The organism is Desulfofundulus australicus DSM 11792, from assembly GCF_900129285.1.
Taxonomy (GTDB): domain Bacteria; phylum Bacillota; class Desulfotomaculia; order Desulfotomaculales; family Desulfovirgulaceae; genus Desulfofundulus; species Desulfofundulus australicus.
On record NZ_FQUW01000009.1, the window covers coordinates 1 to 57671 of the forward strand.

Sequence of the window (57671 nt, forward strand, 5' to 3'; positions counted from 1 at the left end):
CGCGAGAGCACCCGCGCCAGTATGGTGGCCGTGGTGTATTCGTCTATTTCTTCCAGTTCGGGGGTGACCAGCACCGCCCGGTCGGCCCCCATGGCCAGGGCCTGGCGCAGTACGTCCTGGGCTTTCGGCCCGCCCATGCTGATTACCGTTACTTCCCCTCTGGTCTTTTCTTTGATGCGCAGGGCTTCTTCCACCGCAAATTCGTCGTAGGGGTTCATGATCAGGCTGACGCCTTCCTGGTTGATTTTCCCCTGCGCATCCAGGGTGATCTTGGCTTCCGTGTCGAAGGTCTGCTTGGTAAATACTGCTACCTTCATCTTCTCCCTCCTTACGTCAGTTGTTAATACAACTGTATGCAAAAGCAAAAATTATGCCAAATTACACAATTATCTTTTTTTCATCAAACACAATTGCAGGCCCGGTTAAAAAATTAAAGGCCCGGTGTGTTTCACATTGAAACCGGACCGTTATTTAACGAAACACAACCTCATCCAGGGTTTTTAACTTGCGCCACAGTGTTGTCCGGCTTATACCGGTCAGCTCCGATATTTCTTTAATGCTGGCCCCGGTGGAAAGGAGATACTCGATGACCTGCCGTTCCATGTCCTCCAGCTTGCCGATTTTCAGGGTGATGGTATCCTTGCTGCCGCCGGAAGGAACAAGATAGGATTTTCTGATTTTCTCATTAATCAATTTGGCAATTAGTTCTTCACAGCTCTGCCCCGGCTCAATAAGCAGGACATATTTTTGAATCACATTCTGCAGCTCCCTGACATTACCGGGCCAATCGTATTCCATGAGTTTTTCCAGGGCCGCCCTGCTTAAAAGGGGCACGTCTTTTTTAATCTCGTAACTGTACTGCCTGATGTAATGGTTGGCCAGCAGTTCAATATCCTCTTTTCTTTCCCGCAGGGGAGGAATATCCAGGTTGAGGACTTCCAGGCGGTGATAAAGATCGCTCCTGAATTTACCTTCCTTTACCGCCAGGAATAATTCATAGTTGGTGGCAGCAATTATCCTAACGTCCACCGGTATTACCCTGTCGCTGCCCAGCCGCATAATTTCACGTTCCTGCAAAACGCGCAGCAGCCTGGCCTGAACGGGCAGGGTCATTTCTCCAATCTCATCCAGAAAAATCGTCCCCCCGTGGGCAATTTCAAATAGGCCTATTTTGCCGCCCTTTTTAGCCCCGGTAAAAGCACCCTCTTCATAGCCAAACAATTCACTCTCCAGCAAATTTTCTGGTAATGCCGCGCAATTTATGGCCACAAAGGGCGCTTTACTTCTCTCGCTGGCATTGTGTATGCTCTGGGCGAATAATTCTTTGCCCGTTCCGCTTTCACCGCATATCAGCACCGTGGCATTGGAGGCGGCAAATTTTTTAGCCCGGCTGATGGTCTCCCGCAAGGGATAACTATTTCCAATGATATCATTGAACGTATGCTTGGCCACCAGCCCCTTTTTGAAAAGCTGGCGCCGGAAATTTTGTTCCAGAACCTGGATTCTATCCGCGCTCTGGAACATGATCAGCGATTCACTCTTTCCTTCACTGGTACTCACGGGGATGGCATTGACCCAGAACTGCTTTCTTCCAATCTCCCGGAAAAATTCTTTTTGATCACTGGTTTTAAATGAGGAAAGCAGAGAGGCCAGAGAAGGAAATTCCTGGAGTTCGCCGGTCTTTTTTCCTATAACCCTTCCGGCATCTATTTCCAGAAGTTTTTCCGCCGAAGGATTCATAAAGGAAACCCGCCTGTTTTCATCCAAAATTATGATCCCGTCATTGGTCAGTTCCAAAACCGTACGAAACCTTCTGGAACGTTCCTGGTCCTGGCGGATACCATGCACTATCTCCAGCGAACGCATGATGGCACTGTAGATAGCATCATAACCGGATTGGACAAGAACGGCATTAATTCCCGACTTCTTGGCCATTTCATAGACGCACAAACCCGTACTGACAACCACATCAATGTCCGATTTCAAGATCTTATTAATCTGGTCATTCATTTCATATATGTCATGATAGGGGTAGCATTCCACCTTTAAATTCAATATTTCAATGATGGTTTTAAAGCTCGCGGTAAAATCCTGGGGTCCGTAACCGAGGAACGCTATTTTTTCCCCCAGCTTCCTGGCACTATATAAAGCCTGCAGAACGTCAAAAGGAGTAATCTCAATCAGCACCACGGGAAGAGAAACGGCCTTTCTGATTTTCTTTCCCGTAGCCCCCCGGCTGATTATAACATCCACACCATTCCGCTCCAGCTGATAGGCATGGGTAACCCCCTCATCCAGCACGGCTTCCCTTAACTCCAGATCCAGATGCATATCACCGGCCAATTTTCGTACCAGTTTTGATAATTCAGGATAGGTGGAAACCACGCCCAATCGAACACCGGACATTGTACCGCCGCCTCCCCTGGATAAAAAATTCATGCCGGAGCGGAATGAAACCTGGAAGCCTGTACTTCCGGCTTCCAAACAAAAAATTTTCTTAATTTTAGCTTACCACTACCGGTTGAAAAAAGAAAGTACCCCGGGAACAACTTTGTCCCCGGCCGGCGCTGGCGGCACGTCAGCCCGCGGGGCAGGTTAAAAAAAAGCCGCCATTGCAGGCGGAAAATCAACCTCATCATTTTCCCGTTTTTTCTTAACTTTTACCGGTCAGGGAGTCCAGAACCTGCAGGGCCTCCGTAGCGTAGGCAGCCGCCGGGCCGCCGCCCATCAATATGGCCACGCTAATGGCTTCCACAATTTCTTCCCGGGTAGCACCCAGTTCCAGGGCTTTGGCCACATGAACAGCAATGCAGTAATGGCACCTGATGGCCACGCCAATGCCCACGGCAATCAACTCTTTTTGCTTGGCGCTGAGGGCACCATCACTGATGGTGGCTTCATGCAGGTCCCGGAATCCCTTCATCACCCGGGGCAGCTCCCTGGTCAGCTTACCCAAACCCTGATTAAAGCCTTCCAGTGTTTTTTGGACGTCCATAATTTTCACCCCTTGATAATTTATACCTTAATTTTTTTGGTTCGCCCTTGGGATAGATTTTCCTTCCAGCGGCCCCTGTTATACCTTTTCTTCTCCGGCTCGCAGAAAGACCGGCGGCTCCACACACTCCTGTTCCAGACGCAGGCCCTCCTGGAGCATTTTTTGAATCACGGGATGGAAGAGGCGGTAATCCGGATCTTCCAGCAGAGAACGGAGGCGCCGGCCGTATGCCGCGGTAAAGGGCGAAGCAAACCGGCGGTACTGCTCCAGGGTGGGCACATCCATGTACAGGGGCTTCAGCCCGGGCAGGCAGCGCTTCTGCAGGTGGACAAAGATGGAAAAACCCCCGTAGTCAATGTCACCCCAGTGATAAAACGGCACCGCCCGGCCGGTACCGGCCAGATATTCCCGCAGTTTACTTAGAAACCGCCGGCGAACCGCGTTATGATAACCCCCCAGGTATATGGCCAGAAATTGGTCGCGGCAGGTCTTTACAAACCGGTAGAAGGGGGTCAGGTTTTCAATGGTGATAATGTAATCGGCGGCAACATTTTTGACCGTCAACCGGTCCACCATCTCCGCCGGCAACCCCAGGTCTGGGGAAAAATCTCCCACCCGGAGGGTACGGCCTTCGACAGCAAATTCCAGGCCGCCGCTGATGAAAATGTGCTGGGGGTTGTCCACAACCCCCAGTTCGGCCAGGACCTGATTGACCTCTGCGGCAGTAAGGGCGGTCTCTTTTCCCCCGCCGTCTTTACCCCAGTCCGGGTGGAAATCCCGGACAATTCGCGCCACAGTTGGAGCCAGATTGTTAAAAGCCTTGCTGTGGCCCAGCACCCGCAGGCTGAAAACCCGCCTGGGTATCTCTTCCTGCAGAAGGCTGATCTCCCGGATGACCATGAAAAGCTGCTCCGCATGCTCCCGGTCCGCGGGATTCAGGTAGGGCTGGCTTTCCCCTTCTTCCAGCCGCCGGGCAACAGTATGGAAGAATTCCTGCACCCAGGGGGCCGCCCCCCGGGCATAGTGCCTGGCCAGGCGGGCCAGTTCCTGGAATTGCTCCGCCCTGGGACGCCGTTTCAGCCGGGCGTAGGCCTCGTCCAGGCGGCCAGTATTTAAGGCCACTTTCTCGATGAGATTGTTTTCCTCAAACTTGACCCAGCGGATCTCAATTAACCCCCGGCGCTCCAGGGCCTGGGCGGCTCCATTGATCTCTTCCTTATACCGGACGGTGGTATCGTCAAAATAGCGGGGCATGGTCCGGGGGTTGAAATGAAACCAGATGCGCCGGTTGCCCCCTTTGCCCCTGGCCAGGGCGCTGCGCTCATACTTGTCCAGCAGAGTCTCCAGAATATAGCGTTCGTAGTCCATGGCCATCAACCCGCCGCCCTTTCCGCCGCCTCAATCCGGCTTTCGCCAACCGCTTCCTTAAACTGCTTGTAATCCTCTATCCAGCTGTTTTTCCCGTCGCGCATCACCAGAAGGGTGGTGGACACATGGGGGCTGATAAACTCGCACTTGTCGGTAGGGGCGGCGATGATGGCCTGCATGCCCATCTCATTGATAAAGCGCAGGGAATTTTCCATGCGGTCGATATCCATCCGGTTGAAGGCCTCGTCAAAGAGCATCAACCGGATGCTGTCCCGGTTGGTCTTGGCCCGGTAGAGCTGGGCAAAGGAAGCCACAATGGCCACGTAATAGGGAGTCTGGGTCTCGCCACCCGACTTTTCCCGGCAGACCTTGCTGAAGGTAGAGGTTTCACCGTTGGCATGGGTAATTTTGATATCATAATCCAGAAAACTGCGGTAATCGGTGTATTCCGCAATGCTTTCGGGCAGGTACCTGGGCGGCAGGTTGATGATTTTATCAAACAGCTCGTCCAGGGCCTCCCGGTGCCGCTGCTGAAAAACACTGTCAAAAAGGGAGACGCCTCCCTCCACCATTTCCGTATCCTCCAGCATCTGGTAGAACTTGCGGTGCCTTTCGGAAGGGTATACCAGAAAACGGTATTTATCTCCGCCAAAGGAAATATCCTTTAAAGCTTCGTTCAAGAAGTCAAATTCATTGCGGGCGTTTTGAATGTTCTCCCGCAGCTTGTAGATGAAGTGCTCCTTGAACTCCTCCTCGGCTTCCCTTTTGGCCTGGTTAATTTTTTCCTCATATGCGGGCAGCTCGCTTTCCACCAGTTTCTTATACTCCTGTACCCACTCGTCATTCTCATCCGCTTCTATTCGCCCGCCAAACTGGTACTTATTGTTATACTCGGCCTTGAGGAGTTCCAGGGCCTTTTCCTTGTTAAGAATAAGCGTTTCCACGCTCTTGCGGTTGTGGGCGAAGTTGGCCGCCACCTCCTGGGGCGAATGGCGCCGGATCTCCCGGGCGTAACGCCTTTCCCCTTCGGGCACAATACGGGGGTTCAAGGAGCAAAACAGCCGGAACTCCTCTTCCAGCCGGGCATGCTCGTCTTCCAGGGTCACCCGTTCCGTTCTCTTCTGTTCCAGGGTGGTCAGTAATTCTCCCTGCCGCTGGTTATATTTTTCAATCCGGCCGTTCAAGGCGTCCATTTCCAGTTCCAGTTGATCCAGCTTTTGCTGCAGGGCGTCAATGCCTGAAGTATCCACCCCGGCCAGTTCCCGTTCCCTGGCGGACAGATCCCGCCGTAACGCGGCCAGCTCCAGCCACGTCCCCCGGCGCTCTTTCAGGAAGATGTAGTGTTCGTCCCGGCCGCTTGTCGTCTGGCTCAGCCTTTCCAGCCTCTCCAACCGGGGGAGCAATTCCTTCCGCGCCGCGGCAATCTCCTGCAGGCGGGCTTCTTTGCGGGCAATCTGGCGGGCATAGGCCCGTTCACCGATAAAGGGAGTTTCGTAAACTTCAAATTTAATCTGCCGGGCGGTATGATTGCTGTAGGTCATGCAGGTCGGGGTAATGGCCCGGCGGTAATTTTTCAGTTCCTGTTCATTTTCACACTTGATCAGGTCGCCCATCAGCTGGTGGACGTAGGCCAGGGCATAGCGGTTCTGGGAGCGCACCTCGCAGGCCAGGGAGTTGGGTTCAATGCGGTTCAAGTACTTCAACACCCGGCCGGTATTGACCAGGCCTACCCCTGAGATGCGCCGTTCCTTTTTGTGTTTTTCATATACGGAAAGGGCATAATCAAAATGTTCCGGCTCCACAATCAGGTCGAAGCGCCGGGTGTTGAGCCAGCCCTCCACCGCGTCCTGCCACTTCTCGTCGGGAACTTCCAGAAGCTCGCAGAGCACCCTGGGCTCCACGTCAATGCCTTTCACGGCGCGGAATTTCTCCCGGATCAGATCCCGCAGGTCGGTCACCTTGCGGTCGTAAATATGCTTCTTGTTGCGCAGGCTGGCCAGTTCCTGCTGCAGGGTTTGCTCCTCCTGATCCAGCTCCTTCAGCTTGCGCCGGATTTCCCAGGCCTGTTCCTGCACCCTTTCCCGCACTCTCCCCAGGGTTTCCCGGCCCCGGTCAATCAACCGGCCCAGGGCATCGAGGGCTTCCCCGTCACCGGGGGGCAGGGGCTGCCCCTCCCCAACCTGCCCGTCACCGGCCGCGGCCAGCCCCTGGAGCCCGTCCACCAGCTCCGCGAGCATACTGCGCTCAGCCGGTAAAAGCAAATCTTCCCCCGCCTCGTCCAGGAGTTGCGCCAGCACCCGGCATTCTTCCCGGGCGGTTTCAGCTACCAGGCTGCAAGCGCGGGACAGTTCCTTCACCCGTTCCTTGAGGGTGCGGATCTCACCTTTCAAACGCTCCACCAGCTGCCAGGTGGTATTGGCCGCCAGGGCGTCCCGGTAGGACCGCTCCTCCTCCCGGCAGCGTTTCAACCGCTCCCTGGCCCCGTCCAGAGCCTGGCTCAACCGGGCCAGCTCCTCTTCCAGGGCCCGGGCCTGTTCCAGATTGGCCTGCAGGCTGGCCGCCACCCCGTCCCGGTTGGCCCGCAGGATCACGTAATCCTGGATCAGGGCCCTTTCCCGGTCCCGCTGGATCTCCTGGTATTTTTCTAAGATGCCTTCCAGTGCGGCTATTTTCTCCCTGGTCTGGGCCGCCAGGTCGCTGTACTCCTTGTAGCGCTGGAGGTTCTCCCGCATGATGTCAATGTTTATTTGCTTTTCTTCCAGCACGTAGGAGTAAACAAACTGGCGGATGTCCGTTATGGGCTTAAAGGAGATGGCCTTTACGAAAAGGGTAAAGAACCGGTCCCCCAGGGAACCCAGCTTGTGGAGCAAATCGGCCTGGTATTTTTCCACCGTGGGATAAATGGTGGCCCTGCGGTCCCTCACCGCGGCCCGGAACTCCCGGATATTGCGGGGGTGCTTGCCCGCTAAAAAAAGGCTGTCGTCCAGGCGGCAGTCCTCGATTTTGAAAAAACGGCTTTCATAGGTCACGTCATCGGCGTAGGAATCAATGACCGCCCCCAAAAGGAAGTAGTTCTTCCTGGAGGTATCGTAAAATTCCAGGACCACATAGGAAGTAACGTCGCCCTGGCGCTCGTACTTGCGGCCGCTCTCGCTGTCCCGCCCGGTCTTGCAGCGCACGTAGCCCAGCAGATCCCGCCTGGTCTCGTCAAAGGCGGAAATGTTAAATTTAACCCGCCGCAGGTCGGCCACCAGCACGTACTGGATGGCGTCCAGAATGGTGGATTTGCCGCTGCCGTTGTCCCCGGTGATCAGGGTGCTGCCCCGGATGCGTATGGTTTCGTTGGTAAAATAGTGCCAGTTGATCAACCTGATGCCGGTTAATTCTTTCAATTACACCAGCTCCTCAGCACCGGTTTCCTCTTCCCGCCCTTCTTCCGCCCCGGCCCGGCGGTAGGTATCCAGCTTTTCGTACACCTGCCGGATGTCCTCCACCCGCAGGGCGAAGAGAATGGTGGGAAACACCTCCAGGCGGCAGTCGGGATCGGTAACCTCCCCATCCAGCACCCGCAGGATGTTGAAACGCTTGAGCAGGCCCATGGTTTCCCGCAGGGTTTTTTTGTCAATGGGCCGGTTGCGTATTTTCAGGGCCGCATACTTGTCCTGGATCTCCCGCACGGTAACCATTATGTTTTCCGTAACGTTGATTTGACGGCGTTTTTCTTCGTAACAGAGGCGCAGGATGAGGATGATTATGCTTTCTTCCAGTTTCAGGCGCAGCCGGTTATAGGCGAAATCGCTGAAAACACGGTAGACCCCAAAGGCCCGGTCTCCTTCCAGGCTCCAGCCTCCCAGCTTCAAATAGGCCCGCAGGAGGTCTTCGTGCCGTTCAATAAAGTAGTAATCCCGGCGGTTTTCTTCGTTCTTACGGGTGATGAATGTGCAGGAAAGAAGCCTGTTCACCACCCGGGTAAACTCCTCCCGCTCCGCCGGAAGCAGGCGGTTCCACTGTTCCAGCAGTTCCATCCGGCTCGCCTTCCTTACCTTCCTTTATTTTCTTTCAAAACGCAAATCTCTAAATTCAAAGCGGCCGCCGGCCGCAGATACCCGGGGCCTCCCATCCCGGTGCACCCGGTAACCAACCTGGCGCGAACGCCCGTAAGCCGTGGCATAGATCAGTTTGATAAATTCCTCCACATCCTCGATGCCCAGCTCCCGGGCACAAATCTCCTTTCGCCCGGCCAGTTTTTCCATCACCCAGGCGTTGATCTTCTCCCGGGTCATGCGCCTTTCCAGCTGCTGCCGGAAGGAGCGCAGCCGTTCTCTACGGCGCTCCGGGTCAATTTCCTCCAGCTCCTGCACTTCCCGGGGCTGGTGCTGCCTGGCCGCCTCCCTCCCGGTATAAAGGGACTCCCGGTCCAGAAATCCCTGGGTGAAGAAGCTGAACAGGTGACCCAGCTCTTCCGGAAGGTAATCGTCGGAGCGCATGCCCTCCTGGGCGCGCAGCCCGGCCAGGAACTTTAAAATTTCCATCAGCTGGCCTTCCACGTCTTTACTGCTGTTGAGGATGTACTTCAACTGCTGGAAGGAAGCATTGGCATAGCGGGCATTGCGCCGGTCGATTTCATCCAGCAGGTCGTCCAGGCCGATGTAGGCCTGGCGGATGTAGTCAATACGGCGGTAAATCTCCTGCCGCGCCGTGGGCAGATCCGGAAAACGCTCCCGCTGCACCTCCAGACCGGCCGTCCGGTCCACCCAGGCCGCATCGTTGTACCACTGGTTCAAACGGGCAATAATCTTGGGACGGTAACGGGAAACGTTGTCCGAAGTCTTCAGGCGGTGGTAGCTGCGGTCGATAATTTCCTCCATGTAGTCTTGAAAATGAATCTTTAAAATCTCCCGGGGCTCCTTTTCCGCCAGGACCCGCTCAATGTAACGCTTAATGTTGTGATTTAAAGACTTCAAACCGTTGATCAGTTGCTCGGTCTGCTCATAGGCCTTTTCCAGGGCCAGGTTGCCCTGGCGGTCGGCCTCCTCGGAATGGAGCAAAGTGTAGGTGGCATAAACATATCCCTGGTATTCCACCTGCCGGTGGCGGCGGATCTTGTCCAGCACATCCAGGATTTTTATGGCATAATCGGGCAGGCTGATGTACTGCACGTAATTGCTGTACACCTCGCTGACCACCCAGCCTGTGGCCTCCAGCTTGCGCAGGATAAAGGCGGCCCTTTCCCGGGGCCCGGCCGGCGTATCCAGGGATTCCTCCCAGATTTCATCGGCCAGGGCCTGTTCAAAAAAGCCATCCTTCTGCTCTATATAGTCAACAATCAGGTCGATGACCACATCCCGTTCCATCCCGAAGGTGGTCAGCTGGTACTGGTCGTAAATGCGGAACAGAATGGCCGCGTAGTCCTGCTTTAAGGGGCTGGCCAGGACCGAAAAAAACCGCTCCGGGATGACGGCAAAAAGGTTCACTCTAACTCCTCCCGGGGAAATTTTTTAACTGGAGGTGGTTCGGCATCGCCAGCAGATTTCCTCTTAATTGTACTAATTTTTCAGGGGGAAATACAACCACATCCATCAATTTTCCCCATGAACCGTTGCGGCCCTCAGCGGTGGACAACCTTTCCGGACTTTAGCAGAAAGGAAACCGGGTCCATCCGCAGAAACAACATATATGGTAAATGTTCAGTGATCCCGCTATGGTGCCGCGTTGTCCACGCTCACTCCAGTGCTCCGCGTAAGATGCGCACCGCGACTCGCTTCGGACCGGACTAGCGGCGCTGCAAAGGCGGCATGGCAGTTGCACCTTACTGTCATCTTTTTGGCGTTTCAGTAAGTTACCTTTTCTAAAGCAACATTTCGGTGCCGCTGGTTTCGCGCCGCAGTCCGGTTACCCTCGCTTTGCCGGGTGCTGTTACCAGCGCTCCGCAAGTCGTTCGCTTTGGACAACGCGACACCGTGCCGACGGTAGCGGTTTTACTGAACAATTACACATAATGTATACAAGAAATCGGGGAACATGGTTTCAATGCTTTGCAGTCTGCATTTACCTCCACAACTGGAAGAAGCCACCTTCATCCGCCGCTTGAACCGCTTTGTCGCCGAGGTGCAGGTGAGGGGAAACCGGGAACTGGCCCATGTGCCCAGTTCCGGTCGCATGGCGGAATTGCTCGTCACCGGCCGCCGGGTGTGGGTGAACCGCCACCGGAACGAAGGCCATAGAACCACCTGCCGCCTGCTGCTGGTGGAATACGAGGGCATACTGGTATCGGTGGATGCCACCCTGCCCAACCGGCTGGTGGGCCGGGCACTGCAGGCGGGGGCACTGAAAGAATTTATGGCCTACGACACCATCCGGGCAGAGTACACCCGCAGCCAGAGCCGCTTTGATTTTTATTTGAACGGCCCGCCGGGAGGGTGCCTGCTGGAAGTAAAATCCGTGACCCTGGTGGAAAAGGGAGTGGCCCTTTTCCCCGACGCTCCCTCGGCACGGGGCACAAAGCACCTGGAGGAGCTGGCAGCCGCCCGCAGGGAGGGACTTCAGGGGGCGGTTCTTTTCGTGGCCCAGCGGGAAGACGCCCGTTGCTTTTCACCCCACCACCGGCAGGACCCGGCTTTTGCCGGGGCACTGCAGCGGGCCGCGGCCAGCGGGGTGCGGGTGCTGGCCTACCGCTGCCGGGTGAGCCGGGAAGCAGTTACCCTGGAAAGGGAGATCCCCGTTTTACTGGGGCAAGAAAACCCGCACCGGTAAGACAGGCTGTGCTATAATGTTGAACCGGGTGGTTGTTCTGGCACGAAAAGGAACACCGGATCGACCCGCAACCCCGGAACGAAACAACAGGAGGAAAGGGTAATGCACCAGGAAAAACAGGGGCCCGGTCGGCAGGGGCTGGGTATGGCACTGGTTTTATTTTCCACAATCTGCTTGAGCGTGGAGCCCGTAGCGGCCAAAATTGCCTATCAGGGTGGCGCCACCGTCATGACCACCCTCACCCTGCGGTACGTTCTGGCCGCAGTGCTTTTCTGGCTGCTCATCCTGGCGGGAGGTTATGCTTTCAGGCTTACTCTCCGGCAGCTGCTGGCGGTAACGGCTTTATCTGCGGGAACCCAGGCGCTCGCCGTACTGGCCCTTTTTGAAGCTTTCCGTTACATAACGGCCGGAATGGCCATCCTGTTTCTCTACTTTTACCCCACGGTGGTCACCATCCTGGCCTTCTTCTTTTTAAAAGAACCTTTTACCCGGCAGAAAGTGCTGGCTCTTTTTTTAACCCTGGGAGGCTGTGCGGTGATCCTGGGGCAACCGGTAAATACACTGGACCCAAGGGGGGTGGTCCTGTCCCTGGCCGCCGCCTTCACCTATGCCATATTCCTGGTGGGTTCCACCCGCCTGCTGGCCAGCATCCAGACACTGGTGTACAACACCTGGGTTACCACCCTTCTGGCCGTGACCCTGGGCGGGCTTGCCCTCCTGCGGGGGCAGCTGGACCTGTCCTTCAATACGGAGGCCATGATGGCCATCGGGGTGCTGGGCATTGTTTCCACCGTCCTGGCCATGGCGGCCCTGATGCGGGGGGTAAAGGAAATCGGAGCTTCCCGGGCAGCCATCATCAGTACTTTTGAACCGGTGGCGGCAGCCTTGCTGGGTTTTCTGGTGCTGGGCGAAAGCCTGACGGCCTGGCAGATGATCGGGGGGGCGGCCGTCCTGGCGGGCGTATTCCTGCAAAAGAGGGCATGAGCCGGATCCCGCCGGCCCCCAAAATGGGGAGACATCATCGTTTCAAGTCTGGGATAGTTTCTGGTGTTACGTTATGGCGTTAGGTGTATGTCCAGCAAACGAGCTGCGGTGCACATCTTACACGAAGCATTGGGTAAGTGCTGGGCCGCACCCAACCGGGTTTATTGAACGTTTACGGTGTCAGTTGCGCAGTTGCTTTAACAAAACGATACTCCAGTGACTTTTAACGAAAAGTTAATTTGTGATGGATTTATGAGTAAGTTATAATATAGACAAAATGTTACAAAATAGGGGGAATAAACTTTTGTTGAAGAAGAAAAAAGTACTCTTCCTGTGCACCGGCAACTCCTGCCGCAGCCAGATGGCCGAAGGGTTTGCCCGAACCATGGCTCAGGACAAATGGGATGTTTGCAGCGCCGGCACGGCTCCCGCCGGGGTAAACCCCCGGGCCGTTCAGGTAATGGCGGAAGCGGGCATTGATATCTCCGGCCAGAAATCCAAAGCCATCGACCCGGAAATTCTCAACTCCGCCGACATAGTGGTTACCCTGTGCGGCGACGCCTACGAAAGCTGCCCTCTCACCCCGCCTGCGGTAAGGCGCATCCACTGGCCCCTGGAGGACCCGGCCCGGGCCACGGGCACGGAAGAGGAAATCATGGCCAGATTCCGGGCCGTCCGGGATGAAATAAAAAAACGGGTGGCCGAACTGCTCGCCACCGCAGAGGACTAATCGTGCCATCCATCAGACGTTGCTGGACAAAAACTATTCTGGAGGGGAGAGGTCGGAATCGAACCGGACTCCCACCTGGATCGCAGGCAGGCCAGCGGGTTTGCAGCCCGCGGGGGGCACCAGCCCCGCTCTCCCCGCTTTTTTATTTTTCTCCACAGGCCCATAAAGTCCTTGTATGCATGTCATTTGATTATTTTATAAGAGAGCGGGCTTTAATAATAAATTTTTAAAGATAGAGGGCCTGCCTCCCGGGCAGGTCCCTGGTCAGAATTACCTCAGTATTATAAATTTCCGGGGCAAAACACGCCAGCCGCATTAATACCGGTAGAAACCCCTGCCGGTCTTTCGCCCCAGATGCCCCGCCCGCACCAGCTTTCTGAGAAGGGGTGCCGGGCGGTACTTGGAGTCGCAGGTTTCCTGGTAGAGGGTGTCCATAACCATCAGCAGCACGTCAAGGCCGATCAGGTCCGCCAGGGCCAGCGGGCCGATGGGGTGGTTGGCGCCCAGCTTCATCCCCCTGTCGATGTCCTCCGCCGTGGCGATGCCTTCCTGCAGCACAAAGATGGCCTCGTTGATCATGGGAACCAGTATGCGGTTGACCACAAACAGGGGGGCTTCTTTAACCGTGATCACGGTTTTACCCATGTGCTCGCATACTTCCCGGGCACGAATGTAGGTCTCCTCGCTGGTCTCTTCCCCGCGAATGATTTCCACCAGCTTCATTACCGGCACGGGGTTGAAGAAATGGGTTCCAATAAATTTATCCGCCCGGCGGGTAACGGATGCCATTTCCGTTATGGAAAGGCCTGAAGTATTGGAGCAGAAGATGGTTTCCGGCCGGCAGATGCCGTCCAGCTCCCGGTAGAGAGCCTTCTTTTGCTCCATGTTTTCGATAATGGCCTCGAAAACCAGGTCCGCTTTCTCCACCCCGGCCAGTCCGGTGGTAGGGGTAATCCTCTCCATAATCGCTGCTGTCTCCTCACCCAGCTTTCCCGCGGCCGCCAGGCGTTCCAGGCTGGAGCGGATACGGGCCAGCCCGCCCTGGACAAATTCTTCTTTAATATCGGACAGGACAACCCGGTAGCCGGCCATGGCAGCCACCTGGGCGATACCGGCGCCCATGGTACCGGCCCCAATAACGGCAATGTTTTCAATTTTCATATTGACCACTCCTTTCCGATTTTTCTGTCACTACATTGCAAAATTACTTTTGAAAGTAATCACGATATATTAAACGCAGATCCCGCTTTAGAATTTTGCCACTGGGAGTTTTGGGCAACTGGTCGATAAAGAGTACTCCCTTGGGGACTTTAAATGGAGCCAGATGTTCCCGGCAAAGGGCAATGATTTCTTCCTCCGTAGCGGTGCAGCCCGATTTCAACACTACCACGGCCGTAACGGCTTCCACCCATTTTTCGTGGGGAAGGCCGATAACAGCCACTTCCGAAACTGCCGGATGCCTGTAAATAACCTCCTCTACCTCCCGGCTGGAAACATTTTCTCCTCCGGTTTTAACCATATCCTTCTTGCGATCTACCACAGTGATAAAGTTATCCTCATCCAGCACTCCGATGTCACCACTGTGGAACCATCCGTGAGCCAGGGCTTCTTCCGTTTTGTCCGGCTCCTTAAAATACATCAGCATCACATGGGGACCCCGGCCGCAAATTTCCCCCGGCACCCCGGGAGCAGTTATGGGAGTATGGTTTTCATCCTCAATACGGGTTTCCATATTTAGCCCGCCGCAACCCGCAGAACCGGGTTTGCTGAGCTGGAAGGCCGGTTTCAAGATGGTATGATACGGGCTGAGTTCGGTCTGACCATAGTAATTATAAAAACGGCGGCAATTGGGAAAACGCTGCTGCAGTTCTTTGAGCACCTCCACCGGCATAATGGAAGCTCCATAGTAGCCTTTGGCCAGGGAACTCAGGTCATATCGCTCCAGGTCCGGGTGCCGTAACAGGGCAATCCAGACCGTTGGTGCCGCAAAAAACATGGTGGCCCGGTATTTTTCAATGGCAGCCAAAATTTCTGCCGGGTTGGGCTGCGGGAGTAGAATATTGGTACCTCCAATCATGAATATGGGATTTAGAAAAACATCCCTCTGGGCGCAGTGGAAGATGGGCATGGCATTGACGTTTATATCATCGGATGTATATTCACCATCAACGATGGTGCCAACATACTGGGATAGAAGTGACTGGTTGGTTAAAATTACTCCCTTGGGCAGCGTTTCCGTCCCGCTGGTGTAGGTCATCTGCACCGGATCTTCAATGCGCAGCAGTGTATCAGGTTCCTCAGCGGGGTAACGGCTGTACCACTCCTCAAAATCCAGAAAATTCTCAGGAGCATTCTTTCCCTGCCCCTGGCCCGACCAGATCAATACCCTTACACCCGACATATCGCTTAAAACATCCCTTACAAGATCATAAAGGGTATCTTCAACGATAAAAACCTTACTCTCCGAGTGGTTAATGCAGAAGCTGATTTCTTTACCTCTCAGCAGGTAATTTACAGCCAGGTAGATACCGCCTGCCTTGGCAGTACCCAGCCAGGTCAGTACATGGTGAATGGTATTGCGGGCCAGAATGGCCACCCGGTCGTACTTTTTAATCCCCAGGTCGAGCAGAGCATTGGCCACCCGGTTGGTATCTGCTTCCAGCCGGGAGTAAGTCAGTACCCTATCCCCTGAAATAAGGGCGGGCTTATCCGGATAGCGGTAAGCGCTGCGCCGCACCATGTCGGCAATGACCCAGCGGTTCACCTTGTTGTAACGTCTCCAGAGAAACTCCAGGTTTTCCTCGGTAATGGCCATGTATTTTTGCCTTTCGGCCTCGGTCAGGGGAGCCAGAGCGGACATGAAAACCCCTCCTATTTTTCTTTTTCCAGCAGGGTCCGGGCGATAACCAGCCGCTGAATCTGGTTGGTCCCTTCATAAATCTGGGTGATCTTGGCGTCGCGCATCATGCGCTCCAGGGGGTACTCCCGCATGTAGCCATAACCCCCGAGCAACTGCACCGCATCCACAGTTACCTGCATGGCCACATCAGAGGCGAAAAGCTTGCTCATGGACGACAGCCGGCTGATTTCACCGGTGGAAGCTCCCCGGGTGGCAGCATCTTCAATGAAAAAGGCTGCCCTGTAAACCAGCTGGCGGGCTGCTTCCACCCTGGTGGCCATATCGGCCATCATGAACTGCAGGCCCTGAAAAGAGGCAATTGGCCTGCCGAACTGCACCCGCTCCCGGGTGTAATTGACGGCGTAATCCAGGGCTCCCTGGGCAATGCCCACCGCCTGGGCGCCGATTACCGGGCGGGTGCGGTCCAGGGTCATCATGGCAATTTTGAAGCCATCCCCCTCCTTTCCCAGTAGATTTGCTGCCGGAACCGGGCAGTCTTCAAAGATGAGCTCCGCGGTGGGGGAACCACGCACCCCCATTTTCCTTTCTTTTTTACCAACTGTAAAACCGGGGTAATCCTTCTCCACAATGAAAGCCGAAAGGCCCTTCAATCCCCGGCCGGGATCCGTACTGGCAAAGACAGTGTAAACATCGGCTATTCCGCCGTTGGTGATGAAGCACTTCTGGCCGGAAAGCAGGTACACATCCCCTTCACGGCGGGCCCTGGTTCTGATGGAGCCGGCGTCGGAACCGGCATTGGGCTCGGTAAGAGCAAAGGCACAGATGCGCTCGCCCGAAGCCAGGCCGGGAAGGTATTTTTTCTTCTGCTCCTCAGTCCCGGCCAGCAAAATGGGCATCAACCCCAGTTCCTGGGCCGCCACAATTAAGGAAGCGGAGGCTGAAACCCGGGCAATCTCCTCCACAATCAGGCACACCGCCGGCAGGCCCTGCCCGGTGCCGCCGTATTCCTCCGGCACCCCGGCCCCCAAAAGCCCCTGCGCGGCAAACAGCTCCTTCAAATCCCAGGGGTAAGCATCTTCCTCGTCAATGGCAGCGGCCCGGGGAGCCACTTTTTCCTCGGCCATCCGCCGCACCACCTGGCGGAGCATTTCCAGCTCTTCAGTTAACTGGTAGACCATGGTTTAAGCCTCCTTACCGTCTTTAATTGTTTTCCCTTTCCAGGATCATGGCCATACCCATACCTCCACCGACACACAGGGAAGCCAGGCCCAGGCGGAGATTGCGGCGGGCCATTTCGTACAGGAGAGTGACCACTATCCGCGCCCCGGTACATCCCACAGGGTGACCCAGGGCGATGCCGCTGCCGTTAACATTGGTGATCTCCCGGTTTAATTCCAACAGCTTTTCGCAGGCCAGGTACTGGGCGGCAAAGGCTTCGTTTAATTCAATCAACTGGATATCTCCCAGGGTAAGGCCGGCCCTTTGAAGCGCCCTGCGGATGGCCGGCACCGGCCCGTAACCCATCAGGTCCGGCTCCACCCCGGCCCGGGCGAAACTGACAATGCGGGCCATGGGTTTCAGGTCCAGTTCCCGGGCTTTTGAGGCGGACATGAGCAGCACCGCTGCGGCACCGTCGTTGAGCCCGGAGGCATTGCCGGCGGTAACCGTACCGTTTTTACGAAAAACGGGAGGAAGCTGGGCCAGTTTTTCCATGCTTACGTCGGGGCGGGGATGCTCGTCCCTGTCCACCACCTTCGGGGGTCCCTTGCGCTGCGGTACGGCCACCGGCACTATTTCCTCCTTAAAACGCCCCTCTTCAATTGCCCGGCAGGCATTCCGGTGGCTGCGCAGGGCAATCTCGTCCTGCTCTTCCCGGGTGATCCCGTACTTATCTGCCAGCCTTTCAGCCGTTTCCCCCATCAGAATCTTATGAATGGGGTCGGTGAGCAACTCCCAGAGCGCGTCAGTCATTTCGCCATGCTGCAAGCGCTGCCCCCAGCGGGCTCCCTTCAGCACATAAGGGGCGGAACTCATGGACTCGGTTCCCCCGGCCACCACAATTTCCGCCTCACCGGTAACGATTTGCTGGTAACCGCAGACGATGGCCTGCATGGCGGAGGAACACTGCCGCTGGATGGTCATCCCCGTAACCTGCACCGGCAGGCCGGCCACCAGGGCCGCCGTCCTGGCCACATTGGGCTCGTCGGTACGCTGGAGGCAATTACCCAGGATCACATCGTCCACCATATCCCCCGGGATTCCGGCCCGCTTCAGCACTTCCAGAATCACCGGAACGGCCAGCTGGTGGGAAAGCATATTCCTGAACGCACCGCCAAAATCACCGATGGCCGTTCTTGCCGCCGCAACAATAAACACGTCCTGCAATTTCCTCAACTCCCTGTCCAAATATTTCAAAAATAAAGCTCCCGGACTGTCCCTTTAAAAACCGGCTTGTGCTCACATGTGTAACGCAATATTAATGCCAGGTAGAAAGGGGCAGGCAAATTGCCTTTCCGTCCCGGTTCTTAAATTTTTCCGGCCATCCCTACCCGGAAATCCGTTGCCACATCGAGCCGGCCCGATGCCTCCGGCAGTTCGCATCACCTGTGCATCAAAAAAAGCCACCCCCGACCTTTGCGGGGGTGACCGTTTACAGGAAGCCGGCACTTACCCGGGCTCAAGAACGGGAAGCGGAAAGGTTGTACCCGTGCTTCTTCAACCACCTCACCACCGTGGACTGATTGACACCCAGAGCCGCCGCCACCTTCCTGGTACTCCCCAGCTGACGGTACAGGTTTATCAGCAGCGCCGGCTCCGGGCACCCCTTCTTCACCAGCACCGACAGGGCCGTTCTCCTGATCTGCTCCGGCAGGGAATCCGGCCCGATGACCTCGTCCACGGATATAACAACCAGCCTCTCCATCACATTCTCCAGCTCCCGGACATTGCCGGGCCAGGAATAATGCTGCAGCAACTCCAGGGTTTCGGGTGCCAGCCTCCGGAAAACATTGAACTTCTTATTGAAGCGATGCAAAAAGTGATGCACCAGCGGAATGATATCCTCGCTCCGTTCGCGCAGGGGAGGAATGCGGATGGGGATAACGTTTATCCGGTAAAAAAGATCCCGGCGAAAAGTTCCCCTGGCCACCATTTGCTCCAGATCCCTGTTGGTGGCCGCAATCAGGCGGAAGTTCACCGGGCACGATTTCACACCCCCCAGCCGGCGCACCTGTTTATCCTGAATAACCGTTAAAAGTTTTGCCTGCAGGCCGGGAGAAAGCTCTCCAATTTCATTTAAAAACAGCGTGCCCCCGTCCGCCATTTCAATCAGCCCCGGCTTCCCCTGGCGGCCGGCACCGGTGAAGGCGCCCGCCGTATAACCAAACAATTCCGATTCCAGCAGATTTTCCGGTATGGCCGCGCAGTCAACGGCAATAAACGGCCCCGCCGCCCTTGTAGACCGGTGGTGGATGAAGCGGGCCAGGAGATCTTTACCGGTTCCCGACTCACCGAGAATGAGCACGTTGCTGTCAAAGGGCGCCACCCTTTCGGCCACGGCCAGCACGTCCCTCATGGACGAACTTTCGGCCACCAGCCTTTCCGCTCCCCGGGCTTCCCAGCGCAGGCTTTCCAGTTCGGCATGGTAGCGCGCCCGCTCTTCTTCCAGCCGGCGGCGTAATTCGGCCAGCTCGGTCAGATCGCGGCAGTTGACCACAATCCGGCGGATATTCCCGCTCTGTTCATCCACGATGGGAGTGGCCGTGGTCAGCACCTCCCGCCCCGTCCGCAGGTGCTCGATGACACTGGCGGCTCCTTTCTTTTCCAGGGCGGCCAGCACGGCCAGGAAGGAAAGGTAGCCTTTCTGGACCAGCTCCTTTGCCCCCAGCCCCTGAATCTCTTCCCCATTAACTCCCTCCACCTGTTCGTAAGTGCGGTTGAGCTTGAGCACCCTTCCCGCCTGGTCGAACAGGGCAATTCCTTCACTGGAAGCATTGATGATGGTATCCAGTTCCTGGGCCATCCTCTTGACCGTTTCCAGCTGCTGGGATAGCGCTTCCACCTCGGAAACATCGTGGAAAAGGCTCACCGCGCCAATGATCCTGTCTTCATAAATTACGGGTGCCTGGTTGGCAATGACGGTAGCCCCGTGCAGGACAATTTTCTGGCCGTAACTGGCCCTGCCCGTCTGCAGCACCTTCAGCAAACCCGATTGCGGAATGACCTCTTCCACATGGCGGCCCACCACCTGTTCAACGGACAGCCCGGTAATCCGGGCGGCGGACCGGTTGAAGATAACCACCATCCCCTTGCCGTCAACGGCGCAGATGCCGCTTAAAGCACAGTTCAGCACCTCATTCAAAAAACTGATAATATTCTTGTATTTCTGCTCAAAGGCCTGCACCAAACGGGTCCGGGTCATCATGCCGACCAGCCGGTTCTGCCGGTTCACAACCGGCAGGCGGCCGATGCCATGTTTCAAGGCCATTTCCCAGGCATTTTCGGGCACATCGTCTTCCAGTATGGTATAAACCTGCCGGCGCATCAGCTGGCACACCGGGGTTTCCACGGGCATACCCCGGGCTATGGCCCGCATGATATGCGTTTTGGTAAAAATTCCAACCAGCTTCCCGCTCTCATCAACCACCGGCGCGCCATCGATTTCGTACTTGCTGAAAATTTTCGCTGCCTGATGAAGGGTATCGCCGGGCTGCAGGCACACGGGCTCCCTGGCCATGAAGTCCCGGATCAGCATTTCGCACGCCCCCTTCCAGAAGACCGCCCTAAAAACTCCGCGTGCCCCGCCGGACGCGGCGGCAACTACCAAATTACGGTCCCGTATCAGGGCCTCCCCAGGGCGCAGGGACCGGTGGCGCATTTGCCGCAAACGTCGCAGAGTCCGAGGTCGGCATAATATGCGTCCACCTCCAGCAGGCGCCGGTAGCATTTTTCCTTATCCAGCCCCTCCACACCCAGCGCCCCGGTGGGGCAGAGCTTTACGCAGGCTTTGCAGGTTCCCTTGCGCCGGTACAGGCAGTTCTCCCCGGCCGCCGGCGGGCTCGGGGAAAGGTCCGCATCCACCACCAGGCTCCCCAGGCGGCCGGCACACCCGGACGGGGTGATGAGCATGTGGTGCAGCCCGAAGGTGCCCAGGCCGCAGAGGTAAGCCACATGCTTGTGGGACCAGAAAGAAACCAGCGCAACCGGATCGAAATTATGGGTGGGCTCGCACCAGGCAGCCTTCACCCCGCGTTTTTCAAGTTCCCGTGCCAGCACTCCGCATATTTCGCCAATCAGCCGGTTGGTTTCAATATAAGCCTCCGCCCACTGGCGGCTCACGTAAGGATCCCGGCGGTGGATTTCCACCAGCTCCGGAGTAAAGGGCAGGAAAAAGGCCACCACGGAGCGGGCACCCGGCAGCAGATCCCGGGGCAGCAGGTGACCGGGACCAACCGCTTCTTTTAACCTGGCAAAACCGGGAGCATCGGCCCGGGCAAACCCCACCAGGGGAGTGCGGTAGCCGGTGCTGCCCCTGTAATTATTCACCAGTTGGACAATAATCTCTTCAATTAACCTTTCCATGTCCGCCCTCCAGTTCGATGCGAAGAAGTTATCGGAAGAAAAGCCATATTTATATGTTCGACATTTTAACCCCCTCCCCTCCTGTAACGGCTGCAAAACAGTTTCCCCCGGATACCGGGCCCGTTAGTTTATTGATGAAAATCTCCCCCGCCCTGTGACTCAAATCACTGCTTGCCCCATTTTGGAGGACCTATAATTTAAACCAGGTTAAGGAACTTTCTGCCCCTCATCCAGCATCAGCCAGAGGAGGTATCGGAGCAAATGTTCGGCAACATCATCAGCCGTTTGCTCAAAGGGCAGAGCGAAATCAAAAATTTAAAGGAGGTTCAACCAGCTATGTTTTGTTACCAGTGTGAACAAACGGCCAACGGCACCGGGTGCACCAAAGTGGGCGTGTGCGGCAAGAATGAGGATATTGCCAGCCTGCAGGACACCATAATCATCGCCCTGAAAGGTATTGCCGCCTACGCTTACCACGCCCGGGAACTGGGCGCCCGGGACGAACAGGTGGACGCCTTCATGCACGAAGCGCTGTTCACCACCCTGACCAACGTGGACTTTGACCTGAACCGGCACATTGAAATGGCCCTCAAGTGCGGCGAAATGAACCTGCGGGTTATGGAACTCCTGGATAAGGCCCATGTGGAGCGGTTCGGCTCCCCCGAACCCACCAGGGTTTCCACGGGCACCAAGGCCGGCCCGGCCATCCTGATCACCGGCCACGATCTTTTAGACCTGTACGAACTGCTGAAGCAAACGGAAGGCACGGGTATCAACGTTTACACCCACGGGGAAATGCTCCCGGCCCACGCCTACCCGGAGCTGAAAAAATTCCCCCACCTGGCCGGCCACTATGGCAGCGCCTGGCAGAACCAGAAAACCGAATTTGAACAATTCCCCGGCGCCATTCTGGGCACCACCAACTGCGTGCTCATTCCCAAAGAATCCTACAAAGACCGCATGTTTACCTGCGGCATCGCCGGGTTGCCGGATGTAACCCACATTAAAAACCGGGACTTCACGCCGGTAATTGAAAAAGCAAAGGCACTGCCGCCGCTGCCGGAAAAAGAGGGCGGTGTTCTGGTAACCGGCTTCCACCATAACGCCGTATTGGCCCTGGCCGATAAAATCATCGACGCCGTCAAGGCCGGCAAGATCCGCCACTTCTTCCTGGTGGGCGGCTGCGACGGGGTGAAGAAGGCCCGGAGCTACTACACCGAGTTTGTCCAGAAAGTACCCCGGGACTGCGTGGTGCTGACCCTGGGCTGCGGCAAGTTCAAGTTCAACTACCTGGACCTGGGCGAAATCGAAGGTATTCCGCGGCTGATCGACATGGGCCAGTGCAACAACGCCTACTCGGCCATCCAGGTGGCTGCAGCTCTGGCCAAAGCCTTTAACTGCGGTGTAAACGACCTGCCCCTGAGCCTGGTCCTGTCCTGGTTTGAGCAAAAAGCCGTAGCCATCCTGCTCACCCTGTTCCACCTGGGCATCAAGAACATCCGCATCGGCCCGTCTGCACCAGCGTTCATTTCACCGAACGTGCTCAAGGTGCTGCAGGACAACTACAACCTGAAGCTGATCACCACTCCCGATCAGGACCTGAAGGAAATCCTGGGTTAATATCCCCTCCATAAACGCTGCCGTTAAAGGTTTATATAAAAGCCCCGGCAGATTTAAACAACTGCCGGGGCTTTCAGCTTGTAGACAAAGTATTTGTGGGATGTGCCCTCAGATTATATAAAGTTCCATTGAACAGAAAGAATAATTCCAGGCTACTACCCGAAGTGTCAAAACCCGGCTGGGCATCAAATTAGCAAATTTTGCAACCAACTCCAGGGTCAGCTCTGCCCAAACTCCTCCCGGTATCTGGCCAGAAAATATTCCAGCCGCCTTTTGTTGTGTGTTATTGCTTCCGCCCAGGCATGGAGCAATTCCTCCCCTTCCGGAGTTAAACGGTACAGGCGCCTGGCCGGACCGCCACCGCTGGTGTCCCACCGGGAAGAAACCAGGCCCTCCTCTTCCAGGCGGCGCAGGTTCCGGTACACCGTACCCGGATCGGCTTCGCTTTCCTGGAAGCCAAACTCCCTCAAGCTTTGCATCAGTTCGTAACCGTGGGCCGAACGGCGGTGAAGCAAAAGCAAAAGGCACGGCTGCATAAACCGCTCCATAGGAGCCCCGGCACACCGGCAGTTACCGTGCCCGTGGCCGGGACCGTGATCCCTGCACATTGAGCATCCCTCGCTTACCGGAAGAAACCCGGGACAACCCGTCGCTGGCGGTTGTCCCCCGTTCATCTCTTATTAATAGTTTTTTTCGCCGGCACCCTGCGCAAACCTTCCCGGCTCCCCGGCCTTTAAAATCATCTCCACAAGATAACCCGTAGCAATTATGGCCGGCAGGGTCAACGCCAGGCGCAAAAGGGCAAAGGGCAACCCGACAAACTTGACTTCCATCATTAACATGGGAATTTTAATGGTCGCCCAGGTGCCCAGGAAAATTACCGCATTGGCCAGACGACAGCCCTTTCTGAGGAGCGCATCGGCCACCGGAAAACCGGCATAAAGGGGACCGGCCGCCGCAGTGGCCACCAGAATGGAGATAACCACACCGCGCACACCGGAGTCCGGTCCTACGTTCTTCTCCACAATCTGACGGGGAACCCACACGTCCAGCAACCCCACCAAAACAAAAATGGGCGGTATAAACAGGAACATTTCCACCAGATAGTCCAGGGAACTTTTCATGGCTACACTGCCCCTGGCCGGATATTGCCAGGAAAGAAACAGGTCGGCAACCACCACCAGAGCAAACAGGGCATATCTCCTGAACCGGGTTTTCACTGCAAAATCACTCCCATCACACCCCCGATCACCAGGGCCAGGACAAACCCGATGGCATTTCGCCAGAAAGTAAACTTCTTACCAAAAAAGTTAACTTCCATGGGGGCCGTGATAATCCCCACCATTAACAGGGTCGTAATAAAACAGGCCACCGCCATCACGCTGGCCCCGGATTGCAAAAGGGAAGCCGCCAGGGGAAAGGCGATAAAGGCGGGTATCAGGGTAACAGCGCCGGCCAGGGAAATGAGAAGAATGCCCGCAGGACTGTTATTTCCAAAGAGCCCCGCAATAACCTCCCGGGGCACCAGCGCCAGCATAAGGCCAATCAGCCCGATGATCCCCAGCATGGTGGGGATCAGGTTGCGAAAGGAGTTCCAGGCAATGGCCAGGGCCTTTTTTGTCTTCTGCCGGTCCCGCCGGAAAGATATGTATAATGCCACTGCCGCCAGTATATACAGAACAATGTTAAATAACATTACCCCACCCCTGCACTGTATTTATTTTTTCCCCCCGACTGTTGAAATAGCGGCCAGAAGGGAAATAATTTCCTTCTGGCCGGGTCTTGCCAACCGGTTAACCTTTTAATTCTTTGATTTTTTCCTCCACCGCCCTGACTTCGGCCTGCAATTCTTTCAGGTAGTTTTCCAGGCGGGCCAGCCGTTCTTCCCGGCTGTAAAAATGCCGGTGAAAATGCTCGCCGTGACAGCAACAGTCACGATGCCTGGAAACATGCCTGTGGGCAAAAGCGTGACAGCAATGACCCTTCTCCGGCGTGTGGAACATATAAACTTACCCCCTTTATATGAATTATGCCTATATAGTTTTATAAATAATATACCATCATCCTTCTTCTTTGTAAACATCCTTTCAAAATTTTTTTTGTGCCAGCAGGGGGCACCATAACCGCCAGGAAGCTGCGCAATTCAGCCAGCCAAAAACCCCGGGAATTTCTCCCGGGGTTTTTAATTGCCGAATCATTTTTTCGTTAAGACCAGCAAAAACTCCTCACCCTGTTCCCGCACCTCAACCTGCCAGCCCCTGCTCTCGGCCAGCCGGGAAACATTTTCCCTGGCCGCGGCGTTGCTGACCAGCACTTTAACGGTTCCCGCTCCAAGGGCATCCAGGGCCTGTTTGGTCAGCAGAACCGGTTCGGGACAAAGCAAACCCCTGGCGTCAACTTCCCTTTCCAATGCTCACACCTCGCTTTACTGCCGCCGGGCGGTTGGCGCAGGCTATAATAAACACCACGATCAGCCCCAGAATGACGGCTATCTGACCGCCTGCCGGTACCCCGGTGGGACTGCCGGCCAGACCGAAGTTATGCGCAACGGCAGCTCCCAGGATGATCCCCATTATGGTTAAGGCACTGTCGGTATTGCCTTCGGCAGCGGCAACCAGCTGGCGCAGCGGGCACCCGCCCAGAAGCACCGCCGCCCATCCGGCCAGCGCCATCCCCAGAAAGTTCCAGAGCCCGTCGGTATGAGCCACCGGCTGGCCCGCAAAGCCAATCTTAAAAGTGCCCACCACCAGGTTTCCCACCAGGGCAACCACAAAGATGGCCACAAAACCATACAGGAGATGGGCATCCCGGAACATAATGAAGTCCCTGATCCCGCCGACCATGCACAGACGGGAACGCTGGGCCAGCACGCCAATCACCAGGCCCGCCCCCAGGGCCGCCCACACGGGAGCATGCATGGAACCGGGACCGCTTGCGCTGAAAAATATAAAGGAAGGGCGTACAAGCAATAAAAGGAGAAGCACCACCATGAGTCCCGTAAAAATATAACCGTTGCCCTTTTGCTGGGGAACGGCCCGCCCCAGGCTGAAGCCGGATTTGAGAAACTGGACCCCCACGGCCACCCCGGCGGCCAGACCCAGCAGCCCCACCCCGGCGTTGAGGTCACCGCCGGCCAGCCGCAGGACGGCACGCACGGGACAGCCCAGGAAAACCAGCATGCCAATCATGGCCAGAAAACCCAGCACAAAGCGGGTAAAAGAAGAGGAGCCACCAATCGCCCGGAATTCCTTCGTCACCTGTGCGGAAATGAAGGCTCCCAGCACCAGGCCGATAATTTCCGGCCTTATGTACTGTACCGGGGCAGCCCGGTGCAGGCCCAGGCCACCGGTGATGTCGCGCAGGAAACAGGCCACACAGTAGCCCATGTTGGCCGGGTTGCCCATGGCCACCAGCACCACCGCCAGTAAACCCAGGGTACCCCCGGCAGCAACAACCAGCATCCTTTTGCCGTTCAAACATTACCACCTCCCGCAGTTAATACCATATTTTTATTTTCGATTATCTCAAAAATTCCTTTATGATTGTTATTTAAATTTTAAATGCACCGCTCCCGGGCCAAAAACTTTTTTTATACTAACGTTCAACGTATACTGCGCTTTTTCCACCTGCACCCGGGGGAGAGGCGCAGAACAAAATCGCCCGGCCAGTATCTGACCGGGCGCCCGGTGGTAGGAACCTCATGAATAAACACTTTGCAAGTTTTATCTCAGGGGCAGGCCACTATTTGCCTGGACCACAGGCATTCGGCACAGGACGGGCTGTTGCCCCAGCAATCCATCTCATTGTCATCGGCCATGGTACAACCTTCCAGAAACTTGCAGTCCGTGCAGGAGGGGAACCTGAAGTTTTTAACAGCCACCCTGAAGTTGATATATGCCGGATCGGTCCAGATTTCATCCAGGCATTTTTCCTTTACATCACCCAGGTAAAAAGGACGAATTTCCTTGGCCCGGCCGTAGATAAAGCAGCGGTACGAATGCATTAAAGCATAGCAAGGGGATACAAGCCCCCTGTGGTTGATCACCATGGACTTGTCCTCGATAAATTTGCAATACCTGTCGGTTCGCAGTTTCATGTAAGGAAGCTCCGCCTGGATCATCAGCAATAACGACTGGTAGTCAAAGGGAATCTCCGTATCTTCCATGTCGTAAAGAATTTGTTCCTTTATCGCCTCATTATAGGGCAGAACATTGGTCACAATCATCCGGCGCGCCTTGAGTTTTACAACAAGCTCACCCAACCGTGGTAATTTATGGTAGTTATCTTTGGTAGCTACAAACTCTATACCAAGTTCCGGATACCCCACACCCCTTTGTCTTTTTATCTCCTGCAGCAAATGGATATTCCCCATAACCCCCCGAAAGTCGGCTCCCTGCCTGATGCGGCAGTATTCCTCCTCATCCGGACCGTCCAGCGAAACAAAAATCATGTCCAGTTTAATATCGATTAATCTATTAATTATTTCGGCATTTAATAGTGAACCATTGGTTATTACCTCGACCCTGTACCCCCGCGCCTTGACCTGCTCCAGCATATCCAGCAACCGGGGGTGGCTGAAGGGCTCGCCGAAGCCGCCGAAATGCACACACTCCAGGCCGGACAGGCGATGAAGGCTGTCCAGGATACGCTCAAAAACCGCCCAATCCATGTGGGCCAGGGGGTCTTCCCAGGAATTTCTGATGCAGGTGGTGCAGGCAAAATTACATATTGTGGTTGGCTCAATGTACAATTTTTTAACATCCGGAACCCGGGGAAGGACTAAAAAGCCATCTTCCGTTCTAACACACAGAGCATCCACCAACCCCGAATCCCCCGCATACCCGCTGAAATCAAAGGGCAACGTTGTGTTCCCCTCCCGGGTGATGACAATAGGTTTTCCCATCTTAAAATTGGCGACGGAAATGGGTCTCTGGGGGGACATACAACAACCTCCTGTTCTAATTTATCTGCATTTTGTATATTAAAATGGAGCACTTGTTTTGTTTTGGAACATATCCCGGCCCGTTTTCCCCTAACATTAAACGCTGCGCAATTTTCATGCCAGTGCCAGTTGCAATGGCCACAACACATAACCCTATTTAAATATTAATTCAAAATTATAATATAATAATTTATTGATTAATGATATCATAACAATATGCTACAGCAATACTCATGGCAAACCAGCTTGTAAATAGAACATTGGAGCATATTGACAGCTACTTATTAGTGTTTTACTATATAGCTATAAAAACATAGTCGAGGGAAAATTATGGGGAGGTTTTGCCATGGGCAGAGGGTGCTGCGACCCCGGCGCCCCCAGGCCACAAAAGCTGCTGGTGGGCGACGGCGAGGTGGGCGTACTTGGTCTGGACGAGATCCTGGAAGAGGTTTCCCGTCTTTTGCTGACAGATGAGGAAAAACTGGCGGCTGAACTGTTGACCCGTTTTAAGGTGAGAAACTATGTACCGCCCTCCGCGGAGAAAAAATACGCGGCCGCCCTGGTAGCCGAGTACAGGAAACGCTACGGTTAGACCGTGAAGCAGGAAGAAAACCCGGGCTCTGCATGCACAGAAAGGGCCCGGGTATCCGTTTCCGGTGCGCCGCTCCGGACAGCGCAGCACCCGGTACAACAATTATTTAACCCCAGATGGTCCCGTAAATCATCCCGGCAATGGCGGACATAATCACCACCAGTGAAATATAGACGGCGGCCTTTTTGGTGCCCATGATCTGCCTGATCACAATCATGTTCGGCAGACTTAAGGCCGGCCCGGCCAGAAGCAGTGCCAGGGCCGGGCCCTTGCCCATCCCGCTGCCGATGAGCCCCTGCAGGATAGGAACTTCCGTCAGGGTGGCAAAGTACATCAGGGCCCCGACTATGGAAGCAAGGAAGTTGGCGCCAAGGGAGTTTCCTCCTACCAGGGCCGAAATATATTTGGCCGGGATGATCCCCGTATCGGCCCCGGGCCGGCCCATGAGAAAGCCGGCCACCAGCACCCCGCCCAGCAGAAGCGGGAAGATCTGCCTGGCATAGCCCCAGGTGGACTCCACCCAGCCGAGCAGCTCGTCTTTAGTAAACCAGAGCTTCAATATTACCGCCAGCACAACCAGGAAGAAAACGGTGAGATACCAGTGCACCTGGTAGACGGCGCTGAAGAAACCCACCGGCTGGGCCGGCTTGCCCCAGGCGGCAAAGATCAGGATCAGGACCATGGTCAGGAAGTAAATCCCGTACTGCCACAGAGATCTCCTGTCTTCCGGGGGGGGCGGCAGGAGAAGGGCGGCTTCTTCCCTGGCCTTTTCTTCTTTGCGGAAAATCAGGTGCATGAGCAGGCCGATGATGATGGAAAAGGCCACCGCCCCCACCGCCCGGGCCACTCCCAGGTCGAAGCCCAGCACCCGGGCAGTGAGAATAATGGCCAGGACGTTGATGGCCGGGCCGGAATAAAGAAACGCCGTGGCCGGGCCGATACCGGCACCCCGGGTGTAGATCCCCGCAAAAAGCGGCAATACTGTGCAGGAACACACCGCCAGTACGGTACCCGACACCGAAGCGACGCCGTAGGATAAGATTTTATTTGCCCCCGCTCCGAAATATTTCAAAACCGAAGCCTGGGAAACAAACACCGCGATGGCCCCGGCGATGAAAAAGGCCGGTACCAGACAGGTCAAAACGTGTTTTTGGGCGTAATCCTGGAGCATAAAAAACGCCTCCAGGATGGCCGATTGCACCCGCGGGTTATGCAGGGGAATATAAAAAGCCGCCAGGAAAATGGCCACCATTAAGAGAAATTTGTCGCGTTCTTTCATTGCCGGCGCTCCTTTCCTCAAAATATAGATAATCATTACATCCTTTTATGATCAATTGAAACCCTATCACCTCCCGGGAGAATCCTTAATAAAGAGTATATTAGATTATTATAATATTGTCAACTACTTATAAGGCAATTGTTAAAGATTAAGGAAAATCAAATAATTAGTCGGGCCAGAAAAAAAGCGGGGAGTGGCTCTCCCGCTACCTTCATGAGTATAAACAATATCCTGACTTACCACGTGAGGCACCTCCGCCGCTCGTTTAAGGGTTGCACTGCAGACGTTTCTTTACTTCTGCACAAACTTTCTCAATGTCTTTCCTCTCGAGGTCGAAATTATGATTCTTTTTGATATCCAGCCCGGTAACGACTATATAATCGGTCACCGGCAAATTTACATGCTCAAAAATTTTTCTGGCGCAGGCCGTCGGGCAGCCGTCAATGACCACCAGCCGGTTTCCCTTTGAAGATTCAATGAAGCTTTCCACATGACCGCCTACCCCGGCCAGGCAAAAGAGCTTTCCGAGATCCCCTCCCTGGTGAGTTCCACCGCCGCCTGGTTGGCAATCTGCCCCACATTGGAACCGCCGGAACACGGAAAAATAAGCACCGGGGCCGCCTCGCAAGTGCAGGTGCAGGTATCCGCCATCCCTACATCCCCCCTTTATTATTTCTCTTCTTCGATGTAACGCTTAATGTCTTCCTTTCCGGGAACCTTACCAAATACCTTGAGTTTGCCGTTGACCATCAGGCCCGGAGTGAGCATGACCCCGGCCTGCATGATTTCATCCAGCTTTTCCACCTTTTTAATGTCAGCGTTCAACCCCATCTCGTTGACCACCTCGGTCACCGCCTTATGCAGCGCCTTGCATTTGGGGCAGCCGGGCCCGAAAATCTTGATCTCCATAACAACTCGCACCTCCATGATTTAATGATTTTATAGGCATGATTATGCCAGATTTTCCCCGCAGGGCGAGACAAAACTCCCGCCAGGCAGGTATTTGTAACAACGGAAGTTACCTAAAGCTCAGCGCAATTCATGGGCGAAATACCTGCGCTTGAAGGCCAGGGCCACGTTAACCAGGCTGATCAGCACGGGTACTTCCACCAGGGGACCGATGACGGTGGCAAAGGCCTGGCCGGAGTTGATGCCGAAGACCGCCACGGCCACGGCGATGGCCAGTTCGAAATCGTTGCTGGCGGCAGTAAAGGAAAGGGTGGTGGTGGTCGCATAATCCGCCCCGATCATTCTTCCCAGGTAGAAGGTGACCAGCCACATAAAAACAAAATATATGGTCAGGGGGATGACTACCCGGATCACATCCACAGGCAGGGTTACTATCACTTCACCCTTCAGGGAAAACATCACCAGGATGGTAAACAACAGGGCAATCGGGGTAATCATCCTGATCCGGGGAATAAAGTTCTGCTCGTACCAGTCCCGCCCCCTTGCGCGGACCATTGTGGTACGGGTGATGATGGCCGCAAGGAAAGGAATGCCCAGGTAAATAAAAACGCTCCTGGCAATTTCAGCCATGGAAACATCCACCGCTATGCTGGAAAGGCCCAGCCAGGCAGGAATTACCGTCAGGAATATATAGGCGTAAATAGAATAGGTCAGTACCTGGAAGATGGCGTTAAAGGCCACCAGCCCCGCGGCGTATTCGGGACTGCCTTCGGCCAGGTCGTTCCAGACCAGAACCATGGCTATGCAGCGGGCCAGCCCCACCAGGATAACCCCGGCCATCAGATCCGGTTTATCGCGCAACAGCAGGACGGCCAGGGAGAACATAACCACCGGACCGACAATCCAGTTCATGATCAGGGACAGGGATAATACCTTTTTATTGCTGAAGACTGCGGGCAGTTCTTCGTAACGGACTTTCGCCAGGGGCGGGTACATCATCAGGATGAGTCCGATGGCAATGGGTATGCTGGTCGTGCCGACCTGAAACCTGCCCCAGAAACTGGCAATTTGCGGGTATATGTAGCCCGCCAGCACACCTACGGCCATGGCCAGGAAAATCCAGAGGGTCAGGTAACGGTCAAAGAAGGAAAGCCTGCGCGTCACGGATTGAGCCATATTTGCTACCTCCTGTTATCTCTTTCTTCAGGATTACCCTGCCTTAATTTGCCCACTGAACAGCAAAACACCCGCTGGGTGCTAACCCATGGGCAATTTTCATTTTTGGGCATCCAGTTCGGCCTGCTTGATCAGGTAAAGCTGCTCGGCCGTAAGTACGTTCCCGTCCTCCACAACCGGCTCCATGTAATAAAGGCACTGCCACCGGTGCAGCTGATCAGCAGGCGGTATCAACCTTCCGCTTGCATAACAGCGGATTTGTTGCGGCTCCGCAGCATCGGACACCGCCAGACCGCACTTACGGCAATCCTGCAACAGTGCAAACACCTCCCCTTTGAGTAATTGCATCCCACTACAAAATCATCATTATTATACTATATGCTATTAATCTAATACAATGGGCATAATTTCTAGCATCCTTCCAACATCACCATGGACTCACGATTCAAAAAAGAGCGGCATCTGCGCCGCTCTTTTCTCGTAGCTACCTGTTAAAGCCGGGGAAACCAGTGTCTCCCCGGCTTATGTCAATCAAATTTGATTAATTTTGGGGCAAGGTAAAACGCCCTTCCACTTCCGAATTCGGCAGGCCCCATAACCCGCTCACCCGGCATACGTTTTTTAACCGTTGAAAAACCGCTTAACCGCATATCCGGCTTCCATGACCGCATTAATCAGCTCATCCTGGGAGGTATGGTCGGGATCAAATATGACCACGACCGTGCCGGCCGTTGCGTCCACGCAGGCCCAGCTGACCCCCTCTATACCTTCCAGAATCCTTTTCACTTCCAGCCGGTCATCCTCGGAGCGGATACCCTCGATGCGCAGGACCAGGTTTTCACTGCCCACCGCCATTGCTCCCTTCAGGGGGTAAAAACCAGTGTCTGTTTTAATCAGCAGGTTAATTAAACCTGAGCCCATGTTAGCATAATGTCTTTTTCTTTTCAATGAATAATACACGACAATTTTTACATAAAAAACTGCATTATATAACTTATTGCCAGAAAAGTAACCAGGGAACCCAGAACCCCCCGGATCAGCCGTTCAGGTAAATATTTCTGGAGGTAGGCTCCAAAGTAGGTACCCAGCAGGCCACCCGCGCCGAAAAGCGCCCCCAGCAGCCAGTCGGGGGAAACGCCGGCCTGAGCCCCTGCTGCCGTAAGAGACAGTAAATGGTAAACGATAACCCCGGCAATGGAGGTGAGAAAAGTTCCGGCCAGGGCGGCCCCCGCAACGGTGTATACGGGTAGCCCCAGGACGGAGACCACAAAGGGGGCAATGATGGCTCCCCCGCCGATGCCGTAAATGCCGCCGATCAGGCCGACTACCAGGGCCAGGGTAAAAACAACCGGGGTGCTGAAGGAGAAGGTTTCCCCCCAGAAATCATATTCAATTTTACGCAGAGACACCGAGCGGGTTTTAACCACCGCCTCGGGGGGGAGACCCGCAGCAATACGGCCTGCCGATTCCTCTTTAATCTGCTGCACCCGCTCCCGGAACTTCTTCTCCAGATTTCTGGTCTGCTCTTTGCTCTTCAGGTAACGGCCGGTGGTTTCGTACAGCAGGCGCACGCCCAGGTAGAGCAAAACCAGGCCCACAAAAAACTTGAAGGCTTTCGGGTCGGGCAGGTACCGGATGCGGATCCAGGCGCCGACGAAAACTCCAGGCAAGGTAGCGATAATCACCACCCAGGTCAGGGGCCAGGCCATGCGCCCCTCCCTTATGTAACGGGCCAGCCCCCCGGGGATGGCCACAATGTTGTAGATCAGGTTGGTGGGGCTGACGGCCGGGGTGGTAAAGCCGAGAACGCTGACCATAAAGGGCAGGAGCAGAAAGGCTCCGGACACCCCGGCCGAGGCCGTAATCGAAGAAACCAGGAAAGCTACCAGCGGGGGTATAAGGGGGAAAACGTCAACACCGGACACGGGGAAATGCATGGGCCAAACCTCCTTTACCCAAAAAGTTGGGGATTGTCATCCGGGGAGATTACCGCAGCCGGCCTGGCGAGGGGTGGGTGGCTATCTCCCGGCCCACTGCCGGTTGAGTTCCGGCCGGGCAGGCTAGCAGGGGATGAGGCCGCAATTCTCCAGGATTTGCTGGCCCTCTGCCCCGGTAATAAATTCAACCAGCCACCGGGCCTCCACGGGATAGCGGGCATTGCGGGGTACCGCCACGGCAAACTCGATGGGCGCCCCGGTAAGCAGCACACGCTCCCCCGGCTTCCTGCCCTCCAGGGTAACGCTGGCCGTGGCATAATAACCGGCCAGGGCGGGGCTGGAAAGATTGATCCGGGAGGGCAGGTTCACCTGGCACAGGCCCAGCTGGCGGGCTACGGAAGAGTATAAAAATGCATATTCCACCCTTCCTTCCACCAGCGCCCCGGCTAAATCGATGGACTTGGGATATATCCGGGAACAACGGTCCTTCAGGGTTTTGTAAAGCCCCGGCCGGCCGTAAAACTTTTCCGCCAGCTGCCAGACCATCAACGTCCGGTAACCACAGGGGTCCAGGTTGTGGTCGGAACGGCCGTAGATTACCCCGGGGGAAAGGAGCACATCCATCCAGTTATCCCCGGTAATTTTTCCGCTACCCCGGGAATAGCGGTCAAAGGCCACCACCATCTGGTCGGTGGCAAAGACATAATAGTTGTCCACATAGTCGGGCACCAGCCAGCTGGCAAATACGGCCGTATCGGCCAGGGCTACCACATCGTATATGCCTCCGCTAAAAATACGGGCGGCACATTCCCGGGATCCCGCCGACTCCAGCTCCACGGGAAGATCCGGGTAGCGCTCTTTAAAAACCCGGCTGCATTCCCCCATGGGCCTGCGCAGGGCCCCGGCATGGAGAATACGAAAGGAGATTCGTGACATTATTCACACACACCTCCACCATAAAACTCCGGCCAGAATTACAGCCAGAGCTATCCCTGCGGCAAACAGCTCTCACCCCCCTGAAGATCCGGCCTGCATTCATTTTCATAAAGCCGGATGAACTTTTCCAGTTTTTCCTTCTGCCTGCGTACGGCCAGCATACACTCATCCAGCAGTTCCTCCCCCCTGGAAGTGAGTGTATACTTGCGGCGGGCAGGCCCCGTCCCCGTTGCCTCCCAGCTGGAGACCACCAGTGCTTCCTGTTCCATGCGGCGCAAATTGCGGTACACCGTAGCCGGGTCCACTTCCCCTTCCAGCAAATCCAGCTGCGCCAGCTTTTGAATAAGCTCATAGCCATGGGCAGGTTTCAACCGCAAAAGAAACAGCAGTACCGGCAGCAGCAACCGGTCTGCTGTAAAATTCCAGGAACAACTGCATTTGCACATAATAATACACCTCATCTATTTGCAATAAGCACTTATGGTTAAAAATATAATAACATAACCGGCTCACAACGGCAAGGAGCAGTTATGCTTCATTAAAACTGTTTTTTCACCGAACCTGCTGCTCCGGGAACTTCCCGGGCGGATGGTACAGCTACCAGCAGGCCGGCCACCCCCAGCCCGGCCGCGAAGAGCATCACTCCCCGGTATCCCCATAACTCGGCAATCAAACCGCCCAGGAAGGGACCAAGGGCGTTGCAGAGATTCAAGGTGGACTGAAAAATACCTCCGGCGGTGCCCCTTTCTTCCCCGCTCCGCAGGACAATCAGCAGGGCACCCACATAAAGGCAGGACCAGGCCACCCCCAGGAGCGCCTGCACCGCCAGGAGAGCCGGCCGCGCGGTTATAAAGGCGTAAGCTGTAAAAACCCCGATGGAGAGCAGCTGGCCAAAGGCAAACACTTTATTTTCGTTAAACCGCTCCAGAACACGCATAACCAGAAACTGCACGGCAAAGTTGGTCCCCCAGAGGAGACCTATCCAGAACCTGTTCATACCCAGGGAGGAGAAGTAGAGGGGCAGGATAATCCACACGGCTGTCGCTCCCAGGTGGCGCAGGAATACGGCCAGGTAGATCTGGAAGTTCCGGCGTATTACCTGCCACAGCCCGGGACGTACTTTTTTATGAACCGTACCGGACTCGCGGAAAGTAAGGGAAAAAATAAATGCGGCCGTGGAGCAGGCAAAACTGGTAATGAAGAGCAGGTTGAATTCCTTGAGCAGCGCCGCTCCCAGGGCTCCACAAATCCACCCCAGGGAACCGTAGGAGCTGAATTTGCCCATATCGGCGCCGGACTCAAAGGCATAGGCGATTAACGCCGCCGTGGCGATCCCCAGGGATAGTCCCACGGCGGAGCGCACCAGGATCAGTACCGGCAGGCTGTGCGCCAGCAGTTGAGCGGCAAAGGTCACACCGCTGGCGGCCAGCCCCAGGCGCACAAACAAAAGCCTTCCCAGCGAGTCGGATTTCCAGCCGCAAAACAGGGAAGAAAATAAAAAAGCCGTCCCGTAAGCCGCCCCCACCAGGCCGATCTGCCAGTCCCTGGCCCCCAGCTGGGCCCCCAGCAGGGGGATGAAGATAAGGGAGCCCTGCACGGCAAAATTGAGCAAAAAATTAACCAGGCTGATGAACATCAGATGGGATCTTCCTTGTTCAGTGGCACTTGCTACAGGTTCCAAAAAGCACGCCTTCTTTCTGCCGTTAAAACTTACGTAACGCTTTTATTTTACTGTTACATAAAACAATTTTACTCCCTGCCGGCAAATAGTTCATGGGAAATACAGGCCCCGCTGCCGCTGCCACCGGCTGTAACCGAAAAAAAAGCCGCCTTCAGGCAGCTTTGCTAAGAGTTTCTCACGATCTCCTCTATTTCCGTATGTCCCGCCGCGACATAGCCGGCCACCGTACCCAGGTTCAGTTCTCCCCTGCCGGCGGCATCCAGAAGGCGGGAAAGGAAGTCCTGCAGGAAAAGATTCAACCACCGGAAAATTTCCTGCCGCCGGACATGGGCCGGGATGGAACGGTTGCCGCCACCGGCAGTATGACCTTCACCCAAACCGCTGCGGCCCTCATCGCCCACTCTCCCGCAGCAGCTCACCTTCGGCCCCCTGGCGGTGTACATATCTTCGCCTCCGGTATTCTCCAGCACCCTCCGGGCCACAGCACCCATCACCCGGGCCACCGCTTCCGCCCGGACGTCGGCAATGGTATATTCCCCCTCATGGGCAGTAAACCCCACAGGCCTCAACTGACCCCGGGCCAGCAGCTGGTTGTAGGCCGGGGTACCCCGCAGGACGACCTGGCGGTGAAAAAACAGGTGGGCGGTGGTGGAGGGGCAGTCCAGCAGTTCCATGCGCTGCAGAAAGTCCAGGTTCTCCCGAATTTCTTCCAGCGTGGTACCGGGATCGAAGTTAATGAAACCCAGGGAGATGTTCAGGCCCAGCCGGCGCAGGATAGTAATGGCCCTTTCATTCTGGGCCACGGTGGTGCCCTTTTGAAAACGGTCCAGGGCGCTCTGGGCGCCGCTTTCCACACCCAGGAACACATCCCGCAAGCCGGCCTCCACCAGCGAATAGAACACCCGCTCATCCACATCGGAGGACCGGCATTCCAGGCCGAAAACCAGGGGGAAGTCCAGCTGCCTCAACCGGCCGGCCAGTTCCAGGGCGCGCCGCCGCCCCCTTTCCCCGGGGCCGAAAAAGTTGGCGTCGGCAAAGTAAAAGGAAGGGTTGCCGGTGGCCTTGTATACCTCATCAATTTCAACCACGATATTTTCCGGGCTGCGCCCCCGCCAGACCGTTCCGGATCCGTAAAAGGAATTGAGGTAGCAGAAAGTGCAGCGGCCAAAACAGCCGCGGCTGCCCAGGATGTAGTTGTGCATGTTGCGCCGGGCGGCCAGCTCCGGAGAAGGCCGCAGGGGGAAAGGCAGGGCATCCAGGTCAGTGATGGCACAGCGCGGGGAGTTTTGCACCGGGCCCCCTTCGCCATTCACGGCCAGCCCTGCAGTGTCCTGCCAGAACCCTTTGTCCAGGCCTGCCAGGCAGCGGGCCAGATCCGTGAGGGTGAGCTCCGGTTCGCCCAGAACCACCGAATCCACAAAGGGAAACTGCCGCAACAGCGGTTCCCAGGCAAAGGTGGGGTAGTGGCCGTAGAGATTGAGGTGGATGTGGGGTTTCTCCCGCTTGATCTCCTGCAGCATGGTCATTATTTCCGCCGTCCGTCCCCACAGGAATTTTAAGTGCACACCCAGCAAATCAAAGTCTTCGGCCAGCAGCTGCTCCCTGGTTGCCTCCACGTCCAGCCCGGCCAGGTCCGCATCCATAACGGCTACGTCCAATCCGGCCTGCTTTAAACAGGCCCCGGCGTAACCGGTGAGCAGGCAGGCCGACAGGGGGGCGTTGACCACCAGGTCATCGGTATAGGGATCGGTCAGCAGGGGTGGGTTGAGGAGTAAAACCCGCATGGCAGCTCACCTCTCCGGGAAGTAATGTTATAAGGTAATGTTCAGCAGCTATTTTCACCCACGGTTCTCTGGTACGGGTGACAGCTGTGCCTCGTCGCTGTCTTTGCAGTTAACAAGGCGGTTTTTACTCCAAGAGCACCAGCCCCACCCGGGAGCAGGGTTCGTCCGGCTCCCGGGCCGGGGTTAAATTCAGGCCGTTGTTGCGTAACGTCTGGAAGACATCGATGCCGCAGGCCTCCAGGGAAGGGCGGGCCTCCCCGGGGCGGCGGCACGCACCCCCCGTATTGCACTCTTCACACAGGCCGCACGGCCCCGCCCCCAGCCCAAAGGCCTTGTAATAACCGGACCGGAAGGCAAGGTGCTCCAGGTGGGCGGCCAGGTAGCGTACCAGCCAGGATGTCGGGGCCAGAAAGAGAAGGCCCGTACGGTAACAGTCCAGCACTTTTTCCGTCTCCTCGGGCCGGGGGCTGAAGGGAGGGCAGGTAAGGCTCCTGCCGTAGCCGGGGCAGCCGTACTGGCATTTCCAGCGCACCCAGGGGGCCACGGTGACCGTTTTGACATCTATTACCCTGGTTTCCGTTGCCCCGGCTTCCCGGGCCACCCGGTAGAGATGCTCCACCAGATCATCCAGGGCCACGGCTTCAACCGGCCCGGCAACGGGCCCGCCCCTGTTGTTAAAAGTTACTGTCAAGGACTCTTCCTCCCTTCTATTTGTCATTCCATTTTCTCCCTTTTAACAACCCGCTGCCTGGGGTCAGGGGGTGGTAAGTCACATCCACAAAACCGGTGTCCTCCAGCCAGTTGCCCATTTCCTGCACGCTGTACACCCGACCGGTAAGGGTACCCACCAGCATGTTCAGGTCAAAGAGGGCGGCTTCCAGGGAGGGCTCTTCAGCCAGGACGTAATCGTGGATCACCACCTGCCCGCCCGGGCGCAGGGCCCGGAAGACCCGCTCCATGAGCTGCCGGTTGGTGGCGGCGTCATAAATGTGCACCACATTGGAGGCCAGAACCAGGTCGTAAACCCCTTCGCCCAGCTCGTCCCTGGTGAAATCCCCGGCACATAGCTCCACCCGGTCCAGAACCCCCGCCGCTTCCATCAATTCCCGGGTGATCTCCAGGGTGGGAGCCAGGTCCAGGATGGTGGCCCGCACCCCGGGCTCTTTCTTCAACAGGGCAACGGTATACACCCCGGGCCCGCCTCCCAAATCCAGTAAGCGTTCGCATCCGCTTAAATCCAGCACGGCGGCCATCTGCTCCGCTTTGAGCCGGGCCTGGTCCCCCATGGCCAGGATATAGTCCCGCAGGCGCTCTTCATAGTTGGCCCGTTCCACAGCCTCGAAACCCACCGGGCGGCCGGTGCGCACGGCTTCGCCCAGCCGGGACCACCCTTCGGCCAGGTTGGCAAAGTGGTGCACCGCATGGCCCAGGTAGGCGTCCCTTCCCCGTACCAGATGGCGGCTGGCCAGTGGGGCGTTGCGGTAAAACTCGCCCTCCCTTTCCACCAGCCCCAGCCCCTCCAGGGCGACCAGCAGGCGGGCGGTGGCTTCCGGGTGGGTGCCCAGGGCCGCGGCCACCCGGGCAGCAGTCCGGGCGCCCCGGGCCAGGACATCAAAGAGGCCCAGGTCCACGGCGGTAAAGAGCGTATGGGCCGCCCAGTGGCCGCGGCAAATATGCAGTATATACCAGCCGCCGGAAGAAGAACGCGCTTCATCGCTACACATTTACACGTCACCTCGAAAATGCCGTGTTGCCCGGCCAGTGTTCAACTGCCGGATTTTTTCACAGCCGGAAATATTCCCTGACCAGCCGCAGGGCACACTCATCGCCGCAGGCGCTGCAGAGTTCTCCTTCTTCTTTCTCCAGGTAACAGCGCACCAGGGCCGGGTCGATGGCCAGGCCGGCCACAGCCTCCCGGTCCAGGGAAGCCCGGGCCCGGGCCATTTTTAAATCCCACTCCCAGGCCCCCCTGACGCCTTTGGCAATGTCGGCAGCGTGGGCGGCAATGCGGGCGGCCATCACCCCCACCCGCACGTCCTCTTCCGTGGGCAGGCCCAGGTGCTCCGCCGGGGTGACGTAGCAGATGAAATCCGCCCCGGAAGCCCCGGCCAGGGCACCGCCGATGGCCGCGGTGATGTGGTCGTATCCCGGGGCTACATCAATGGCCAGGGTACCCAGGACAAAATAGGGAGCCTGGTGGCAGAGCTGTTTTTGCAGGAGCATGGTGGTCTCCACATGGTGTATGGGCACGTGTCCCGGCCCCTCCACCATCACCTGCACCCCTTTCTCCCTGGCCCGGGCCACCAGTTCGCCGGCCACCAGCAGGCCCTGGATCTGGGAACCATCCAGGGAATCGGCAATACACCCGGGGCGGATGGCATCGCCCAGGCTCAAGGTGACGTCGTACTCCCGCAGGATGTCCAGAACCCGGTCAAAATCCTCGTAGAGGGGATTTTCCTTCCTGTTGTGCAGCATCCAGCCGGTGAGGAAGGCGCCGCCCCGGCTGACGATGTCCGTCACCCGGCCGGTTTTCTGCAGGCGCTCCACCACCTCAAAATTGAGGGCGCAGTGAATGGCCATAAAATCAACGCCCGCGGCAGCCTGCTTTTCTATGGCTTCAAACATGTCCTCCGGGGTCATGGCCACAATACCGCCCCTCTTTTCGATGGCCTCAATGCCCGCCTGGTAGATGGGCACGCTTCCCACGGGAACCGTGGCCCTTTCCAGGCTAACGCGGCGCATGCCGTCGATGTCCCCCCCGGTGGAGAGGTCCATAATGGCATCGGCCCCGGCGGAAATGGCCACTTCAATTTTGCGGGCCTCCATCTCCGGGTCGTCCCGGTCGCTGGAAGTGCCGATGAGGGCATTTACCTTGGTCCGCAGGCCCCGCCCGATGGCGCAGGTCCGGATTCCTTTCCGCAGCCTGTTTTTCGGGATGACGATTGTACCTGCAGCCACCCCGGCCCGGATGAATTCCGGATCTACTCCCTCCTGCCGGGCCGCCTCCTCCATTTCCGGCGTAATAAAGCCCTTCCTGGCTGCCAGTAACTGGGTCATAACCTAACACACCCCCTGCTCTTTGCCCAGATATTCCCCGACCACCTGCATGGCGCAGTACCTGCCGCACATGGCGCACGCCCGGTGAGAACCACGGCTGCGCTCCCGGCGCAGGGCATCAGCCCGGCGGGGATCAATGGCCAGCTCGATCTGCCTGTCCCAGTCCAGGGCCTTGCGGGCCCGGGACATTTCCAGGTCCCACTGCGCCGCCCGGGGCTCCCTGGCCACGTCGGCCGCATGGGCGGCAATGCGGGCGGCAACGACCCCTTCCCGCACCTGCTCCACACCGGGCAGTCCCAGGTGCTCTGCAGCGGTGACGTAACAGAGAAATTCCGCCCCGGCCCAGGCCGCAAGGGCCCCGCCGATGGCCGCCGTAATGTGGTCGTATCCCGGAGCGATGTCCGTAACCACCGGGCCGAAGACAAAATAGGGCGCCCCGTGGCAGAGCTGCTTTTCCAGCTGTACGGTGGCCTTCAGGTGCCCCAGGGGGACGTGCCCCGGTCCTTTGACCATCACCTGCACCTGCTGCTGCCGGGCCCGGGCCACCAGTTCCCCCAGCACCACCAGCTCCTGCACCTGGGCCGCGTCCAGGGAATCGGCCAGGCAGCCCGGACGCCAGCCGTCGGCTAGGCTCAAGGTAACATCGTAGCGGCGGCAGATCTCCAGCAGCCGGTCGAAATGCTCATAAAGGGGATTTTCCCTCTGGTTGTAAATCATCCAGCCCATTAAATGGCTGCCCCCGTGACTGACCAGGTAATCGACGCGGCGGTGTTTCTTTGCCGCCCGCAGGGTCTGCAACGTGGTGGCACAGTGCAGGGCCAGAAAATCCACCCCGTCGGCCGCCTGCCGCTCGATGACCTCGAACATCTCGTCCACCTTCATTTTGACCGCCGCCCCGTACTTCTCCCGGGCTTCCGCCAGGGCCTGGTACACGGGCAGGGTACCCACGGGCGTGGTGGTTGCGGCCAGCACGGCCCGCCGGGCACCGTCTATATCCCCATATACGCTCAGGTCCATGACGGCGTCCGTCCCGGCTTCCACGGCGGCGCGCACCTTGGCCACTTCCCCCTCGATGGTATCACCGGGCCCTGCCAGGCCCACGCTGGCGCTTACCTTCACCCGAAGTCCTGTTCCGATGCCCACGGGATCGATGTTCTTTCTCCTGCGGTTGCGGGGAATGACAATGGTACCTTCCGCCACTCCCCGGCGGACAAATTCCGGGTCCACCCCTTCCCGGCCGGCCACCCTTTTCATTTCCGGGGTAATTTCCCCGGCCAGGGCCCTGGCCATTTGCGTCGGCATTTATAACCACCTCCAGGCAGGTAAAATAACAGGTAAAATAAAAAGTCCCCAGCCAAAAACTTTCTGGCTGAGGACTTTACCATCATCCTCCGCGCACGGCCGCCCTTTCGCACGAGGGCGACCACACTTCAAACAGGCAGGTCTCCTGGCTAACGGATCATTGCCCTTCCCCCCGGCCTTCCCGGCCGGCGTTCAACCGCGCTGCTTTTCTTACCTGCAGCTGTACACGGTGAATGCCTGCGGCCAGTGACCGGGACAAGCTCCCCGACTACAGTGGCGGGACCGCGCCGTTTCCGGGTGGTATGCCACCCGTCCGGACTTCCCTATTCTCCCCTTCATGGGGCACCTGTTTGACTATTCAATTATCCAGGGTCTATTTTAACACAGCCGGCCCGGGGCGGGCAAGAAAAATTTTCCGTGAGATTCAAAATCAACCCCTCCGGCGGGCCGGGAAACCGGTTATGATTTACCAACCGCGGCTCTGGAAATGAACACATAAAAATGATATTATTTAAAAAAGATTAACAAATTAATTATTTTAAAGAAAGGTAGGGAGAGGCTATGGCCAACCAGTTTGCCGGGCTTTCCAGGGAAGAACTGCTGGCCGTGCTGAGCGATTTTGCCAAGCGCTGGCTGGCCCACGACGGGCTGTGGTTCCAGGCCGTGGAGCGGGAGCATGGCATGGAGGCAGCCATCAGGGCCGATGCGGCCGCCTGGGAACAATTCACGGTCAACGAAGCCAGGCGGATCATGAAGCTGCACGGCATCCCGGAAAACGGGGGCATCCCGGCATTAAAAAAGGCGCTGGGATACCGCCTGTACGCCCTGCTCAACCGCCAGGAAATTGTCGATGTGGACGAGAACCGGATTATTTTCCGCATGAACGACTGCCGGGTGCAGTCGGCCCGCAAAAGGAAAAACCTGCCCGACTTCCCCTGCAAAACCGTGGGGCTGGTGGAATATACGGAGTTTGCCCGGGCCATCGACCCGCGCATTAAAACCCGCTGCGTCTGCTGCCCGCCCGACGAGCACCCGGAAGAATATTACTGCGCCTGGGAATTCTGGATCGACTGAACGGCTTTCACCCGTGCCGGGCGCCGGCGGTCAGCTAGGCGCCCGACACGATCACATTGGCCAGCCGGCCGATGCCGGATATAACCACCTCCACCTGATCGCCCGGCTGTACCGGCCCCACCCCGGCGGGAGTACCCGTAAGGATGACATCCCCGGGCAAAAGGGTCATAATATGGGAAATAAAACTGACCAGCCGGTATACGGGAAAAATAAGCTGTGAGGTGGAGGAGTGCTGCTTTCTCTCCCCGTTGAGGTAAAGTGAAACTTCCCTGTCCCCCGGATCCAGGCCGGTGACGATATAGGGCCCCAGGGGCAGGAAGGTGTCGAAGGATTTGGCCCGGGTCCACTGCCCGTCCTTTTTCTGGAGGTCCCGGGCAGTAATATCATTGGCGCAGGTATACCCCAGAATGTATTCCGCGGCCTCTTCCTCCTGCACCTGCCAGGCCTTTTTCCCCATCACCACCGCCAGCTCGGCTTCGTAGTCCACCTGCCGGCTCATGGCAGGATAAACAACAGGTTTTCCCGGACCGGTTACAGCTGTGGGCGGTTTGAGAAACAGCACCGGTTCCTCCGGCAGGGAAAGGCCCAGCTCCAGGGCGTGATCCCGGTAATTAAGCCCCACACATACCGCCTTTGTGGGCAGGCAGGGCGCCAGCAGTTCCACTTCCGCCAGGGCAAACCGCCGTCCCGGGACCGGTTCCAGAGATTGAAAGGGGTCGGCCACAGGCAGAACCGTGTCACCATCAACTATGCCGAAAAAAGTCTGTCCCTCATAATGAAAGCGGCCAATACGCACAAAAAAACACCCCTGTTTACAGCGTTGATTTTCCAGTGTTATTTTACCACAGTCCTGACACTCTTTCACCCGGAGCTCTCACCTTCCGGCAAGGACGAAGGCGGGCCCGGGACCCTGGATAGCCGGGGCCGGCGCCTGAAGAGCGGAGAGCCAAATGAGTCGGAAACACTTCCGGAGACCCAAAATTGAGCGCCAACTTGATCCGCAAGGCTTATGGTGTGGACGGGAGCTAATCACGCCCGGCGAGAAAGTGCGATACACCTTGATTTGTCACGTAAAACAGTGATACACTTATTTACGTGGAGGTGAGGGATGTGGAATACCAGAATGTTACCCTTTCGCTACCCAGGGAAGTGTTGCGCCGGGCAAAACATATCGCAATTGAGCGCGGAACCTCGCTCTCCGGTCTTCTCACCCATTTACTCGAGGAACTAACGCGCAAAGAAGACGAATACTGCAGAGCAAAAGAATACCATCTGGCCATGCTGGACGAATTTGACCTGGCAACAAAGGGAAACATCACCTGGACCAGGAGCGATCTCCATGACCGGTAAAAACAGCAACCGGCAATTTGTGGATGCCAACGTACTGGTCTATGCCCACGATTTGTCAGCCGGGGGAAAACACGTACGGGCTAAAGCCCTGGTCGAAGAACTCTGGCAATCGGGGGAAGGCTGTCTCAGCGTGCAGGTATTGCAGGAGTTCTACGTTACGGTAACACAAAAAGTCCGCCGACCGCTTGCACCGGAAACGGCATCACGAATCGTTGAATATCTGTCGAACTGGCACGTGCACACCCCGAATGTGGGCGATGTGCTGGAAGCTATCAGGATCCACCAGCGGTACGCCATATCCTTTTGGGACGCGATGATTATTCGTAGCGCTGCCGCACTGGGCTGCAAGGTCATCTGGTCCGAAGATATGAACCCCGGACAGTATTATGTAGAGGTAAAGGTTATAAATCCTTTTGCACCGGATGCCCGGCCATAATTCTCCGCCGGTGACCAGCAACAAAGGGCCGGGTCCACCGCCACAGCGGAAACCCGGCCCATCCTGACCGGCCACTACCTAGTTCCCGGAAAGGATATTATCCTGCCCGGGCGCCGGTAATTCTCTGGCTTCTTTTGCTTCAGCCGGCAGTTCAATCTTTACTTCGCCGTAGTCGCACCTGTTCACCTGCACCCGCATTTCCACCAGTTCCACCGGTATGCTTTCCTCGCCAAATTTGTTGTTCAGAGCAACCACGACAAAAGCCTCCCCGCCCCGGGTCAGATAGTCATCGGTGCCGATATAATCCTTGCCCCAGAGGGAAATGGAGCGGACCATCCGGGCAACTGCATCCAGCGCCTTCTCAAATTCCGGCCCGGAAAGCTGTGAACGCATGGATGCAGGCAGGTAGAGCTGGAAGAAAGCGGCCAGATCGTCAATCCGCCCGTAGTAGCCAAGCTCGTACACCGTTTCCCCATTTTTCTGGGTGGTACCCAGGACATGATAATGGAACGCGGATAACAGATCCTCCGGTATCCCCCCGGCACCCATTTGCATTTGTTCCCGCATCATGCCCTCCAGTTCGGGCATGCTCATTTTCACCCATTCGGCCTTCCCCGTTGCCGGGTCGGTTACCTTCATGTATAACTGGCCGTCCACATAATACTGCTCCATTTCCATCGCGGGCAGCTCTCCCCCGGCGTTGCCGGAATTCACAGGCTCAAAGCGGAACCGGCCGTTCATATACCAGGTGCCGGGGAGAATCATTTTCATTTCCATCTGCCCCGACATCTTCAAAGCCGGTACCTGAGCGGCCATATCCGCCCGCGGCTTGACAGCCAGATCAAGGGTGGCTTCCATAGCCATGGTGCGGGCCCGTGCTGCTGCCTGCTGGCTCTTTTTCACCACTTCCATGGCCCGGGGATCGCTGCCGAAGACCCGGGCCAGCAAATCGGCAGCTTCACCCACCGTAACCTGCTCCGCCGGATCCAGTTCTCCGGTAAGCAGACCCTGGTCGATCAACCAGTTATAAGGAATAGCCCCCCAATGCGCGGGCTGCAGCGGGCTTTTGACTTCAGGCCTGTACAGCGTCCCGGTCAGGCCCAGGGTGCGGGCCACCATCACGGCTGCCTCCACCCGGGTAACAGGCTGTACGGGCCGCAAAGTCCCGTCGGCATAACCCGTCATAATCCCTTGCTGCTTCAGGGTGGATAGAGCGGGTAAATACCAGCTCCCCGGTTCAACATCCCCCGCGGGCAGGGCGGAATCCACAGCCAGAGGTAAGCCAGCCGCCTCGACCAGCATGGCGGCAAAAGCACCGCGGCTGACGGGACCCTGGGGATCGGGTGTTTCCGGGAAAATTTCCAGCAGGCTTTCCCGGTCCAGCGGCTGGGCAAACACCAGCGAAGCGGGCACCAGGATCAGGAGCAGCAGGGTCAAAATTATTAAAGGTAACCTGGGCATTCTTTCACCTCCAGTTTTTCTATACAGGCTCTTACCTTTTTAGCCGAGCGCCTTTCCCCACCCCCCTTAACCGTTTTTGTACCGGCCAGCCCCATTGTGATTCCAGCAGTAAGAAGTAAAAAAACCGGTTTAAACTACTTTTCTCTGTTTAAACCGGAATTTCCTGCAAAAAGGAAAAAAATAATACCGGCGGGAAATAACACCGTAAATCCCCGCTAAATGCGCAAAACCTTTTCCACCTTGTCCAGGTGCTCGAACATGGCCCGGCGGGCATCCTGATCCCGGCCCTCTTTTATAGCCTGGAAAATAGCTTTATGCTCGTTCAGCAGGCGCTGGGGGGTGCCGGGCGTCATGTAGAGCTGCATGCGCGCCGCGCGCAGCACTCTCTGCATGGTACCGGCAATGGTGTTCATCAGCTCCACCAGCAGGGAATTGTGGGTAGCCTCCGCTATGGCATAGTGAAATTTCCAGTCAGCCTTCTCCCCCAGTTCCCCCGCTTTTATATCGGCCTCCATCTGGGCCAGGGCCTCCTCCATCTGGGCCAGTTCCTCCGGGGTATGCCTCAAGGCAGCCAGGCCGGCCGACTCCACCTCCAGGATTTTGCGCAGTTCCATCAGCTCTTCCGTGGTATCCCGGTTCATGATCAGGACCAGCGAGAGAACGTTGATTAACTCCTGGGGTTCCACCCGCCGCACAAAGGTACCCTCACCGGGCCTTATCTCCAGGATCCCCATGGCTTCCAGGGCGCGGAAGGCCTCCCTTACTGCCGAACGGCCCACCTGGAGCTTTTCCGCCAGTTCTTTTTCCGAAATCAGCTTGTCCCCGGGATTCAGCACACCCTCGGCAATGAGCTGCTTCACCTGATCAATGATTTCCTCATATATTTTCCTGGGCTTGATGGGTTTTAATGATTCGTAAATGGCCTCCCACCCTCCTGTTTCCAGTCTTCCAGCAGCCTCCCTATCACCGGCCGCCCGCGGGATACGCTTTTCTTTATTAAATAATTCTACAGGGGCTTCATTTCTCCTACATCCAGGCTGATGTCCAGGAAGCGGGCGGAATGGGTGAGGGCACCTACGGAGATGAAGTCCACCCCCGTACGGGCCACCTCCACAATATTCTGCTCGTTGATTTTCCCCGAAGCCTCCAGACAGGCGCGGCCGGCCACGAGCTCCACCGCCCGGGCCATGGTGGGAATGTCCATGTTGTCCAGCATGATGATGTCGGCCCCGGCGGCAAGGGCCTCCTCCACCCCGGCCAGGTCCTCAACTTCCACTTCCACCTTCATGGTGTGGGGTATGCCGGCCCTGGCCAGCTCCACCGCCCGGGTAATGCCCCCGGCCACCTTGATGTGGTTGTCCTTGATCAGGACGGCATCGTACAGACCGAAGCGGTGGTTGAGGGCCCCTCCCACCCGCACGGCGTACTTTTCCAGAACCCGCAGGCCGGGGGTGGTCTTACGGGTGTCCACTATCCTGGCCTTGAAGTTCCGGATGAGGTCCACCAGCCTGGCGGTATAAGTGGCAATGCCCGACATGCGCTGCAGGAGGTTTAAGGCTACCCGCTCACCGCTCAAAATAGCCCGGGCCTCCCCTTCCACCCGGGCCAGGAGCTGCCCGGCCTGAACCCTTTCCCCCTCCCGCACCCGGATCTGGAAGGAGATATGCGGGGAAAGCCGGCGGAAAACGGCTCCCGCCACCGGCAGGCCGGCCACCACCCCCGCCTCCTTGGCATGGATGAACCCGATGGTGGTGTAACCCGGCGGTACGATGCTGTTGGTGGTCACATCTCCCGTGCCTATGTCCTCCCTGAGCACCCGGTCGATAAGTTCCTCCAAAACAATGTCCTGCACGCTTCCCCCCCCCCTTATAAGGCTCCCGGAATGCGCCCGTCCGGACCGGACCCTCTAGCGGCGCAGGATGATATGTTTTAACCACAGATCCCGGGGCTGGGGATAATCAAGGCGGTAATGCCCGCCCCGGCTCTCCGTACGGATCAACGCCGCCTGGGCAATCAGCTGCCCGGCCAGGAGCATGTTCCGGACTTCCATCTCTTCCACGTTCCGGGCCCGGTATTCGGCCAGGTGGGCCCACTCTTCAAAAAACGCCAGGGCTTTCTCCAGCCCCTGGGCCGTGCGAACCGGCCCCACATATTTCCCCATCACGCTCTGTATTTCCCGGCGCAGGTGGGCCACGTCCATTTCAGGGGCGTCGCCCAGTTCCCGGCAGGAAAATTCCGGGTGACCGGAACGCCGCGGTGGAAGGCTGTTCACCCGCTCCACAATACGGCCGCCGAAAACCAGTCCGTCCAGCAGGGAATTGCTGGCCAGGCGGTTGGCCCCGTGCACCCCCTGGCAGGCTACCTCGCCGCAGGCATAAAGCCCCTCGATACTGGTTTCTCCATAAAGGTTGGTTTTTACTCCTCCCATCATATAATGGGCTGCCGGAGCAACGGGAATGAGGTCCCTGGTGATGTCCAGCCCGTAAGAAGCGCAGGTGCGGCTGATGGTGGGAAAGCGCTGCTGGACCTTTTCCGGATCCAGGTGGGAGAGATCGAGGAAAACCCTGTCCGAAGCGGTGCTGCCCATCTCTTTCAGGATGGCCCTTACCACCACATCCCGGGGAGCCAGCTCCGCCAGATCGTGGTAACGGGGCATAAACCGCTCCCCATAGCGGTTCCGCAGGTACGCACCTTCACCCCGCACGGCTTCGGAAATGAGAAATGGCGGCGCCCCCGGCAGGCTCAGGACAGTGGGGTGGAACTGGATGAACTCCATGTCCATCACTTCCGCACCGGCCCGCCAGGCCATGGCAATGCCGTCCCCGGTGGCCACCGCGGGGTTGGTATTGTGCTCGAAAAGCTGGCCCAGGCCGCCGGTGGCCAGGACCACCGCCCGCCCCCAGAAGACCCTGAGTTCCCCCGAGGAGCCGTCCAGGGCCAGCACGCCGTAACAGGTGTTGTCCTGCACCAGGAGGTCCACCGCGAAATGGTTTTCCCGCACTTCAATGTTGGGCGACAGGCGCGCCTGCCCGGAAAGGACCCGCTGGATCTCCGCCCCCGTGGCATCCCCGGCGGCATGGAGAATGCGCCGCCGGCTGTGGGCCCCTTCCCGGGTCAGGGCCAGTTGCCCGTTTTCCCGGTCGAACCGTGCCCCCATAGCGATTAATTCCCGCACCCTGCCCGGCCCCTCGTTGACCAGCACATTCACCGCTTCAGGATCGCAGAGGCCCGCCCCGGCGGCCAGGGTATCCTTCAGGTGCAGGGCGGGAGAATCGGAATGACCCAGGGCGGCGGCAATACCTCCCTGGGCCTTATCGGTGTTGCTATCTTCCATGGTGTACTTGGTCAGCACCACTACCTGCCGGTCGAAACGGCTGGCCGCGTACGCAGTATACAACCCGGCTATGCCACTGCCCAGGATTACATAGTCCCAGTTTTCCTGGGGCAGCTGCCGGGTATCGAAGTTAACCAGGTATCTTCCTATCAATCCTCAATCCCTCCTCTGGAATCAGGTCACCGCCAGCATCCTCTCCAGGGAGCGCAGGGCCTTTTCCCGGATCTCCGGCGGCACCGTCACCCGCGGTTCCAGGGTAACCAGTGCCCGGTGCACCTTTTCCAGGGTGGTGGCTTTCATGTTCGGACAGATTAACTTATCGGAAGCCAGGTAAAACTCCTTGTCCGGGCATTGCTTGCGGAACTGGTGCAGGATACCCGTTTCCGTGCCGATGATGAACTCCCTGGCACTGCTCTCCCGGGCAAAGCGGATCATCCCCGTGGTGCTGGCCACGGCATCGGCCAGGTTAATTACTTCCGGGTGACATTCCGGGTGCACCAGCACCAGGGCTTCGGGATGGGCTTCCCTGGCAGCCAGCACATCTTCCGCAAACAACCTGTCGTGGGTGTTGCAGTAACCTTCCCAGAGGTGGATTTTCCTTCCCGTCTGCCTGGCCACGTATTGCCCCAGGTTCTTATCGGGGATGAACAGTACGGGCCGGTCTTCAGGCAGGGAGGAAACGACCTTCACCGCGTTGGCACTGGTGCAGCAGACATCACTTTCGGCCTTGACGGCGGCCGAAGTATTCACGTAGCAGACCACGATTACCCCCGGGATTTCTTTTTTTCTCTCCCGCAGGGCTTCCACGGTGACCATGTCGGCCATGGGGCAGCCCGCTTTGATTTCGGGCAGGAGCACAATTTTATCGGGAGACAAAATGGCCGCGCTCTCGGCCATAAAGTGGACACCGCAGAAAACAATGACTTCCGCGTCGGTTTTGGCGGCCTGCTGGGCCAGCCCCAGAGAATCCCCCACAAAATCGGCAATCTCCTGGACCTCCGGGCGCTGATAGACGTGGCTTAAAATTACCGCCCGCCGCTCCTTTTTTAACCGTTTAATTTCTTCAGATAAATAACGAACCTTTTCCTCATTACCGGACATGCATGTTTCACTCCTTACACCATAGAACCAGCAGAAAAGAAAAAACCACCTTCTACCCCAGCGCCCGCGGAAAAAAACCGCAAAAAGCCACCAAAAATGTCAACAATCATGAGATAATTCTAACCACAGGGGCAGAAGATTGTCAAGATCCGGGTTACAGCAGGGGATCCGGCCCCAAACCGCATCTCGAGGCATTGCAGGCCGGGTTTTACCGGCGCCGGGAGCACAGCTTTTAGCCCTCTTCCCCCGGCGCTTCCTCCCGCCGGACCTCCACCACCCGGTTCTGCCCGTCCACCATGACCACCGTGGGCGAGAAACCGGCCGCTTCCTCCGGGGTCATCAGGGCATAGGCTATGATGATAACCGTATCTCCGGGCTGCACCAGCCGGGCGGCGGCACCGTTGAGGCAGATGACGCCGGAATGCGGGGGACCGGCGATCACGTAGGTTTCAAACCGGGCCCCGTTGTTGTTGTTTACCACCTGCACCTTTTCATGGGGTAAAATGCCTGCCGCATCCAGCAGAGCCCGGTCAATGGTGATGCTGCCCATGTAGTTCAGGTTGGCTCCGGTTACCGTGGCCCGGTGAATTTTGGATTTAAAAAGAGTAATGAACATGCCCGCATAACCCCCTTTCCCTTGAGGTGTTTGTCCTCCGGCCCGGCTCCCCGACCCGGGGTGCCGGACCGGATGAAAACACCGGCCTACAGCACCCCGTCCGGGCTGCCGAGCACGACGTTATCAATCAACCGGGTACAACCGAAACGTACGGCCAGGGCCAGGAGGGCCGGCCCTTCCAGGCGGGATACCGGCTGCAGATCGGGAACCGAGCGGAGGTCCACGTAATCGATTTCCGCCCGGGGTTCGGCAGCAATCATGCTGCGCACCAGCTCCACCAGCCGGTCCGCATCCCGTTCCCCCGCTTCGTAGGCCCGGCGGGCGGCCTCCAGGCTCCGGGGAAGCACGGTAGCGGCCCGCCTTTCTTCCGGGCTCAGGTAAACGTTGCGGGAACTCATGGCCAGGCCGTCATCCTCCCGCACCGTGGGTACCGTCACAATTTCCAGATCCATGTTCAGGTCCTCAACCATGCGCCGGATTACCAGGGCCTGCTGGGCATCCTTCTGGCCGAAAAAGGCCCTGTCGGGGCGCACGATGTTGAAGAGCTTGGTCACCACCGTGGCCACCCCCCGGAAATGGCCGGGCCGGGAAAGGCCGCAGAGGCACCCGGTGAGGCCCTCCACATCGACGTGGGTGGCAAAGCCGGGCGGGTACATCTCTTCCACGGAGGGATGAAAGATGGCATCCACGCCCACTTCCCGCGCCAGGGAAACATCCCGGTCCAGATCCCGGGGATAGCGGTCGTAATCCTCCCGCGGGCCGAACTGCAACGGGTTGACAAAAATGCTGACCACCACCACATCACAGGCCTCCTTTGCCCGGCGCATGAGGGTGAGGTGACCCTCGTGGAAATAGCCCATGGTGGGAACAAAGCCCACGCTCAAGCCCCGGGAACGGGCCTGGTGCACAAAATCCCGGATTTCTTTTATCGTGCGGCAGACGAGCAAGATACTCCCCCTCCGGCTCAATACAATTTGCTCAGCACTTCCCCGGGCATATCAAAACCGTGCTCCGGGCCGGGGAAAGCGCCGCTCTGCACTTCCTCCCGGTAGGCCTGCAGGGCCCGGGCAATCTCCTCGTGGAGGTTGGCATAGCGCTTGGCAAACCTGGGCGATTTCCCCATAAACATCCCCAGCAGGTCGTGGGTGACCAGAACCTGCCCGTTGCAGTATGGCCCCGCGCCTATGCCGATGGTGCACACCTCCAGGGTTTCGGTAAGCAGCTTGGCCAGGGGCACGGGTACACACTCCAGGACGATGGCGAAAACCCCCGCCTCCTGGATGGCCCGGGCGTCTTCAAGCAGCTTTTTCGCCTGGGCCTCGTCCTTGCCCTGGACCCTGTAACCGCCCATCTGGTGGATGGACTGGGGTGTCAGCCCCAGGTGGCCCATTACCGGAATGCCGCAGGACACCATGGCCCGGATGGTTTCGGCCACCTCCTGGCCGCCCTCCAGTTTGACCGCCTGGGCACCGCCTTCCTGCAGGATGCGGCCGGCATTGCGCAGGGCCTCCTCCCGGGAAATATGGTAGGACAGGAAGGGCAGGTCGCCCACGACCATGGCCCGCTTGACCCCGCGGGTGACGGCCTTGATGTGGTGAACCATGTCGTCCATGGTTACGGGAATGGTGGAATCATAGCCCAGGACGGCATTGCCCAGGGAATCTCCCACTAAAATGGCGTCAATTCCCGCCTCGTCCACCATCCTGGCCATGGGGTAATCGTAGGCCGTAAGCATGGTTATTTTCCGGCCGGTTTTTTTAGCCTCCCGGAAATAGGCGGTGGTAACTCGTTGATTGCTCATAAGGATACCTCCCGGTTATGTTTATTCTTTATTGCCGGCGGAATTGAAAACTTCTTCCAGTTGCCGGGCCTGCCCCCTATCAATGGAGCCCTTTTCCCGGGCCACCCGGACAGTATACAGCCCCAGCAGGCGGTAAAGGTGAGACTCCAGGCTTCCCACCCGCTCCAGGGCCGGCAGGTGCCCGCTGACGGTGGGCACATCGCCCCGGGATACGGGGCCCGTGAGGGCGTTCACCGGTCCCACCCGCCGGATATTGTTTATTGTACCCCGCACCAGGGGATACAACGCTTCAAAGGCCTCCTCCCGGGAGAGGCCAAAACGCCCGTAAAGGCTGGTTGCCAGGTGCATCAAAGACACCAGGTAGTTGGAAGCAATGCAGGCCGCCGCGTGGTAAAGGGGCTTGTCTTCGGCCCTGATGATAAAGGCATGTCCCTTCAGGTCATCAACCACCTGCCGGGCCAGGGGAATGGCCGCTTCGTCCCCCTCCAGGGCGAAGTAAGATCCGGGGAGGTTTTCCATGGCCCCCGCCACATCGGCAAAGGATTGCAGCGGGTGAATGGACACGGCCAGGGCTCCCGCTTCCCGGACACCCCGCAGTTCGCTGGAGGCGTGGGCGCCGCTGGTGTGGGCCACCACCTGGCCGGGGCGGAAACCTCCCTCCCGGGCAATAAGCTCCGCTACCGGGGTAATCTCCCGGTCGGGCGTGGTGATAAAAACCAGATCGGCTTTTAAAGTTGCCTCCCAGGGCCGGTCATAAGCACTGCAGCCCAGGGAACGGGCCAGTTTCCGGGACGATTCCGGGCTCCTGCTGGCCACGGCCACCACGGGGTAACCCCGCTCCTTCAATAGCAGGGCCAGGGCGCTGCCCACTTTACCGCAGCCCACCACGGCCACCGAAGGTTTGTTCATCAAACTCGCCTCCCGTTACCTGAAATTCCCGGCCCACGCCAATCAGCATAGAACTCGCCTGAAACAACAAAAATGCCTTCCGGGTTCCCCGAAAGGCAGCAATCTTCTTCTCCCACCCCCGTCTCGGTCCTTCCCGGCTCCAAGCGGTAATAAGCTTATCCGGTTTTAAGGTTCTAATAAGTATGGTTGGGTATGGCTCCCGCGGGGATACCATCCTCGGGTAAATTTTATCATACCCTCCGGTAATGCACAACAGTTTTTTGAAAATTGTCATACTATTGACAGGAAAAAGGTGTTCCCGGAGTGAAAAAGAATTAATGATTCAGCAGTATCGAACAGGTGGCAGCGGACAAAATGGACAACCGCAGAGAGCAAACATATATCCCCATAGGGCTGCTGGCTTTAATTCAATTGCTGGTGCTGGTGCCGTCCTACTGCCTGCCGGCCGTCCTCCCCCTGGTGGAAAGGCAGTGGGGGATCAGCCATGCCGAGTCCGGGGTGATGGTAGCAGCCTTTCAGGCCGGGTACGTGGCGGCCGCCCTGGTGGCCCTGCCCCTGACGGACCGCATCGACGCCCGCCATGTCTTTGTCGGGGGAGCAGTTTTATCAGCCGTCACCCATTTCCTCTTTCCCCTGCTGGCCCGGGATGCCCTGTCGGGAACCCTGCTGCGGGCCCTGACCGGAGCCGGCCTGGGCGGCATCTATATGCCCGGGGTTAAAATCATTTCCCAGGCTCCCGCCTCCCGCGGCCGGGCGGTGGGCTTTTACGTTTCCTCCTACCTGGCGGGCACTTCCCTTTCCTTTGCCCTCACCGGCGCTTTCACCGCTTTTCTGCCCTGGCAGGAGGCCTACCTGGTCCTGGCCGGGATCAGTTTCGCAGCCGTCTTCCTTTCCCTGTGGCTGTGGCGCCAGCCGGCAGGTGCCTTTTTACCCTGCAGAAGGCAGAATAAAACCCCGGAACCCGGAAAAGCCGGCCCGGCACGGGAGGTACCACAGGCCGGAAAAACGCAGCGCAACCTGGCCCTGGCCCTGGTCATCCTGGGCTATACCGGACACATGTGGGAGATGTACGGCCTGCGCTCCTGGCTGGCCCCCTTTCTGACCGCTGTATTCCAGGAACACTACGCCCGGGCCACCTCGCTGGCGGCCACCCTCACCGCCTTTTCGGTAATGCTGGGGGCACCCTCCACCCTGCTGGCGGGGTGGCTGTCGGACCGCCTGGGGCGTACCCGCACCGCCCTGGCCATCATGCTCACCAGTGCCGCCTGCTCCCTCACCTTCGGCTGGCTGCTGGCGGCACCATTATGGCTCCTGCTGCTGGTGGGCCTGGTCTACAGCCTGACCGTTACCGCCGACTCACCCATATTTTCTGCCGGGCTGGCGGAAATCGCCCCCCGGGAAAAGCTGGGGAGCATCATGGCCTGGCAGACCCTGGTGGGCTACCTTTTTGCCACCGTATCACCCGCTGTTTTCGGGCTGCTCCTCGACCTCTACCCGGGCCCAGCAGGCTGGGTCCTGGCCTTTTCCAGCCTGGGAGCCGGGGTACTGGTGGGAGCGGCGCTGATGTTCTATCTCTCCTTCCTGCCGGCAAGCCGGGCCATGGGGGAACGGCCGCCATCGCGGCGGGTCTCCCGCTGACGCCGCCGGTACCCGCATGCAACATCTATCCACAATAAGAGAATTGAAAAACGGGAGGCCCCCATGTCCGTAATCGATCTGAAAACTGGCGAAAACCTGGTCCTCAAAGCTCTGGTCTGGCGCGGGACGCCGGAACCGCCCCGGGAAGGGCTTGTTTTTTTGCGGGAAGGCAGGGTAGCGGCCGTGGCCGAAGGGGACAACGGCTGCCGGGATAAAGTCCCCGCACCCGGTTCACCGGACCTCCTGGAGCTGCCCGGCTGCACGGTTATCCCCGGTTTAATCGACTGCCACGTTCACCTGGCCCTGGACGGCAGGGATTTTTCGCGGGCGCGGCAGCAATGGAACAACCGGCCGGAATGGCAGGAGCGGGTTAAAGCGGACCTGCAGGAGACCCTGGAACGGGGCATTGTCGCCGTGCGGGACGGGGGGGACCGGGCGGGTATCGGACTGGAGGCGAAACAACTGGTTATGAGCGGCAGGCTGGCCGGGCCCCTGGTACTGGCCTGCGGGCAGGCCCTGCACCGGCAGGGGAAATACGGCTCCTTCCTGGGGCCGGGTTTAACCCCGGCAGAACTGGAAACGGCGGTGGATTCCCTGGCCCGGCAGGGAGTGGATCACCTCAAGGTGCTGGTATCGGGGATAGTAAGCTTTTCCGAATACGGGCGGGTGGGCGGCCCCCAGTTCACCCGTGAGGAACTGCAGCGGATAGTCCACCGTGCCCGCGGGCGGGGGCTGAGGGTTATGGCCCACGCCAGCGGGGAGGAAGCCGTCCGTCTGGCCGTGGAAGCCGGGGTGGATTCCATAGAGCACGGCTATTTCCTCAGCGAAGAATCCCTCCACCGCATGGCCGCCCGGGGCATTGCCTGGGTGCCCACGGTCATCCCGGTGGCCGGGCAGGTGAGGGGACAATGGCGGGCACAATATACCGCCCGGGAAGCGGAGATCATCAACCGTACCTGGCGCCGCCACCTGAAAATGGTCAGAAAAGCCCTGGAAATGGGAGTTACCCTGGGGGTGGGCACCGATGCCGGGGCCACCGGCGTATGCCACGGACGGGGCTTCCTGGAGGAACTGCTGCTCTACCGGGAGGCCGGCCTTTCCCCGGCGAACATCCTCCTGGCCGCCACCCGCAACGGTGCGGCCATCCTGGGCCTGGAACACCTGCTGGGCCGCATTGAACCAGGGCGCCCTGCCTTCCTGGTGGCTGTGGAAGGCAACCCCTGGAAGGACATCGGCGCCCTGGCCAGGGTAAAATATGTCTTCCGGCCCGCACAGTGAAAATTTAGTTCATCACATTGGGCCCCCTGACCACCAGTTCTCCCACCTCGCCCGCAGGCAGCTCCCGGTCATTTTCGTCCACCACCCTGACCTCGACGCCGGGCCCAGCACCTGCAGGATTTCCCTGGGCCTGAAATTAGCCAGAATGGTAATGGTACAGCCCAGGTACAGCGGCAGCAGCACACATA

54 protein-coding genes, 1 tRNA gene, 2 pseudogenes and 1 riboswitch are annotated in these 57671 nt (G+C 57.5%); of the genes and pseudogenes, 10 read left to right on the top strand and 47 right to left on the bottom strand.

Annotation, left to right across the window (positions count from 1 at the left end; genetic code table 11):
* The 7 genes from BUB44_RS03945 to BUB44_RS03980 form a co-directional block, all read right to left on the bottom strand.
* The coding region (locus BUB44_RS03945) for an electron transfer flavoprotein subunit beta/FixA family protein (protein ID WP_423219779.1) at nucleotides 1-317 on the bottom strand (317 nt) is incomplete at its 3' end.
* 154 nt (nucleotides 318-471) lie between these two features.
* The gene (locus BUB44_RS03950) at nucleotides 472-2406 is read right to left on the bottom strand and encodes a sigma 54-interacting transcriptional regulator (RefSeq protein ID WP_073163377.1); all 1935 of its coding nucleotides are present in this window, start codon (nucleotides 2404-2406) and stop codon (nucleotides 472-474) included.
* A 247-nt stretch (nucleotides 2407-2653) separates the two neighbouring features.
* Nucleotides 2654-2995 (bottom strand): carboxymuconolactone decarboxylase family protein, encoded by a 342-nt coding sequence (locus BUB44_RS03960; RefSeq protein ID WP_073163380.1) that lies wholly within the window; start codon nucleotides 2993-2995, stop codon nucleotides 2654-2656.
* 78 nt (nucleotides 2996-3073) lie between these two features.
* On the bottom strand, nucleotides 3074-4369 hold the full coding sequence (locus BUB44_RS03965) for a Wadjet anti-phage system protein JetD domain-containing protein (RefSeq protein WP_073163382.1): 1296 nt from the start codon (nucleotides 4367-4369) through the stop codon (nucleotides 3074-3076).
* Nucleotides 4369-7755 (bottom strand): ATP-binding protein, encoded by a 3387-nt coding sequence (locus tag BUB44_RS03970; protein ID WP_073163384.1) that lies wholly within the window; start codon nucleotides 7753-7755, stop codon nucleotides 4369-4371. The genes BUB44_RS03965 and BUB44_RS03970 overlap by 1 nt, the downstream gene beginning before the upstream one ends.
* Nucleotides 7756-8388 (bottom strand): DUF4194 domain-containing protein, encoded by a 633-nt coding sequence (locus BUB44_RS03975; protein ID WP_073163386.1) that lies wholly within the window; start codon nucleotides 8386-8388, stop codon nucleotides 7756-7758.
* 24 nt (nucleotides 8389-8412) lie between these two features.
* On the bottom strand, nucleotides 8413-9837 hold the full coding sequence (locus BUB44_RS03980; protein ID WP_073163388.1) for a Wadjet anti-phage system protein JetA family protein: 1425 nt from the start codon (nucleotides 9835-9837) through the stop codon (nucleotides 8413-8415).
* 556 nt (nucleotides 9838-10393) lie between these two features.
* On the opposite strand from BUB44_RS03980, the gene sfsA reads away from it, so the two are divergent.
* The 3 genes from sfsA to arsC all read left to right on the top strand — a co-directional run bounded on the left by sfsA (nucleotide 10394) and on the right by arsC (nucleotide 12830).
* The gene (sfsA, locus tag BUB44_RS03985; RefSeq protein WP_083543081.1) at nucleotides 10394-11116 is read left to right on the top strand and encodes a DNA/RNA nuclease SfsA; all 723 of its coding nucleotides are present in this window, start codon (nucleotides 10394-10396) and stop codon (nucleotides 11114-11116) included.
* A 102-nt stretch (nucleotides 11117-11218) separates the two neighbouring features.
* Nucleotides 11219-12100: a DMT family transporter gene (locus tag BUB44_RS03990; RefSeq protein ID WP_073163390.1), complete on the top strand. Its 882-nt coding sequence runs from the start codon at nucleotides 11219-11221 to the stop codon at nucleotides 12098-12100.
* Between the two features lie 304 nt (nucleotides 12101-12404).
* Complete coding sequence (gene arsC, locus BUB44_RS03995; RefSeq protein ID WP_278247931.1) at nucleotides 12405-12830, top strand: arsenate reductase (thioredoxin); 426 nt, start codon at nucleotides 12405-12407, stop codon at nucleotides 12828-12830.
* Nucleotides 12831-12869: 39 nt separating this feature from the next.
* On the opposite strand, the gene BUB44_RS15305 is transcribed toward arsC, so the two are convergent.
* The 7 genes from BUB44_RS15305 to BUB44_RS04025 all read right to left on the bottom strand — a co-directional run bounded on the left by BUB44_RS15305 (nucleotide 12870) and on the right by BUB44_RS04025 (nucleotide 21270).
* Nucleotides 12870-12966: transfer RNA gene (locus BUB44_RS15305), tRNA-OTHER, on the bottom strand.
* 179 nt (nucleotides 12967-13145) lie between these two features.
* Nucleotides 13146-13991, bottom strand: a complete 846-nt coding sequence (locus BUB44_RS04000) for a 3-hydroxybutyryl-CoA dehydrogenase (RefSeq protein ID WP_341349364.1) — start codon at nucleotides 13989-13991, stop codon at nucleotides 13146-13148.
* Nucleotides 13992-14034: 43 nt separating this feature from the next.
* Nucleotides 14035-15690 carry an acyl-CoA synthetase gene (locus BUB44_RS04005; protein WP_073163392.1) on the bottom strand — a complete coding sequence of 552 codons (1656 nt, stop codon included), beginning with the start codon at nucleotides 15688-15690 and terminating at the stop codon, nucleotides 14035-14037.
* A gap of 11 nt (nucleotides 15691-15701) precedes the next feature.
* Nucleotides 15702-16868, bottom strand: coding sequence for an acyl-CoA dehydrogenase (locus tag BUB44_RS04010; RefSeq protein WP_073163394.1), 1167 nt, complete (start codon nucleotides 16866-16868; stop codon nucleotides 15702-15704).
* 22 nt (nucleotides 16869-16890) lie between these two features.
* Nucleotides 16891-18075, bottom strand: a complete 1185-nt coding sequence (locus tag BUB44_RS04015; protein WP_073163532.1) for an acetyl-CoA C-acetyltransferase — start codon at nucleotides 18073-18075, stop codon at nucleotides 16891-16893.
* 292 nt (nucleotides 18076-18367) lie between these two features.
* Complete coding sequence (locus tag BUB44_RS04020) at nucleotides 18368-20443, bottom strand: sigma-54-dependent Fis family transcriptional regulator (protein ID WP_073163396.1); 2076 nt, start codon at nucleotides 20441-20443, stop codon at nucleotides 18368-18370.
* An 86-nt stretch (nucleotides 20444-20529) separates the two neighbouring features.
* Nucleotides 20530-21270, bottom strand: a complete 741-nt coding sequence (locus BUB44_RS04025) for an epoxyqueuosine reductase (RefSeq protein ID WP_073163397.1) — start codon at nucleotides 21268-21270, stop codon at nucleotides 20530-20532.
* Between the two features lie 336 nt (nucleotides 21271-21606).
* Here BUB44_RS04025 and hcp point away from each other — a divergent pair, with 336 nt between their 5' ends.
* Nucleotides 21607-22890, top strand: coding sequence for a hydroxylamine reductase (gene hcp, locus BUB44_RS04030; RefSeq protein ID WP_027355797.1), 1284 nt, complete (start codon nucleotides 21607-21609; stop codon nucleotides 22888-22890).
* A gap of 218 nt (nucleotides 22891-23108) precedes the next feature.
* Here the strand turns inward: hcp and BUB44_RS04035 are convergent, their stop codons facing one another.
* The 7 genes from BUB44_RS04035 to BUB44_RS04065 form a co-directional block, all read right to left on the bottom strand.
* Nucleotides 23109-23498 carry a helix-turn-helix transcriptional regulator gene (locus BUB44_RS04035; protein ID WP_073163398.1) on the bottom strand — a complete coding sequence of 130 codons (390 nt, stop codon included), beginning with the start codon at nucleotides 23496-23498 and terminating at the stop codon, nucleotides 23109-23111.
* Nucleotides 23499-23570: 72 nt separating this feature from the next.
* Entirely contained in the window at nucleotides 23571-24110 is a 540-nt protein-coding gene (locus BUB44_RS04040) for a permease (protein WP_073163400.1), read from the bottom strand.
* Nucleotides 24107-24586: a permease gene (locus tag BUB44_RS04045; protein ID WP_073163402.1), complete on the bottom strand. Its 480-nt coding sequence runs from the start codon at nucleotides 24584-24586 to the stop codon at nucleotides 24107-24109. The genes BUB44_RS04040 and BUB44_RS04045 overlap by 4 nt, the downstream gene beginning before the upstream one ends.
* 97 nt (nucleotides 24587-24683) lie before the next feature.
* Nucleotides 24684-24893, bottom strand: a complete 210-nt coding sequence (locus BUB44_RS04050) for a DUF5320 domain-containing protein (protein ID WP_073163403.1) — start codon at nucleotides 24891-24893, stop codon at nucleotides 24684-24686.
* Nucleotides 24894-25084: 191 nt separating this feature from the next.
* Nucleotides 25085-25300 carry a sulfurtransferase TusA family protein gene (locus tag BUB44_RS04055; RefSeq protein WP_073163405.1) on the bottom strand — a complete coding sequence of 72 codons (216 nt, stop codon included), beginning with the start codon at nucleotides 25298-25300 and terminating at the stop codon, nucleotides 25085-25087.
* Nucleotides 25284-26366, bottom strand: coding sequence for a YedE family putative selenium transporter (gene yedE, locus BUB44_RS04060; protein ID WP_073163406.1), 1083 nt, complete (start codon nucleotides 26364-26366; stop codon nucleotides 25284-25286). The genes BUB44_RS04055 and yedE overlap by 17 nt, the downstream gene beginning before the upstream one ends.
* Nucleotides 26367-26617: 251 nt before the next feature.
* Nucleotides 26618-27832: a tungsten cofactor oxidoreductase radical SAM maturase gene (locus tag BUB44_RS04065; protein ID WP_073163408.1), complete on the bottom strand. Its 1215-nt coding sequence runs from the start codon at nucleotides 27830-27832 to the stop codon at nucleotides 26618-26620.
* Between the two features lie 346 nt (nucleotides 27833-28178).
* On the opposite strand from BUB44_RS04065, the gene BUB44_RS04070 reads away from it, so the two are divergent.
* Nucleotides 28179-28424, top strand: coding sequence for a hypothetical protein (locus BUB44_RS04070; RefSeq protein WP_073163410.1), 246 nt, complete (start codon nucleotides 28179-28181; stop codon nucleotides 28422-28424).
* A 106-nt stretch (nucleotides 28425-28530) separates the two neighbouring features.
* Here BUB44_RS04070 and BUB44_RS04075 read toward each other — a convergent pair whose 3' ends face one another.
* The 15 genes and pseudogenes from BUB44_RS04075 to thiC all read right to left on the bottom strand — a co-directional run bounded on the left by BUB44_RS04075 (nucleotide 28531) and on the right by thiC (nucleotide 42485).
* On the bottom strand, nucleotides 28531-29703 hold the full coding sequence (locus BUB44_RS04075; RefSeq protein WP_073163534.1) for a permease: 1173 nt from the start codon (nucleotides 29701-29703) through the stop codon (nucleotides 28531-28533).
* A 265-nt stretch (nucleotides 29704-29968) separates the two neighbouring features.
* Nucleotides 29969-30354 (bottom strand): annotated as a pseudogene (locus tag BUB44_RS16095) (putative zinc-binding protein).
* 18 nt (nucleotides 30355-30372) lie between these two features.
* Nucleotides 30373-30612, bottom strand: a complete 240-nt coding sequence (locus BUB44_RS04085) for a thioredoxin family protein (RefSeq protein WP_027355805.1) — start codon at nucleotides 30610-30612, stop codon at nucleotides 30373-30375.
* Between the two features lie 120 nt (nucleotides 30613-30732).
* The gene (gene arsB / locus BUB44_RS04090; protein WP_027355806.1) at nucleotides 30733-31788 is read right to left on the bottom strand and encodes an ACR3 family arsenite efflux transporter; all 1056 of its coding nucleotides are present in this window, start codon (nucleotides 31786-31788) and stop codon (nucleotides 30733-30735) included.
* Nucleotides 31789-31887: 99 nt separating this feature from the next.
* Nucleotides 31888-32103 (bottom strand): hypothetical protein, encoded by a 216-nt coding sequence (locus BUB44_RS04095; RefSeq protein WP_073163412.1) that lies wholly within the window; start codon nucleotides 32101-32103, stop codon nucleotides 31888-31890.
* Nucleotides 32104-32409: 306 nt separating this feature from the next.
* A complete protein-coding gene (locus BUB44_RS04100; protein ID WP_165611002.1) occupies nucleotides 32410-32637 on the bottom strand; it encodes a heavy-metal-associated domain-containing protein in 228 nt (75 codons plus the stop codon).
* A gap of 119 nt (nucleotides 32638-32756) precedes the next feature.
* Nucleotides 32757-33725 (bottom strand): sulfite exporter TauE/SafE family protein, encoded by a 969-nt coding sequence (locus tag BUB44_RS04105; protein WP_073163416.1) that lies wholly within the window; start codon nucleotides 33723-33725, stop codon nucleotides 32757-32759.
* 123 nt (nucleotides 33726-33848) lie between these two features.
* Nucleotides 33849-34661, bottom strand: a complete 813-nt coding sequence (locus BUB44_RS04110; RefSeq protein WP_073163418.1) for an extracellular solute-binding protein — start codon at nucleotides 34659-34661, stop codon at nucleotides 33849-33851.
* A 50-nt stretch (nucleotides 34662-34711) separates the two neighbouring features.
* A complete protein-coding gene (locus tag BUB44_RS04115; protein WP_027355810.1) occupies nucleotides 34712-35107 on the bottom strand; it encodes a helix-turn-helix transcriptional regulator in 396 nt (131 codons plus the stop codon).
* Between the two features lie 92 nt (nucleotides 35108-35199).
* Complete coding sequence (locus tag BUB44_RS04120; protein WP_242655835.1) at nucleotides 35200-36342, bottom strand: MFS transporter; 1143 nt, start codon at nucleotides 36340-36342, stop codon at nucleotides 35200-35202.
* 164 nt (nucleotides 36343-36506) lie between these two features.
* Nucleotides 36507-38126 (bottom strand): B12-binding domain-containing radical SAM protein, encoded by a 1620-nt coding sequence (locus BUB44_RS04130; protein ID WP_073163423.1) that lies wholly within the window; start codon nucleotides 38124-38126, stop codon nucleotides 36507-36509.
* 124 nt (nucleotides 38127-38250) lie between these two features.
* A complete protein-coding gene (locus BUB44_RS04135) occupies nucleotides 38251-38817 on the bottom strand; it encodes a DUF2284 domain-containing protein (RefSeq protein WP_165611003.1) in 567 nt (188 codons plus the stop codon).
* A 16-nt stretch (nucleotides 38818-38833) separates the two neighbouring features.
* Nucleotides 38834-39850, bottom strand: a complete 1017-nt coding sequence (locus BUB44_RS04140) for a methyltransferase (RefSeq protein WP_073163425.1) — start codon at nucleotides 39848-39850, stop codon at nucleotides 38834-38836.
* A gap of 58 nt (nucleotides 39851-39908) precedes the next feature.
* Complete coding sequence (gene bzaB / locus BUB44_RS04145; RefSeq protein ID WP_073163427.1) at nucleotides 39909-41183, bottom strand: B12 lower ligand biosynthesis ThiC-like protein BzaB; 1275 nt, start codon at nucleotides 41181-41183, stop codon at nucleotides 39909-39911.
* Nucleotides 41184-41186: 3 nt separating this feature from the next.
* The gene (gene thiC / locus BUB44_RS04150) at nucleotides 41187-42485 is read right to left on the bottom strand and encodes a phosphomethylpyrimidine synthase ThiC (protein ID WP_073163429.1); all 1299 of its coding nucleotides are present in this window, start codon (nucleotides 42483-42485) and stop codon (nucleotides 41187-41189) included.
* A gap of 118 nt (nucleotides 42486-42603) precedes the next feature.
* Nucleotides 42604-42850, bottom strand: a riboswitch (cobalamin riboswitch).
* A gap of 196 nt (nucleotides 42851-43046) precedes the next feature.
* Between thiC and BUB44_RS04155 the strand changes: the two genes are divergently transcribed.
* Nucleotides 43047-43559 carry a DUF6125 family protein gene (locus BUB44_RS04155; protein WP_027355814.1) on the top strand — a complete coding sequence of 171 codons (513 nt, stop codon included), beginning with the start codon at nucleotides 43047-43049 and terminating at the stop codon, nucleotides 43557-43559.
* A gap of 34 nt (nucleotides 43560-43593) precedes the next feature.
* Here BUB44_RS04155 and BUB44_RS04160 read toward each other — a convergent pair whose 3' ends face one another.
* Complete coding sequence (locus tag BUB44_RS04160) at nucleotides 43594-44355, bottom strand: fumarylacetoacetate hydrolase family protein (RefSeq protein ID WP_051617869.1); 762 nt, start codon at nucleotides 44353-44355, stop codon at nucleotides 43594-43596.
* Nucleotides 44356-44669: 314 nt separating this feature from the next.
* Here BUB44_RS04160 and BUB44_RS04165 point away from each other — a divergent pair, with 314 nt between their 5' ends.
* Nucleotides 44670-44909 carry a DUF6364 family protein gene (locus BUB44_RS04165; RefSeq protein ID WP_073163431.1) on the top strand — a complete coding sequence of 80 codons (240 nt, stop codon included), beginning with the start codon at nucleotides 44670-44672 and terminating at the stop codon, nucleotides 44907-44909.
* Nucleotides 44899-45345, top strand: coding sequence for a PIN domain-containing protein (locus tag BUB44_RS04170; protein WP_073163432.1), 447 nt, complete (start codon nucleotides 44899-44901; stop codon nucleotides 45343-45345). The genes BUB44_RS04165 and BUB44_RS04170 overlap by 11 nt, the downstream gene beginning before the upstream one ends.
* 78 nt (nucleotides 45346-45423) lie before the next feature.
* Here the strand turns inward: BUB44_RS04170 and BUB44_RS04175 are convergent, their stop codons facing one another.
* The 9 genes from BUB44_RS04175 to BUB44_RS04220 all read right to left on the bottom strand — a co-directional run bounded on the left by BUB44_RS04175 (nucleotide 45424) and on the right by BUB44_RS04220 (nucleotide 54567).
* On the bottom strand, nucleotides 45424-46806 hold the full coding sequence (locus BUB44_RS04175) for an S-layer homology domain-containing protein (RefSeq protein ID WP_073163434.1): 1383 nt from the start codon (nucleotides 46804-46806) through the stop codon (nucleotides 45424-45426).
* A gap of 215 nt (nucleotides 46807-47021) precedes the next feature.
* Nucleotides 47022-47666, bottom strand: a complete 645-nt coding sequence (locus BUB44_RS04180; protein ID WP_242655837.1) for a FadR/GntR family transcriptional regulator — start codon at nucleotides 47664-47666, stop codon at nucleotides 47022-47024.
* 146 nt (nucleotides 47667-47812) lie between these two features.
* Nucleotides 47813-48658, bottom strand: a complete 846-nt coding sequence (gene nadC / locus BUB44_RS04185; RefSeq protein WP_027355818.1) for a carboxylating nicotinate-nucleotide diphosphorylase — start codon at nucleotides 48656-48658, stop codon at nucleotides 47813-47815.
* Between the two features lie 54 nt (nucleotides 48659-48712).
* On the bottom strand, nucleotides 48713-50293 hold the full coding sequence (nadB, locus tag BUB44_RS04190; protein ID WP_073163436.1) for an L-aspartate oxidase: 1581 nt from the start codon (nucleotides 50291-50293) through the stop codon (nucleotides 48713-48715).
* Nucleotides 50294-50314: 21 nt separating this feature from the next.
* Nucleotides 50315-51241, bottom strand: a complete 927-nt coding sequence (gene nadA / locus BUB44_RS04195) for a quinolinate synthase NadA (protein ID WP_073163439.1) — start codon at nucleotides 51239-51241, stop codon at nucleotides 50315-50317.
* A 232-nt stretch (nucleotides 51242-51473) separates the two neighbouring features.
* The gene (gene panD, locus BUB44_RS04205) at nucleotides 51474-51857 is read right to left on the bottom strand and encodes an aspartate 1-decarboxylase (protein WP_027355822.1); all 384 of its coding nucleotides are present in this window, start codon (nucleotides 51855-51857) and stop codon (nucleotides 51474-51476) included.
* Between the two features lie 86 nt (nucleotides 51858-51943).
* On the bottom strand, nucleotides 51944-52804 hold the full coding sequence (gene panC / locus BUB44_RS04210; protein ID WP_073163443.1) for a pantoate--beta-alanine ligase: 861 nt from the start codon (nucleotides 52802-52804) through the stop codon (nucleotides 51944-51946).
* A 17-nt stretch (nucleotides 52805-52821) separates the two neighbouring features.
* On the bottom strand, nucleotides 52822-53658 hold the full coding sequence (gene panB, locus BUB44_RS04215) for a 3-methyl-2-oxobutanoate hydroxymethyltransferase (protein ID WP_073163444.1): 837 nt from the start codon (nucleotides 53656-53658) through the stop codon (nucleotides 52822-52824).
* Nucleotides 53659-53679: 21 nt separating this feature from the next.
* Nucleotides 53680-54567, bottom strand: a complete 888-nt coding sequence (locus BUB44_RS04220) for a Rossmann-like and DUF2520 domain-containing protein (RefSeq protein ID WP_073163446.1) — start codon at nucleotides 54565-54567, stop codon at nucleotides 53680-53682.
* A gap of 354 nt (nucleotides 54568-54921) precedes the next feature.
* Between BUB44_RS04220 and BUB44_RS04225 the strand changes: the two genes are divergently transcribed.
* Nucleotides 54922-56205, top strand: coding sequence for an MFS transporter (locus BUB44_RS04225; protein ID WP_073163448.1), 1284 nt, complete (start codon nucleotides 54922-54924; stop codon nucleotides 56203-56205).
* A 63-nt stretch (nucleotides 56206-56268) separates the two neighbouring features.
* Entirely contained in the window at nucleotides 56269-57483 is a 1215-nt protein-coding gene (locus BUB44_RS04230) for an amidohydrolase family protein (protein ID WP_073163450.1), read from the top strand.
* A 4-nt stretch (nucleotides 57484-57487) separates the two neighbouring features.
* Here the strand turns inward: BUB44_RS04230 and BUB44_RS15065 are convergent.
* A pseudogene (locus BUB44_RS15065) lies at nucleotides 57488-57574 on the bottom strand (hypothetical protein); the annotation flags it as partial.
* Nucleotides 57575-57671 lie beyond the last annotated feature (97 nt).

Excerpts from the sequence above, each read along its gene's own strand:
- BUB44_RS03950 (WP_073163377.1), bottom strand. The coding sequence starts at position 2,406 with ATGTCCGGTGTTCGATTGGGCGTGGTTTCCACCTATCCTGAATTATCA.
- BUB44_RS03960 (WP_073163380.1), bottom strand. The coding sequence starts at position 2,995 with ATGGACGTCCAAAAAACACTGGAAGGCTTTAATCAGGGTTTGGGTAAG.
- BUB44_RS03965 (WP_073163382.1), bottom strand. The coding sequence starts at position 4,369 with ATGGCCATGGACTACGAACGCTATATTCTGGAGACTCTGCTGGACAAG.
- BUB44_RS03975 (WP_073163386.1), bottom strand. The coding sequence starts at position 8,388 with ATGGAACTGCTGGAACAGTGGAACCGCCTGCTTCCGGCGGAGCGGGAG.
- sfsA (WP_083543081.1), top strand. The coding sequence starts at position 10,394 with ATGCTTTGCAGTCTGCATTTACCTCCACAACTGGAAGAAGCCACCTTC.
- BUB44_RS03990 (WP_073163390.1), top strand. The coding sequence starts at position 11,219 with ATGCACCAGGAAAAACAGGGGCCCGGTCGGCAGGGGCTGGGTATGGCA.
- BUB44_RS04000 (WP_341349364.1), bottom strand. The coding sequence starts at position 13,991 with ATGAAAATTGAAAACATTGCCGTTATTGGGGCCGGTACCATGGGCGCC.
- BUB44_RS04005 (WP_073163392.1), bottom strand. The coding sequence starts at position 15,690 with ATGTCCGCTCTGGCTCCCCTGACCGAGGCCGAAAGGCAAAAATACATG.
- BUB44_RS04010 (WP_073163394.1), bottom strand. The coding sequence starts at position 16,868 with ATGGTCTACCAGTTAACTGAAGAGCTGGAAATGCTCCGCCAGGTGGTG.
- BUB44_RS04020 (WP_073163396.1), bottom strand. The coding sequence starts at position 20,443 with ATGCTGATCCGGGACTTCATGGCCAGGGAGCCCGTGTGCCTGCAGCCC.
- BUB44_RS04025 (WP_073163397.1), bottom strand. The coding sequence starts at position 21,270 with ATGGAAAGGTTAATTGAAGAGATTATTGTCCAACTGGTGAATAATTAC.
- hcp (WP_027355797.1), top strand. The coding sequence starts at position 21,607 with ATGTTTTGTTACCAGTGTGAACAAACGGCCAACGGCACCGGGTGCACC.
- BUB44_RS04035 (WP_073163398.1), bottom strand. The coding sequence starts at position 23,498 with ATGTGCAGGGATCACGGTCCCGGCCACGGGCACGGTAACTGCCGGTGT.
- BUB44_RS04045 (WP_073163402.1), bottom strand. The coding sequence starts at position 24,586 with ATGTTATTTAACATTGTTCTGTATATACTGGCGGCAGTGGCATTATAC.
- BUB44_RS04050 (WP_073163403.1), bottom strand. The coding sequence starts at position 24,893 with ATGTTCCACACGCCGGAGAAGGGTCATTGCTGTCACGCTTTTGCCCAC.
- BUB44_RS04065 (WP_073163408.1), bottom strand. The coding sequence starts at position 27,832 with ATGTCCCCCCAGAGACCCATTTCCGTCGCCAATTTTAAGATGGGAAAA.
- BUB44_RS04070 (WP_073163410.1), top strand. The coding sequence starts at position 28,179 with ATGGGCAGAGGGTGCTGCGACCCCGGCGCCCCCAGGCCACAAAAGCTG.
- BUB44_RS04075 (WP_073163534.1), bottom strand. The coding sequence starts at position 29,703 with ATGAAAGAACGCGACAAATTTCTCTTAATGGTGGCCATTTTCCTGGCG.
- BUB44_RS04085 (WP_027355805.1), bottom strand. The coding sequence starts at position 30,612 with ATGGAGATCAAGATTTTCGGGCCCGGCTGCCCCAAATGCAAGGCGCTG.
- arsB (WP_027355806.1), bottom strand. The coding sequence starts at position 31,788 with ATGGCTCAATCCGTGACGCGCAGGCTTTCCTTCTTTGACCGTTACCTG.
- BUB44_RS04105 (WP_073163416.1), bottom strand. The coding sequence starts at position 33,725 with ATGCATTTCCCCGTGTCCGGTGTTGACGTTTTCCCCCTTATACCCCCG.
- BUB44_RS04110 (WP_073163418.1), bottom strand. The coding sequence starts at position 34,661 with ATGTCACGAATCTCCTTTCGTATTCTCCATGCCGGGGCCCTGCGCAGG.
- BUB44_RS04115 (WP_027355810.1), bottom strand. The coding sequence starts at position 35,107 with ATGTGCAAATGCAGTTGTTCCTGGAATTTTACAGCAGACCGGTTGCTG.
- BUB44_RS04130 (WP_073163423.1), bottom strand. The coding sequence starts at position 38,126 with ATGCGGGTTTTACTCCTCAACCCACCCCTGCTGACCGATCCCTATACC.
- BUB44_RS04140 (WP_073163425.1), bottom strand. The coding sequence starts at position 39,850 with ATGTGTAGCGATGAAGCGCGTTCTTCTTCCGGCGGCTGGTATATACTG.
- bzaB (WP_073163427.1), bottom strand. The coding sequence starts at position 41,183 with ATGACCCAGTTACTGGCAGCCAGGAAGGGCTTTATTACGCCGGAAATG.
- thiC (WP_073163429.1), bottom strand. The coding sequence starts at position 42,485 with ATGCCGACGCAAATGGCCAGGGCCCTGGCCGGGGAAATTACCCCGGAA.
- BUB44_RS04155 (WP_027355814.1), top strand. The coding sequence starts at position 43,047 with ATGGCCAACCAGTTTGCCGGGCTTTCCAGGGAAGAACTGCTGGCCGTG.
- BUB44_RS04170 (WP_073163432.1), top strand. The coding sequence starts at position 44,899 with ATGACCGGTAAAAACAGCAACCGGCAATTTGTGGATGCCAACGTACTG.
- BUB44_RS04175 (WP_073163434.1), bottom strand. The coding sequence starts at position 46,806 with ATGCCCAGGTTACCTTTAATAATTTTGACCCTGCTGCTCCTGATCCTG.
- nadA (WP_073163439.1), bottom strand. The coding sequence starts at position 51,241 with ATGTCCGGTAATGAGGAAAAGGTTCGTTATTTATCTGAAGAAATTAAA.
- panD (WP_027355822.1), bottom strand. The coding sequence starts at position 51,857 with ATGTTCATTACTCTTTTTAAATCCAAAATTCACCGGGCCACGGTAACC.
- panB (WP_073163444.1), bottom strand. The coding sequence starts at position 53,658 with ATGAGCAATCAACGAGTTACCACCGCCTATTTCCGGGAGGCTAAAAAA.
- BUB44_RS04220 (WP_073163446.1), bottom strand. The coding sequence starts at position 54,567 with ATGAACAAACCTTCGGTGGCCGTGGTGGGCTGCGGTAAAGTGGGCAGC.
- BUB44_RS04225 (WP_073163448.1), top strand. The coding sequence starts at position 54,922 with ATGGACAACCGCAGAGAGCAAACATATATCCCCATAGGGCTGCTGGCT.
- BUB44_RS04230 (WP_073163450.1), top strand. The coding sequence starts at position 56,269 with ATGTCCGTAATCGATCTGAAAACTGGCGAAAACCTGGTCCTCAAAGCT.